Here is a 55,220-nt window from a genome sequence, read left to right on the forward strand (position 1 = left end):
GCCGATCGGCTTTCTCACTGCCACGCTGCTCGTGCGTGGTCGCCGGCATCGGGTCCTGGCGGTGATCGGTGACGTCATCACCGCTCTACCACTGGGTATTCCGGCGGTGATCTTCGGCGTCGGTTTCCTGCTGACCTACACCGAACCCCCGCTGATCCTGTACGGCACGAAGGCGGTGATCGTGCTCGTCTACATCGTGCTGATGGTGCCGTTCGCGACGCGCATGCTCATGACCGCGATGGTCTCCCTCGGCGAAACGTACGCCGAGGCGTCGGCAACGAGCGGGGCGAGCCCCTTCGTCACGAACGTCCGCGTGATTCTGCCCCTGATGCGGCCGGCCGTGCTCAGCGCCGTGTCGTTGATGTTCATCCTCCTGACCCACGAGTTCGCCGCGTCGCTGCTGGTGCGCGCCGCGACGACACAGGTGATGGGCACATTGCTGTTCGAACTGTGGGAGAACGGATCGTATCCCCTCGTGGCCGCGATGGCGCTGCTGATGACGGCGGTCACCAGCATTGGTGTCGTGATCGCCATGATCGTGGGCGGGCGGAATGTGCTGAGCAACCTGTAATTCGCAGTGTCGCCCCCAGAGCCGCGTTGAAACGAAGGAGAATAGATGGCTGTCGTTTCCGACCGGCTCCGTGACAAGGTGGTTCTGCTGACCGGCGGCACCGGCGGCCTCGGTGTCGAGATCGCCCACAGGCTCGCGGGTGAAGACGCGCGCGTCGTCGTGACTGATCTTGACGTGGCACGCTGCCGTGAGACCGTGCGGACGCTGGCGGTCCCCGATCGTCACGACGCCCATTCCCTCGACGTCACGTGCGAAGTGTCGTGGACGACGGTGATCAGCGCAATCGAAGATCGGTACGGCGCCCTGCACGCACTGGTCAACAACGCCGCGATCGGCAGCGTCGCCACGGTGGAGAACGAGTCAATGCAGACGTGGGACCGGGTAATCGGTGTCGGTCAAACCGGAACATGGTTGGGGATGAAGCACGCCGGACCGCTGATCGAACGGAGCGGGGGCGGTTCCATCGTCAACATGTGCTCAATCCTGGGGACCGTCGGCGGGATCGGCAACAGCGTCGCCTACGCGGCCGCCAAGGGCGCCGTCCGCACCATGACGAAGAACGCCGCCCTGCACTGGGCGAAGTCCGGCGTGCGAGTCAACTCGCTGCACCCGGGCTTCATCGGCACTCCGCAACTCCTGGAGCGGTGGGAAGGCAGCGAACGGCATCGTGAGATGCTGGCTGGCACACCAATGGGACGGCTCGGACGCGTCGAAGAGATCGCGGCGGCGGTCGCCTTCCTGGCCGGTGACGACTCGACCTTCGTCACCGGTTCGGAGATCTACGCCGACGGCGGGTGGACAGCGGCCTGAGAAACAACGCCCGCTCACCGAATATCAGGCGGGCTGGGAGAAGCGATTCATTCAGTGACGTTCCGCAACCCGGCGCCCGAGAGGGTCCGAGATGAGCAGTGGCACCTCATGATTGACCGGAACGCCTGCCCTGGTGACGGGCGCCGCCCGCAGCATCGGAGCAGCGACTGCGGGACTGTTGCACCGCCACGGCGCGCGAGAGCCGCCCTGCGACCGCCGCGCGTCACGCGCCGACGATGCGCAGAGTGGCGTCGCGAACGTACTGGTTGAGCTGGTCGAGACTCATGTCGCCGCCGGGGCGGTACCAGCGCCACACGCTGACGAGGAGCCCGAGGACCAGACGTGCCATCAACCGTGGATCGGCGTCGGCGAATATCCCGGCGCCTATCCCCTTCGCGATGAGGAGGGACCACGCCTCCTCGATCGAGTTCGCCAGCGCACGTGAGGTTTGCCGCTCGGCTTCTTCCTTCTCGGAGTGCCGGGGGGTGGCGAGCAGATCCATGTGACTGTGGAGGATGCGTCGCTGCAGAGCGTCCCGGGGTGTCGCCTCCAGGGCGCTGGTGCCGGCGGCACCGAGCGCCTCCACCGGGTCGTCGACGCCCTCGATGGCGGCCGTGAAGCGTTCGAGCGACTCCGCCAACTCCAGGCGCATGATGGTCAGCAGGCAGTGCGCCTTGGACTCGAAGTAGTGGTAGAGCGCCGTCTGGACGATGCCGACCTCGTCGGCGACCGACGCCCACTTCGTGTGCTCGACGCCCACTTCCCCGAAGCGTTCGATCGCGGCCGTGAGGATGAGCCCGCGCTTGGAACGCGGACCATCGCGGAGCGTCATGGCTTCTACGGACACGGGATCCCCATCCATCTGTTGTCGGGTCGGTACCGGTAAGGCTACCTGAACTGAGGTCGGGTCGAGTCCGTCGACTACGGTGAAGCGACCATGACAGCGGGACCTGGTCGAGGCGCAGGCCGCAGCAGCGTCGCCCTGTTTTCGCCGCGGGTGCGTTTCCGGAGCGTGGGGTCTCAGTGATCTCGACGCGTGCCTGGACTGGTTCGCCGAACTGACCATGACGGTGGACATCGACGACGCCGACGACGTGGTGGTTGGCTCACTAGACTTCACGTTGATCCCTCTCGGTACCGAGGATCGGCGCCGTGGGCGCTGGGCATGTCAACCGCCCTCGAGGCTCTTCCGGCGGCACGGTCGCGACTCGGTGGGGTCCGGAACACCACGGTGTCGCTCTCGCTCGATCAGCTCCGGTCCGCTTCCCCACCACCGGCACCGGCACCGGACGAGTAAGGGCCCGGTCGGCGACCGCGTTGGCGTCGGCGTCGGCGACGAGTTGGTCGCAGTACTGCAGGTCGGTGACATCACCGGCGAGGGCGGTTACCTCTCGATCGCCCGGGTGTGCCGGCGACTTCTTTCACAAAACTGGGATTCAGGACGTTTGTGATCGATAACCGTCAGCTCGTGGTGCGCCCCCGGATATCGGCGAGCTCGGCGCGCAGTTCCTCCACCCGTTCGCGGCTGGCCTCGGTCTGGGTGCGTGCGGCGGCTCACCCAACAAGGCGACCTGGATCGGTGCGCTTGCCGGTGCCACTCTCTCGTCCACGCTCATGTGCTGGTCCACCGCGTTCGATGGTATTGCACGGCGTGGGTGCGGGCGTCTTCTCGCACGGTGCAAAGATCGGTGCATGGCAACGGCTGCTCAATGGATCGAAGGCGCTCGTCCGCGCACCCTCCCGAACGCGATCGCCCCGGTGCTCGTGGGCACCGGCGCCGCGGCGTCGCTCGGCGGCGCGGTGTGGTGGAAGGCAGTACTGGCACTGGTGGTCTCTCTCGCGTTGATCGTGGGCGTCAATTTCGCCAACGACTACTCGGACGGGATCCGCGGCACCGACGACGAGCGGGTGGGCCCGCTGCGGCTCGTCGGGTCCAAGCTGGTGAAACCGTCGGCGGTGAAGGCTGCGGCCATCGCCTGCTTCGCCGTCGCCGCGGTGGCGGGTCTGGTCCTTGCCGCCACCACCGCGTGGTGGCTCGTGCTGATCGGCGCCCTGTGCATCGTGGGCGCCTGGTTCTACACCGGCGGCAAGAAGCCCTACGGGTACAGCGGCTTCGGCGAGGTCGCCGTCTTCGTGTTCTTCGGTCTCGTCGCCGTGCTGGGCACCCAGTACGTGCAGGCCGAGACGGTGGACTGCGCCGGTCTCGTGTCCGCGATCGCCGTCGGTTCGTTCTCGAGCGCGGTTCTCGTCGCCAACAATCTGCGGGACATTCCCACCGACACCGAGTCCGGCAAGCGCACGCTCGCCGTCCGGCTCGGCGACTCGCGTACCCGAATCCTGCATCTCGTCACGCTGACGGTCCCGTTCGTCGTGACGTTGGTCCTGGTGCTGCGCACCCCCTGGTCGCTCGTCGGACTGCTCGCGCTGCCACTAGCGGTCCGGGCGAACGCGCCGGTCCGCTCCGGAGGCCTGGGCCTCGCACTGATTCCGGCGCTTCGGGATTCGGGGCTGGCGATGCTGATCTGGGGCGCCGCCACCGCCGTGGCTCTCTCGGTCGCCTGAGCCTCGATGCACCGATTCGAATGAGCGCCTGAGAGTGTCATAACGTCGAAATACCCTGTCGTAGTGGAAGAATAAGACTTCTCTAGGGTCAGATTCAGCCACACCGAAGGGCATCTCGTAGATGGAATTATCTCACACCCGACCCGTCGCTGCGGCCAGGTTCGACGACCCCAATCTCGTGGCGACCGCGGGGCTGGTCCCGGTGATTGCGTTGGCGCAGGCCAGCGGCCTGCTCACCCTCGCCGACGAGCACCTGAGCGTGCCGACCGACAAAGGCGCCAACGCCGGCCGCAAGATCGGGTCCCTGGTCGGCGGGATGGTCGCGGGCGCCGACAGCATCGCCGACCTGGGCATCCTGCGGCACGGGGCGATGGGGACCGTCTTCGACCGCCCCTATGCCCCGTCGACGTTGGGCTCGTTTCTGAGGGAGTTCACGTTCGGGCACGTCCGCCAGCTCGATGCCGTGGCATCCCGCGTGCTGATCGGCCTTGCCGACCGGACACCGGTGGTGGCCGGGATCGACGCCGGGCGAGTGCTGGTCGATATCGACGACACGATCATCGAGGTCCACGGCCACGGCAAGCAAGGGTCCGGGTACGGCTACTCCGGGGTGCGCGGGCTGAACGCACTGCTCGCCACTGTCACCACGCAGACCGCTGCGCCGGTGATCCTCACCCAACGCCTACGCCGAGGAGCCTGCGGCTCCGCACGTGGCGCGGCCCGCATGGTCGCCGACGCCCTGACCACCGTCGACCGGCTGCGTTCCCAGGCCGGCGGGGCGGGTGGAGATGGGGCGCCGAAAGTCCTGATGCGGTGCGATTCGGCGTTCTACGGCCATCCCACCGTCGGTGCCGCGATCCGCGCGGGCGCGGACGTCTCGGTCACGGTGCGCCTGACCTCCACCATCAAACGGGCGATCGCCTCCATCGACGTGGACGAGTCCGCGTGGACGCCGATCGAGTACACCGACGCCGTCTACGACGAGGACACCGATACCTGGATCTCGCGGGCGGAGGTCGCCGAGGTACCGTTCACCGCGTTCGCCTCCCAAAGAAGGCCCACCAGATCCCCGGGCGGCTGGTCGTACGCCGCATCCCCGACCTGCGACCACCCAAGGACCAGGGCCAGGGCACGTTGTTCGACATCTGGCGGTTCCACGCCTTCTTCACCACAACCGACCCCACCGACCTCGACACCGTAGCCGCCGACAAAACCCACCGCGGGCATGCCGTCATCGAGCAGGTCCACGCGGACCTGAAGAACTCCGCCCTCGCGCATCTCCCGTCGAACTCGTTTCAGGCGAACGCCGCCTGGCTCGTCGCCGCGGTGATGGCCTTCAACCTCACCCGCGCCGCCGCCACCCTCACCGGCGATCCCAAGCTGACGAAGGCGACCACCGGCACCATCCGGCGCACCCTCGTCTCGGTCCCCGCACGCATCGCCTCCTCCGCCCGACGCCTGACGCTGCACCTACCAACCCACTGGCCCTGGGAAACAGCATGGATAACTCTGTTCGACAACACCTTCGGTCGCACGCAGCCGATCATCGCCTAACAGCCACCCCACCTGCCCAGCCTCGACGCGAAAGACCCAGTGGAACAACCCGACCCACAGGTCGGACGATCACCCACGCCCGTAACCTACTCGCTACCGCACAACGAAACTCAGCACCGGCACATCAGTCGATCGGTGAATTTGGGCTGAGCGGCCGCCGGGTCAGTCGCCGTCCGGGAGGACGATGCCGAGGATGAAGTTGACGATCGAGATGATCAGGCCTCCCCACACGGCGGTCCAGAAGCCGTCGACGGTCAGGCCGTAATCGGTCTGGGAGCTCAGCCATGCGGTGAGCAGCAGCATCAGGGCATTGATCACCAGGGTGAACAGGCCGAGCGTCAGGATCAGCAACGGCAGCGACAGCAGCTTCACCAGTGGTTTGACGAAGATGTTGACGAGGGTGAACACCGCCGCGATGCCGAGCAGCACCACGATGTCCCATCCGGTTCCGTTGCCCGAACTGGAGATGTCGATGCCCGACACCCAGGCTGCCGCCAGCCAGATCGCGATCGCGTTGATGACGAGGCGTACCAAGAAGGTCATGGGTGCATGCTGGCACATCGTTCGGACAAACGGGAACCGGATAACCCGGGACCGGGAGGGTCAGGCCGCGCGGTCGTCGAGTGCCGCGTGCACGCGACGGCGGAGTTCGCCGACACCGACCTGGACCTCGAGAATCTCCCGTGTCGTACCGTCGGCCACTCTCAGCACTCCGAGGAAGATGTGCTCGGCGCCGATGTGATCGTCCTTGCGCGCCAGTGCCTCCCGCAGTGACAGTTCGATCGCCTTCTTCGCGTCGCGGGTGAACCCGATGTGCCCCGACTTCCGGCCGAACCACCCGCGCTTCTCCGCCGGCTCTTCGGGATCGAGGACGCCCTTGCCGAAATTCTGCTCGAGGCTCTGCCGCACCGCGTCGAGGTCGATCCCGATCGATTCGAGCGCTTCCGCATCGGCGTCGCTCAAGGCCGTGCCGCGGGTCGCGACGGTCGATCGCGACTTCTCCTCCTCGATGCCGGCGTCGGCGAGGATGCCGTGGACGGGTTCGGTTTTCACGGACAGCAGCGCGAGTACGAGGTGTTCGGGGCCGATCTGGGGCGACTTCAGTGCGCGCGCTTCCTGTTGCGCGCCGATCACCACGGCCCGGGCGTCCGTCGAGAATCGTTCGAACATGCGCCGTTACCTCCCTCTCCGGTTGTGCTTCTGATGGACGGCCTGCCTGCTCACCTCGAGGGAATCGGCGATCGCCTGCCAGGACCAGCCCTGGGCGCGGGCGTTGGCGACCTGGATGGCCTCGAGCCGTTCGAGGAGACGCCGCAGCGCACGCACGGCCCGCAACCCCTCGGCGGGGTCTGGGCTGCCCGCCGCTGCGGCGAGCGTGGTTGCTTCGGTCATTCATGTCAATTTAGGTTGACACCGACCGGGTGTCAACCCTCCTTGACAGATCTCGCGGCGGCCGTCAGTACGCGGCGACCGCCCCGTCGACCGCGATCTGCAGTTCCTTCTGCACGACGTGGGCGATGTCCATCGGCTTCGCCGGGAGGTCGAACAGCGGTTCCCCGACGAAGACGCTGGCCGACTTCACGCTCTCGGGGTCGGGCCCGTGGGCGTCCGGCCCGTAACTGATGCCGATGGACAGCAGCACGGGTGAGACTCCGCGATCCGCCGCACGTTTCGCGATGTGACCGATGCCGCTGTTGATGTGCTGCAGGCGGGTCGGGTCGTCCTCGTTGCACGTGCCCTCGGGGAAGATCGCCAGGTTGTCACCGCGACAGAGCCGTTCGGCGGAGATGTCCATCATGAGGCGGCCCGCGTCGGCGACCGCCCGGAGACCGTAGTTCTTGCTGCGGAACACCGGGATGCCGCCCATCATGTCGACCTTCTGGTGCAGGTCGGGGTCGACGAACAATTCGTCCTTGGCGAGCACCCGGGTGCGTCCGATCGCGCGGCGCAGCGGCGTGTTCCAGGCCGTGGCCGCAAGCGTGTACTGGTCGCTGTGGGTGATGTGATTGGCGGCGACGATCAGCACCCTGCCGGACTTCACGAGCCCCGCCAGCTGCGCCTTCGCGTCGTCCGCGTACACGACCCGCGGCCGGTATTTCGCATACAGCGACGCGTACGCCAGCTTGGCGAGCATCCGATTCTGCTGATGGTCGCGGTAGTACGCGTACACCGCTTCGAAGTTCTCGAGAGTTACCTCGGGCTTGTCCATGCTCGTCCCCGCTCCGTCGTCCTATCGCCAGGGTACCAACCTACGGTTGCGTAGCCTACGGTGGAGTAAGTTTTGGGAAAGTGCAGGGAAACTGTGCGAACAGCACGATTTCGGGTACAAAAGACCTGTGATCCGCCCGGCCATTTCCACCGACCTGCCCGTCCTGCAAGACATCGAAATCGCGGCGGGTGCGCCGTTTCGTGACATCGGAATGGACGCTGTCGCCGACGATCCCCCGTTCACACTCGACGAGTTGACCGAATACCTCCAGCTGGAATGCATTTGGGTCGCGGTCGACGCAGACGATGCCCCGGTCGCATACGCACTCGTCGCCGTGGTCGACGGGGCCGCCCACATCGAGCAGGTGTCGGTCCACCCCGGCCACGCCCGCCAGGGCCTCGGCGCCCTGCTCCTCGACGAGATCTCGTCGTGGGCGGCGGTCCGCGGGCTGCCCGCCCTCACCCTCACCACGTTCGTCGACGTCCCGTGGAACGCGCCCTACTACGAGCGGCTGGGTTTCCGCCCCCTGCCGGAGGACGCCCTGACCCCGGGCCTGTCACGCATCCGCGCCGACGAGGCCCGGCACGGCCTCGCCGCGTGGCCGAGGGTCACGATGTCCCGCCCGGTGACGGCGCCGGTGCGCACCGGCGCGACCGCGCCTCAGCCGGGCTGACCGGGCCACTCCCCGGTCGCCGCGAAGCGGTCGAGCACCGCGGTCGGACCGGTGAGGTCGATACCCTCCCCGGCCACCCAGTCGTCGTCGAAGTAGGTGTCCGCGTAGCGTTCGCCGCCGTCGCACAGGATCGTGACCACACTGCCGGACCGTCCGGCCGCGAGCATCTCCGCGACGACGGTGAACGCACCCCACAGGTTCGTGCCCGTGGAACCGCCGACCCGGCGACCCAGCACCGAACTGGCATGGCGAGCCGTCGCGATGGACGCGGCGTCGGGCACCCGCATCATCCGGTCGATGACCTGCCCGACGAACGACGGCTCCACCCGCGGCCTGCCGATGCCCTCGATGCGCGAGGGCATCCCCGTCGCGTAGTCACAGGAGTTGGTGTCGTAGCCGCCGAAGAACGCCGAGTTCTCCGGATCCACCACGAGCAGCCGGGTCGCGTGCCTGCGGTAGCGGATGTACCGGCCCAGCGTCGCGCTGGTGCCGCCGGTGCCGGCGCTCATGACGAGCCACTCCGGCACCGGGTGCTCTTCACGAATCATCTGGTGGTAGATCGACTCGGCGATGTTGTTGTTGCCCCGCCAGTCGGTGGCCCGCTCCGCGTGCGTGAACTGGTCCATGAAGTGACCGCCCGTCTCCGCGGCGAGCCGTCGGGCCTCGCTGTAGATCTCCGGCGGCCGGTCGATGAAGTGGCAGCGACCGCCCTGCGCCTCGATGAGGGCGATCTTCGCGCCGCTCGTGCTGCGCGGCATGACGGCCACGAAGTCGAGGCCGAGCATCTTCGCGAAGTACGCCTCGCTGACGGCGGTGGACCCCGAGGACGCCTCGATGACCGTCGTCCCCTCGGTGATCCATCCGTTGCAGATCGCGTAGAGGAACAGCGATCGGGCCAGCCGATGCTTGAGGCTGCCCGTGATGTGGGTCGACTCGTCCTTCAGGTAGAGCTGCACTCCCCATTCGACGGGCAACGGGTACCGCAGCAGGTGCGTGTCGGCGCTCCGCTGCGCGTCGGCGTCGATGAGACGGACGGCGTTGTCCACCCAGTCACGCGGAAGGCTCCGGTCGATGACGACGCAGTCGCCGTCCGTCACCGGGACGTGCCCTCACCGCGGAGCCTGGCACGCAGGTCGGCCTGGTCGGCGCGACGCTGCGCGTCGAACGCGGCGATCCCCTCGTTGACCCGCCGGCGGAGTTTCGCGAACAGCAGCAGCGACAGCGGGAGTGCGATGAGGACCGCGAAGATGGCGGCGACGAGCAGCGGAACGGCGACTCCGACTAGTGCAGCCACCCCGAGGATGATGGCGCCGATGACGACGACCAGCAGCAGCCGGGCGATCGAATAGATCGCGACGTCGCGCGCCAGCTGCCCCTTGGTCACCCGCCCGTCCTGCTTCGCCGGTGCGCTCGAATCGGCTGCGACGGGGCGCTCGACCTGGTCTTCTGGCTTCTCGGATGACTCACTCACGCTCCCAGGTTACCCATCGCCGAGCCCGCCCCCCACACGTCCGACTTATCCGATTTGTCTATTACCTCCCCTTTACCAACATTAGATCGTTCGAGTACCCGGGGGGCCAGATGTCACGATGGCCGAGATCAGTCGCAACAGCGGCCGGCTTCAGCACAGACCAGTCGAAAGCAGTGGAGGACCGTCGATGAGCGCACCCACCTACAACGGACCCGGATTCAGCGGATCCAACGAAGCCCTCATGACCCCGGGCCAGGTGGCTGCCCTGTTCCATGTCGACCCGAAGACCGTGACGCGATGGGCGCACGCGGGCCGGCTCGGATCGCTGCGCACCCCCGGCGGGCACCGCCGCTTCCGCGAGGCCGAGGTCATGCAGCTGCTCCGCTCCCTGACGACGGAGGCGGGCCGACCCTGATATTGGGCGGGCAGCCGTAGAGCTGACCGCGACCGCACTACCCGGACGCCCTGCGACCGGGTAGGTGCCCTCTGCCGCCGACGCGGCTACGCTCAGGGATACCGGCTACCCTCGAGCGGTGTAAGGAGGTGTGCGGTGATCTATCTGTTGGCACTCATCGGGCTCGTGACAGTGGCGGTCCTGCTCTGGAAGGCGTTCGGCCCGAACACCAGGCCCGTGCTCAGCAATCGGGTGCAGGGACCCGACGACGATCCGGATTTCCTCTGGAAGGTCGATCGGGAGACCCGTCGGAAGAAGTCCGACGAACCCGATACCGGTCCGGCGGACCCCGCCGGGTGAGCCGAAGCCGGGGTGCCGGTCGATCCGGCACCCTCGATCTCATTGCCTCAGCGACGATCCTGTAGCGCGAAACTGGACGCCGGGAAGTCCGACGCCACCGCGGCGGCCAGTTCGAGAAGAGCGTTGCGCGTCTTGGGACGCAGCCGCTCGAGTTCGATCTCGGCGCCCTCTTCGAGGTGCGGATCGAACGGAATCAGCCGGACCAGGCGGCACCGCTGCTCGAAGTGCTCGACGACCTTCGGTAGATCCACCTTGCCCGACCGCGGGCGGACTGCGTTGACGACGGCCACCGACCGGGACACCAGTTCGCGGTATCCGTGGGCGTCGAGCCAGTCGAGGGTCGCGGAGGCGCTGCGGGCGCCGTCGACGGACCCCGAGCTGACCACCACGAGCGCGTCGGCCTCTTCGAGGATGGTCTGCATGGCGGAATGCATCAGTCCGGTGCCGCAGTCGGTGAGGACGATGCTGTAGAACTTCTCGAGCATCGTGATGGTCCGCGAGTAGTCGTCCGCGCTGAACGCCTCCGACACCGCCGGGTCGCTGTCGGACGCGAGCACCTCGAGCCGGTGCCGGCTCTGCGACGTGTAACTGCGGACGTCGCTGTATTTTTCGATGCTCTGCTCGTCGCGCAGGAGATTGCGCACCGTGGCCGGCGTCTCGAGGGGAATCTTCTGACTGAGCGTGCCCCGGTCGGGGTTGGCGTCGACGGCGATGACGCGGTCGCCGCGCAGTGACGCGAACGTGGAGCCGAGGGTCGCGGTGGTGGTGGTCTTGCCCACTCCGCCCTTGAGGCTCAGCAGCGCGATCTTGTAGCAGCCCTGCAGCGGCTGGTTGACCTGCTTGGTCAGCTCGATCCGGCGCTGTTCCTTCGCGCTGTTGCCGACGTTGATGTAGCGGCCGGACAGTTGGTACAGCGCCTTGCGAAATCCCGTGGTGGGGGCCGGCTTGACCTGCTTGAGGAGCAGCGACGTCGACAGGTCACGCGCCGACACCGCGTACTGCTGATCGGCATTCGTGTTGTGCGGGCGGAGTTGCTGGGGTGCGTTCTGGGCCGGTGCCCGCTGCGGCGGCGTGAACGTTCCCTGCGCGGGAGTCTGCTGCGGGGCCGGGGCCTGTTGCGGGGCCGGGGCCTGCTGCGGGACGGGTGCGGCGGCCGGGGCCTGGGTCTGCGGCCGCGTGGGTGCGGCGGAGGGCGCCTGGGCACCGGGCTGCGCGAACGGGTTGGGACCCTGCGGCTGAACGTACGGGGCCTGCCGCGCGGCGTTCCACGCGGCGGCCGATGCGTGGTCGTCCCCGGGCGGATTCGATGCAGGCCGTACCGGCTCCCACATGCCGGCGTTGTTTTCGGACATGGCTCAACATCCCCCTCGTGAAGTCTCCATCGTCCCCACCGGATCACACCGGTCGGAGACGTCGCGGCGGAAGGATATCAGTCGGTGACTACCGTCAGTTGAGGCCCGCGTACGAGTGCAATCCCGACACCACCATGTTGATGATGAACAGGTTGAACAGCATCGCGACGAAGCCCGCCACGTTGATCCATGCGGCCTTGGTGTCACGCCATCCCGACGTCGCACGGGCGTGGAGGTAGGCGGCGTAGATCACCCAGGCGATGAACGACACCGTCTCCTTGGGGTCCCAGCCCCAGAATCGGCCCCAGGCGGCCTCGGCCCAGATGGCGCCGAGGATGACGCCCGCGCCGAACAGCGGGAACCCGATGATGGTGGTCTTGTACGCCAGCCGGTCCAGGGTCTGCGCGTCGGGCAGCCGCTCCGCGATCCGCGCGAACACGCCCGTGCCCTCCTCGCCGCGCGGGTACCGCATGCGCAGCAGGAACAGCAGGCTCGCGATGCCCGACACCAGGAACACACCGGAACCGACGCTCACGATGGTGACGTGGATGGGCAGCCAGTACGACCGCAGTGCGGGCACCACGGGTGCCGCGTCCGCGTACAGCACGGTGGCGGCGAGGAACATCAGGATCAGGACGGGGACGAGCAGGAACACCCACATCGACCGGTACGCCGGCTTCGACAGGAGCGCGAGACCGACGACGAGTGCCGCCGCGCAGGCCATCGTGACGAACTCGTACATGTTGCCGAGCGGGAACCGCTCGGTCGCGAATCCGCGCAGCACGATCGACGCGAAGATCAGCACCGTGCCGACGACGAGCACGGCCGCGCCCATGCCGCCGAAGCGCTCGGACATGGGTTTCTTCGGCTGCTCGACCAGTCGACCGGGCACCGAGGGCGCGTCGGCCGAGCGTGCACCGGAGCCTGCCGACACGAGTTCCCGGTCCTGCACCGCCTGCGCCCGGGTGGACGCGTACTGCACGATGAGCAGCACGAGTGCCAGCACCAGGACGGTGAAGGCAGATCGGAAGGCCCAGTCGCTGTACTGCGCCAGTGTCTCGTTGGTCGTCATCGTTGGCTCTCCTGCGCGTCAGGCTTCGTGTCGTCCGTGAGCAGACGGGTGCAGAGTCGGCCGAACTCGTCGCCCCAGCCGGCCTGATCGGTCCGGGCGAGTCCACCAAGCTCTACTACAGTACGTCGTGGGTCAAGATCGGAAGCGTCCGCGGGGTAGATGCGGGCCCACACGCGGCGACGCTTGACCAGCAGCGAGACGAGCAGTCCGGCCATCATCGTCAGCGCCGACACCAGCACCCACTGCTGCGCCGGGTCGTGCGACACCTGCAGGTTCACGAAGTCCACGGCACCGTCGAACCGCACCTGGGTGCCGTCGGCCAGCGTCGAACTCTCCCCCGGTTTCAGATTCACCCGGTCCTGCTTCACGAGCCGGCCCTGGTTGATCAATTCGGTGTTGAGCGAGAACAGCGACTGCGGATTGCCCGTGTCGAGGCCGGTGTCGCCCTTGTAGATGTCGATGGCGACGGCCGGGTCGTTCATGGCCGGGTAGCTCGACGCCAGCAGATTGCCGTGCAACAGCGCGGTCGGGGCGAACAGTCCCTCGATCGCGATCTGATTCTTCCGGCGCTCGTCGGTGTCGGTGTACATGCCGCCGGGCGGGTCGAACCGCATCGCACCGCTGCTGAGGAACGTCGTCGCGTCGTCGGGACGCCACTGCAGTGTCTCGGTGCGGGTTTCCCCGTTCGGGAACGTGACGGTGAACGTCGGCGCGTACCCGTGCCCCTGCAGGTAGACGCGGTCGCCCTCGACGCGCAGCGGGTGGTTGACCTGCAACTGTCCGTCCCGCCACGTGTTCGTCTCGAGGTCGTCACCGGCCTGGTAGGCGATGTTGGACGTGAACATCTCGGCCTGACCGCTGTCGAGGTAGTCGGCGGCGAAGTCCTTGACCTTGACGCACAGCGGCGTCATGCCGGTGCCGTCCTGCGTGTTGCCCGCCTTGAACGAGTCGAAGACCGCGGGCGACGTGGTGCAGAAGCCGGGACCGTTGTTGGCGACCACGATGACGTTGCCCTCGTAGCCGAACAGCTTGCCGACGGCGATCGCGACGAGCAGCGCCACGAGCGACAGGTGGAAGACCAGGTTGCCGAGCTCGCGGAAGTAGCCCTTCTCCGCGGAGATGGTGATCTCGCCGTCGTGCGTTGTGCGTTCCCCTCCCGCGCGGGTCTCGACCCGCCACCCCTTCAGGTGGGTGCGGATGCGGGCGGCGAGTTCCTCCGGCGTCTCGCCGACGCGGTCCTCGTGGTGGTGCGGCAGTCGCGCGAGGTTCCGCGGGGCAGGCACCGGACGGGTGCGCAGCGCCTTGGCGTGGTCGACGCAACGCGGCAGGATGCAGCCGACGAGGGAGATGAAGAGCAGGACGTAGATCGCGGTGAACCAGAAGCTGCCGAACACGTCGAACAGCTCGAGCTTGTCCATCCACGGACCGAGGGTCGGCCGGTTCGAGATGTACTCGTCGACCTTGCCCGCGTTGAGGCTGCGCTGCGGGAGCAGCGCGCCGGGAATGGCCGCGAGGGCGAGCAGGAACAGCAGCACCAGCGCCGTGCGCATGGACGTGAGGCCACGCCAGGTGTTGCGGACGACCGCGAACGCGCGGCCCGGCAGCGATTGACGGGGCACCGGTGCGGCTTCCGGGGCCTCGGAAATCTGGGTGTCGCTCATATAGGGAGGGTCACTTCCGAGATAAAGGCGTCGCGAACCCAGCCGACGAACTGGTCCCACGCGCCGGTGACGAGGGCGACGCCCACGGCCACCAGCATGATTCCGCCGAAGATTTGAATGGTGCGCGCGTTGCGGCGCAGCCAGCCGACACCGCGCAGCGCCCGGGACGAGCCGAGCGCCAGGATCACGAACGGCAACCCGAGGCCGAGGCAGTACGCGACGATCAGGGCCACTCCGCGGGCGGCGGTGGCACCGTCGGTGCCTGCGGCCAGGGAGATGACACCCGCCAGGGTGGGGCCGAGGCACGGGGTCCAGCCCAGCGCGAACACGGCACCGAGCAGCGGGGCCCCGGCGAGGCTGGAGATGCGGCGCGGCTCGAGCCTCGTGTCGCGCTGCAGGGCCGGGATCAGGCCGATGAACACCAGGCCCATGGCGATGGTGACCACCCCGCCGACCCGCATCAGGATGTCGCGGTTGATCGCGAGCGCCGAGATGGCGCCGAACACGGACGCGGTGGCCAGCACGAACACCACGGTGAAACCGGCGACGAACAGGGCCGCGGCGCCCGCGACCCGCAGCCGACCGTCGGCGACCGTCTTCGTGCGGGTGGCCGCCTCCTCCGCGGTGACGGCCGGGGCGTCCGCGCCGACCACACCCGCGAGGTAGGACAGGTATCCGGGAACGAGGGGCACGACGCACGGCGACGCGAACGACACCAGACCGGCGAGGACGCACGCGCCGAGCGCGAGCAGCAGCGGTCCGGATGCCGCGGTGGACTGGAAGGCGTCGCCGACGCCGCCGGCGAGAAGGGTGGTGCTGGTGCTCACGATTCCTGCGCCGCCCGTTCGACCACCGGCTTCAGGTCCTCGGCGAGCAGTTCCTTCAGGAACACCGCGGCCACGCGGTGGTCCCGGTCGAGCACGATCGTGGTGGGGATGACGCTCGTGGGGTAGTTCTGTCCCAGCGCGATCATCGTCCGCATGGCGGGGTCGTAGATCGACGGATACGACACCTTGTTGTCGATCACGAAGTCCTGCGCCTTGTCCTGCTGGTTGTCCCGCACGTTGATCCCGAGGAACGACACTCCCTGATCCTTGGTCTCCTCGTACACCTGCTCGAGGTCGTTGGCCTCACCCCGGCACGGGCCGCACCACTGCCCCCACACGTTGAGGACCACGACCTGCCCCTCGAAATCGTCGAGCGAGGTGGTCTTGCCCTCGGTCATCAGATCGGGTCCGGACACCGTGCCGATGGTGCCGCGGTCGGCAGGCGGGTCGTAGAAGATCTCCGTCTGCCCGCCCGGCGACACGAAGTCGAACGTGCCGCCCTGGGCCACGGCGTCGTCGCCGGACGCACACGCCGACAGCGACACCGCGGCCGTACAGATCACCGCGAGAAGCCCGGCGAAGCGCCCCCGACTCATGCCCCGGTCACCCTCGGATCCGATGCGCCCGCGGGCTCCGAGTACACGATGTCGATGAGGGTGTCGCCCTCGTAGACGAGGGAGGTCAGCGACGCGAGACCGCACTGACGATGCCGCGGGTCGTGCCACAGCCGCTCACCCTGAAGGAATCGGCGGAGAGTCCAGACGGGGAGTTGGTGGCTGACGACGACGGCCTCGTGGCCCACCGCCGACACGCGGGCGCTGTTGACGGCGGCCAGCATGCGGTGCGCGATCTGCAGGTACGGCTCGCCCCACGACGGTGTGAACGGGTCGCGCAGTTTCCACCAGTGCCGGGGACGGGACAGCGCACCGTCGCCGACGGACACCTTGAGGCCCTCGAATTCGTTGCCCGCCTCGATGAGGTTCTCGTCGGTCGCAATCTCGACGCCGTGCGCGTCGGCGATCGGAACCGCCGTCTCCTGCGCCCGCTGCAGCGGCGAGGACACCACGTGCGTGATGTCGTGCTTGGCCAGCACCGACGCCACCGCGCGGGCCTGCGCCTCACCCGTCACCGACAGCCGGAACCCGGGGAGCCTGCCGTAGAGGATTCCTCGCGGGTTGTGCACCTCGCCGTGCCGGAGCACGTGCACGATGGTGCGGGTCTGTGTGTGGTCGGGATGATCGGCTTCGGTCACGTTGCGATTCCTCGGGTCGGGACGGGAGGGCGGGTGGGTGTCGGCGGCAAGGCTGCCGGCCGCGAGGGGGGAGGACACGTCAGGGCTGGACGGCCGCGGCGGCGGCCTTCGCGGCGTGCGGCAGGGCGTCGGCGATGATCGAGAAGGCTCTGTCGTCCATGGCGGCGGAGACGAACCATGCCTCGAACGCGCTCGGCGGCGGGTACACCCCGCGTGAGAGCAGTCCGTGGAAGAACGCGGGGAAACGCCAGGTCTGGGCGGCCTTGGCCTCGGCGTAGTTGGTCACCGGGTCTTCGCTGAAGAACACGCTGAGCATCGTTCCGGCGGTCTGCACCCGGTGCGGCACGCTCGCGGCGGTCAGCGCGTCGGACAGCAGGGTTCCGAGGGTGGCGCTGTTGCGCTCGAGGGCGTCGTACACGCCCTGGTCCGCGGCGCGGAGGCTGGCGAGCCCGGCCGCGACGGCGACGGGGTTCCCGGACAGGGTGCCTGCCTGGTAGACGGGACCGGCCGGCGCGAGATGGGCCATGACGTCGGCGCGACCACCGAATGCGGCGGCGGGCAGACCACCGCTCATCACCTTGCCGAACGTGTACAGGTCACCCGCGACGCCGTCGAGGCCGTACCAACCGGCGGAGCTGACCCGGAATCCGGTCATCACCTCGTCCATGATGAGCAGCGCGCCGTTGTCGCTGGTCAGCTTCCGCAGGCCCTCGTTGAATCCGGGCTGCGGCGCCACTGCGCCCATGTTGCCTGCGGCGGCTTCGGTGATGACGCACGCGATCTCGCCCTCGTTCGCGGCGAAGGCCTGGGCGACGGCGTCGAGGTCGTTGTAGGGAACGACGATGGTGTCCTCGGCCTGCGCGCCCGTCACGCCGGGCGACGTCGGGAGGCCGAACGTGGCGAGCCCCGAGCCGGCGTCGGCCAGCAGCGCGTCGACGTGTCCGTGGTAGCAGCCGGAGAACTTGAGGACCTTGGTTCGGCCGGTGAAACCGCGGGCGAGGCGGACGGCGCTCATGGTGGCTTCGGTGCCGGAGTTGACCAGGCGCACCTTCTCCACCGGCGCGACGCGGGCCACGATCTCCTCGGCCAGTTCGATCTCGCCCTCGGTGGGCGCGCCGAACGACAGGCCGGTGGCGGCCGCCTTCTGCACGGCCTCGACGACGGCGGGGTGCGCGTGCCCGAGGATCATCGGACCCCAGGAGCAGATGAGGTCGACGTAGTCGTTGCCGTCGACGTCGGTGAGTGTGTAGCCGGACGCTTCCCTGATGAACCGGGGGGTGCCGCCGACCGAGTGGAAGGCCCGCACCGGGGAGTTGACGCCGCCGGGAATGACCAGATCAGCCCTCTCGAAGAGCTGGGCGGAGCGGGATGCGTGCACGTCGGGGTCACCGGAGGAAACAGTCACGGCCTCCAGTGTCCCAGTTCTGTCGAATTTGCCAACGACAGGGTGTAGTGGGTGGCCAGGATCACTCCGCCCGATCCGTCGCGCCGGGCGCTTCCGGGACGAGCGAGGCGAACATCGCCCGCATCTCCTCGGACAGCTTCATCAGTTCCACGTAGCCGCCGAGCGGTCCGCCCTCGAGGTACGCGAACTCCATCCCGACGCCCTCGAACCGGCCGCGCTGCACCACCGACAGTCCCCGGCGTCCGGCCTCGGCGAGGGTGGCCTCGAAGTCGTCGGGAACCCAGGCCACGTGATGGACGCCGGGACCGCTGGTCTCCAGCTGTTCCGTGTAGAGGTTGCGTCCCGACACCGGTTGGATCAGTTCGAGCTGCTGTCCGCCCTCGTATCCGAGCGACACGTGGACCACGTAGTCGGCGGGCTGCCCGCGGTAGGTGCAGTGCTCGGGTCCGAAGTGCACGTCCGGGAGCCGCAGCCATCGCGCGACGCCCAGCTGTTCGGTGAAGTACCGCTCCGCCGACTCGATGTCGTCGACGACCCAGCAGATCTGGAAGATCGGGCCGTGGACGAGACTCATGCCATCTTCCCGTTGTCCACCGAGTACACGGCTCCGTGGATGGCGGAGGCGTCGTCGGATGCGAGGAAGGCCACCGTCTTCGCCACGTCCTCGGGTTCCATCAGCCCTCTCGGGGAGGCCGACTTCATGACGAGCTCGAAATCGACACCGTCGGGGAACGCGAAGTTCGTGACCTGCGGCGTCATCATCCCGCCCGGGCAGACGGCGTTTATCCGCAGCGGCGTGCCGGTGAATTCGAGTGCCATCGCGCGGGTGAGTCCCACCAGTCCGTGCTTGGCCGCGCAGTAGCCGGCCGAGTACGCCTGCCCCTGCAGTCCGGCGACGGATGCGACGTTGACGATGTTGCCTGCGCGTTCGAGCAGGTGCGGCAGCGCTGCCCGCGACAGGTAGAACGGCCCGTTCAGGTTCACGGCGAGGTCGCGCGCCCAGTCTTCGTCCGTGACGTCCGCGGTGTGCCGGAGGGTGTGCGAACCGGCGACGTTGATCAGGACGTCGACACCGCCGAGCCCGGCGACGCAGGCTGCCACGGCCGCAGTGCACGCTTCCGGCGAGGCGACGTCCGCCGGTGCACAGTGCCCCGCGGCCTCCCGTCCGGCGATCCCGATCATGGCCTGCCGCAGCGCATCCCCGTCCCGCGCGACCCCGAACACGCGGGCTCCCCGGTCGGTGAGGAGCCGGGCCACGGCGTGCCCGAGCCCCGAGGACGCCCCGGTGACGAGAGCGACCTTCCCTGCGAACGTTCCCCGATCCGTGTCCTCCATCAGTCGATGATGCACTGCGTGCCGATCGGAGGTTCACAGATTGCCGCGGGCCGCCTGCTCACGCTCGATGGATTCGAACAGGGCCTGGAAGTTGCCCGCCCCGAACCCGAGCGAACCGTGCCGTTCGATCAGCTCGAAGAAGATGGTCGGCCGGTCGCCGAGCGGTGTGGTGAAGATCTGCAGGAGGTATCCGTCCTCGTCGCGGTCGACGAGGATTCCGCGCTTCTGCAGTTCCTCCACCGGCACCCGCACCGTGCCGATCCGGGCACGCAGCTGCGGGTCCTCGTAATACGCGTCGGGTGTCTTCAGGAATTCGACGCCCTCGGCGCGCAGCGCGTCCACTGTCGCGAGGATGTCTCCGGTCGCGAGGGCCAGGTGCTGGCAGCCCGGCTCACCGTAGAACTCGAGATATTCGTCGATCTGCGACTTCTTCTTTCCCACCGCAGGTTCGTTGAGCGGGAACTTCACCCGGTGATTGCCGTTCGCCACGACCTTCGACATCAGCGCCGAATACTCCGTGGCGATGTCGTCGCCGACGAATTCGGCCATGTTCGTGAACCCCATGACCCGGTTGTAGAACCGCACCCAGTGATCCATCCGGCCCATTTCGACGTTGCCGACGGCGTGGTCGAGCGCCTGGAACAACCGCTCGGGCTTACCCGGTCGCGCCGCGAAACCGCTGGAGCGCGCGACGAATCCGGGCAGATACGGGCCGTCGTACCGGCTGCGGTCGACGATGGTGTGCCGGGTGCTGCCATACGTGGCGATCGCCGCGAGCCGCACGGTGCCGAACTGATCCGTGACGTCGCGCGGGTCCTCGAGAATGATCGCGCCCTGCGAGCGTGCGTGCGCGATGCAGCGGTCGACGTCGAGAACTTCCATGGCCAGGTCCACCACGCCGTCGCCGTGGGCCCGGTGATGGTCCGCGAGCGGGCTCGTCGGATCGACGGCGCCGTGCAGCACGAACCGTGCCGACCCGGACTCGAGGACGAACGACTTGTGCGAGCGCTGACCGGTCTCCGGCCCGGCGTAGGCGACGAGGGTCATGCCCCACGTGGAGACGAAGTACTGCATGCTCTGCGTCGCGTTGCCGCACGCGAACACCACGGCATCCATCGCGACCACGGGAAACGGATCCGACGCGTCGTCGTGTTCGACGAGACCGACCAACTGCCGGAGCTCGTCGGTCTCCAAATGTGCGGCCACCTCGCGGGGCGTCAGGCGAATGTCGGCGATAGTCATATCTCACTGTGATCCAGCACACATCACTGCGCAACGGTACCCCTTGACGCTGCTCAATCTGTACAGGATGCTGGATGAAAATACGGTTTGACCCTACATATTGACCAGGGACGCCATGAGTATCGATCGACTCGACGCGGCACTGCTCGACCTGCTCCACGCCGAGCCGAAGGTCGGGGTGCTCGAGGCGTCGAGACGCCTGGGAGTGGCGCGCGGCACCGTCCAGGCGCGACTCGACCGGCTCGAACGTACCGGTGTGATCACTAGTTCGGCACCGACCCTCGACCCGGAGGCCTTGGGGTTTCCGGTGGTCGCGTTCGCCACCCTCGAGATCGCCCAGGGCAACGGGCACGCCGGGGTCGTCGAGCACCTGACCGCCATCCCCGAAGTGCTCGAGGCGCACACGATCACCGGGGCCGGCGACGTCCTGGTCCGCGTGGTGGCGCGTACCCACGCGGACCTGCAGCGGGTGATCAACTCGATCGTCGACGGGCACAACGTATTACGCTCGTCGACCGTCATCGCGACACAAACCCAGATCGCCCTGCGCCACGACCAACTCGTCCGCGCCGCGGCCCCGCCGCCAACCGTCAGCGGTCCTCGGGACTCAACTCGTCCAGCAGAGAACTGAGCACGGAGCAGGCGTCGTCGAACCGGTCGTGGCCGACGATGCCGCCCCAATGGTGCTCGATCTCGGCGACCCGCACCGCGGCGTCCTGCAGCGCCTGCCGTCCCCGCGCGGTCGGGACGACCAGTTTCGCCCGCCGGTCCCGCGTGTCCGGAATCCGCTCGACGTACCCGAGGTCCTCGAGATCGTTGATCAGTTCGGACGCGGCGGACAGACTCAGTTCGGCACGGGAGGCGATCTCCGTCAATCGCCGGCCCTCCCAGCCGATGTTGCCGAAGATCTGTAGATGCGGCGGGCGGATGTCGCCGTAACCGCGTTCCGCCATGGGCTCGCTCAACTCCCGGCGGAACTCGTGCAGCAAACGAACCAGCAGCTGCCCCACCGCCGGCCGATCGGACGGCAGACCTCTTGACCGTTCCATGACACAGGAGAATACTACGGTTACCGAAGTTTCGGTTTCCGAATCAATACTCGACATCACGCACCTGGGGCATCCCATGGACACACAATCGATCACCCGAACCGTCCCGACGAGCGTCGGGAACCTCGCCGTCCACGTCACCGGCAGCGGGCCGCCGACCGTGCTGTGGCACAGCCTTTTCGTCGACTCGACGACGTGGGCGCCCCTGCGCAGCCATCTGGTCGCGCACCGGCAGTTGATCTCGATCGACGGACCCGGCCACGGGGCCAGCACAGCCGTACAGCGGCGGTTCACGATGGACGAGTGCGCTACGGCGGCAATCGCCGTCCTCGACGCGCTCGACGTCACCGAGCCCGCCGACTGGGTGGGAAACGCCTGGGGTGGACACATCGGACTCGTCGCGGCCGCCGACACTCCCGACCGGTGCCGCACCGTGGTCACCATCGGGACACCGACCCAGGCCCTCAGCCGCAGGGAACGCGCCAGGATCGTGCCGATGGTGTGGGCCTACCGCATCGCCGGACCGATTCCACCGCTCACCACCGCGGTGATGAACGTCCTTCTCGGCAAGGAGCTTTCACGAACGCACCCGCAACAGTTTCAGGCCGTCTCCCGCAGCTTCCGGCAGGCTCCGCGACGCGGCATGCACCAGGCGATGCAGTCGATCATGCTGCACCGCAAGGGCCTCGACCCTCTCCTCCCGCTGATCGGGGCGCCGACGCTGATGGTCGTCCCCCGCGCAGACACGATGATCTCCCTCCAGCAGGCACGGGCCGCCGCGGCGACGATGCCGCACGCCGCGGCCACCACGGTGGACGGCGCCGGCCACATCACACCCCTGATCGCCGACCCGGCCGCACTCGCCGACCTGATCACCGCCTTCTGGCGCGACCCCGTGGGATACCTCGCGATGATCAGCACCTCGGCATGACGAGCGGCCACCCGATCCCGGACCCCGTCGGTCCGGGACAGGAATCGGTGTGGGACTACCCGCGGCCACCCGTGGTCCAGCCGAGCGGCGAGTTGGTGGAGGTGCGGTTCGGCGGGCAACTCGTCGCACGCACGCGCAACCCGCTGCGTCTGCTCGAGACGAGCCACCCGCCGACGTACTACCTGCCGCGCACGTGTTTCGCCGAGGGGGTCTTGCATCCGGTTGCCGGGAGCACGGTGTGCGAGTGGAAGGGGCGAGCGGATTATTTCGACGTCGTCGCGGGCGGACACGTCGCCGAGCGTGCGGCGTGGCACTATCCCCGGCCGGTCGCCGGGTACGAATCTCTCGTCGGGCACGTTGCGGTCATGCCGGGATCGATGGACGGCTGTTTCGTCGACGGCGAGCGGGTTCGGCCCCAGACGGGGGGCTTCTACGGCGGGTGGATCACCGATCGAGTGGTGGGCCCGTTCAAGGGTGTGCCCGGGAGTCGCTTCTGGTGATCGTCCTGGTCAGACGCCTCACCCACTACCGTGGGACTCGTCCTTCTCCCACGGCGGCAGGTCGTCGACGATCAGGGCAACGATCCACGGCAAGGGAAGGGACGCACCGATGATCGCCACAGCCACCCACGGGTTGCCGGAGAGGCCGTAGACCACCGCCGACAGCACGAACGCGAGGATCCTCAACGACGACACGATCACGTACTTGCGCACCCGGACCCGATGCTGTTGCTCGAGTGACACCGATGCCGTGGTGATGCTGACCGGGTGGCGGGCGGTGCCACTCGGTGCGGAGGTCCACCGGAAGGTCGGACCCGTGACGGCGGACCGTAGTGCGCGGGAAAAGTTCACCATACCGGAATACCCCGGACAGTGCAGAGCACAACACCCATCGCCGGTGCCCCGGTCGGCCGGAAGAACGGGATCGTAGATGCGTAGAGCCGCGGCCACGATCCCCATCCGTTCCTCGACCTACATCACGCGCCTCACGGCGACGGCTACTGTCGAGTCATGGCCACCACAGCTGACCACCTGAGAAGCACACTCGACGGACGCTGGCGGGAGGTACGCGAGCATGTCAGGGCGGAACTGTCCGGCTCCCCCGACTTCGCACCGCACTACACCCCCGACCTCGACGAGGCCCGCGCCAAGACGCTGGCGCAGTTACGTCTGCTGGCGAGCAACGGCTACGCCGCCGACGGATTCGCGAAAGACCACGGCGGCACCGGTGACGCCGGAGCCGCAGTCACGAGCATCGAGATGCTCGCGATGTCGGACCTGTCCCTGATGGTCAAGGCCGGCGTGCAGTGGGGACTGTTCGGCGGCGCGATCGAGAACCTCGGCACCGCGCGCCACCACGAGGCGTACGTGAAGCGTCTCGTCGACCTGGATTTGCTGGGTTGTTTCGCGATGACCGAGACGGGTCACGGCAGCGACGTACAGGCGCTCGAGACGACCGCCACGTACGACGCGGCCGCGGGCGAATTCGTCATCCACTCCCCCACGCCGTCCTCACGCAAGGACTACATCGGCGGGGCGGCGCAGCACGCGACGATGGCGGCCGTGTTCGCGCAGTTGATCACGGGCGGCGAGTCGCAGGGCGTGCACTGCTTCGTGGTGCCGATCCGGGACGAGGACGGCAACGACCTCCCCGGCGTCCACACGTCGGACTGTGGCTACAAGGGTGGGCTTCCCGGTGTCGACAACGGCCGAATCACGTTCGACCAGGTCAGAATTCCGCGGGAGAACCTACTCAACAAGTACGCGGACGTGGAACCCGACGGCACGTACACCTCGCCGATCGACAACGCGAACCGCCGATTCTTCACCATGGTGGGCACTCTCGTGCGGGGACGTGTCACGGTGGGCGGTTCCGCCGGCGCCGCCGCCCGCGTCGCATTGTCGATCGCTACCCGATATGCGTTGCAGCGCAGACAGTTCAATGCGCCGCAGGCCGAGGACGAGGTGCTCCTCATGGACTACCTCGTCCACCAGCGCAGGCTGTTCCCGCTGATCGCACGCTCCTACGCGCTGCAATTCGCCCAGAACGAGCTCGTCGCCAAGATGCACGAGATCCAGAGCAGTGCCGACGCCGACCCCCAGGAACAACGTGAGCTCGAGGGCCGCGCCGCCGGGCTCAAGGTCGCGAACACCTGGCACGCCACCCGTGCGATCCAGGAAGCCCGTGAAGCGTGTGGCGGCGCCGGGTACATGGCCGAGAACCGTCTCACGGCGCTCAAGGCGGACACCGATGTGTTCACGACGTTCGAGGGCGACAACCACGTCCTGACGCAGCTGGTTGCCAAGGAACTGCTCACGTCCTACGCGGACGAGGTGCGCGGCATGAGCCCCGTCGAATGGATGCGCTTCGCGGCCACCACGGTTTCCGACGTCGTCAAGAAGCGCACCGCCGCGCAGCAGATCATCCAGACGATCCTCGACACGAGGCAGGACAACGAGGAAGACGGCAGCCTCTTCAACCGCGGCACCCAGCTGACGATGTTCGAGGACCGCGAGCAGTACCTGCTCTCGACCGCCGCCCGTCGCCTCCAGGGTGCGCAGAAGCGCGAGGAGAACCCGTTCGACGCCTTCAATTTCGTGCAGGATCACGTGCTGCACGCTGCGCAGGCGCACATCGACCGGGTCGTGCTCGAGGCGTTCGTCGCCGGCATCGACGAATGCGAGGACGACGACGCCCGCGACCTGCTGAGCGATGTCTGCGACCTCTACGCGCTGAGCGTGATCGAGGAGGACAAGGCGTGGTTCATGGAGCACCGGCAGCTGTCGGTGGAGCGGTCGAAGGCGGTGCAGCGGGGAATCAACGAACGTTGCCGGTCGCTGCGGCCGCACGCGCAGACGTTGATCGAGGGACTCGGGGTTCCCGAGGCGCTACTCGGCTCCGCGATGCTCGACGGTCCCGGGACCGACACCGTCCGCAAGACCCAGATCTTCCGGTGACGAGGACGGCTCGGCGGGTTCGCCCGCCGGGCCGGACCGGAACCGGCGCACCGAGTCGATCACCAGCAACCCCGCGACCGTCAGCAGTCCGGCGGCGACGGCGATCCACGACCCCGAATACTCGGTTCCCTCGAAGGAGGGTGCACCCGGCGCCACGGGACCGAACTCCGAGGTGACCTGGGCGTGGTTCCAACACCACACTGCGGCGACGACACCGGCTACGGCGCCGATCCACTCCGCTGCCACCACCACGGTCCGGCGGTTCATTCCGCCGACCCGCCCGCCGATTTCGCGAGCAGCGATTCGAGCTGCGCGCGCAGTGCCACGTCGTCTTTGGCCCACGCCTGCACCAGGGCACCGTCCCGCAGTCGCAGCCCGATGCCCGTCCGCCGGCGGGGAACTGCGGACAGCTCTCCCAGACTCCGGGCGGTTTCCCACGGCTGCTGCTCGTACGACTCCGGGTCGGCCGGGGGCATGATCTTCACGATCTCGGTGATCGGCAGGTCTTCGGTGCCCTGCCGCAACGACGACGTCGTGAGTTCGACGCTGGCATGCCTGCGCGCGGCCACCACCTGCACGTAGACGAACCCGCTGAGCAGCACCGCGAACAGCGGCAGCGCGAACCAGTGCACCACCGGGCCGGTGAGCAGTTCGATGATCAATGCGATCAGGCAGAACACCGGACCGAACGCCACCATCCGCCAGCGGGCGCCGGGCTCACTGAACAAGACGGCTGGTTCGCTCACACGCTCATCCTGCGACATCGTGGCCCGCGAGGAAAACGTGAGGCACGTCAGGAGAGGGCGCCCGGGATCACGACGAGCAACAGGGTCAGCAGTACGAAGGCCACGATGAGGGCGAACATCAGTGCTTCCTTGCGAGACCCGTGTGCTCGATCGTCAGCGCGCATGGAGAAAAGTCCTTCGGTCGAAATGAAGTCTGCGGTCTGCCCTTGTGACGTACTTCACGGTACATCTTTATATTTCACGAGCAAATCGAAGCTACTCGGCGGAGGGGGGCAACCTCAGGAAGTAGCTGTTGGAATCCTTGCGGTGCATCAGCACGACGGCGCCGACGGCCACCACGGCCTGGAGAATCTGCACGCCGCCCAGAGCGAGCGCGGTGCCGCTCCCGTCGGATCCGATGCCGAAGAGCACCGGGACGGTCCACACCACCATCATCACGCACGCGATGGTGAGCAGCATCCGGGCCCAGTTCCGGCCCTTACGCATGAAACGCACGAACAGGAGGAACAGCCCGGTGAGGATCAGGATGAGGACGACCGTGAATCCGATACCCACGTAGAACAGCGACTCCACGCTGTCGCGGCTCATGTCGACCTCGCCGGACGTAACGCTGGGGTTGTTCATCAGTTCGTCGACGAACGTCGACTTCTCCCCCACCACGAGAACCATCGCGGCCAGCGCCTGGATCAGACCGAGCCCGGCCACCGCCCACAGCAGCTGCGCCGCGGTGCCCACGTCGACCGGTGCCGGACGTTCCGGCTTCGGCTGCGGCACCGGCGGGGGGTACGGCAAATTGTGCGGAGACGGGCCCTGCTGGTGCGGTGCCTGATGCGGCGGTGTCGGTGGCCACTGCTGGGTCATGGCACTACCGTATCCGCCGACGAAACGATCACAACCAGCCGGCCGCTTCGGTCGCCCAGTACGTCAGCACGACGTCCGCGCCTGCGCGGCGGATACTGGTCAGCGATTCGAGGATCGCGGCGTCCCGGTCGATCCAGCCGTTCTGTGCGGCGGCCGTGATCATGGAGTACTCGCCCGAGATCTGATACGCCGCAACGGGGACGGGCGAGCGGTCCGCCGTCTCGCGCAGGACGTCCAGGTAGGACATCGCCGGCTTCACCATCACCATGTCGGCGCCCTCGTCGATGTCGAGGTCGACCTCGCGCAGCGATTCCCGGCGATTGGCCGAATCCTGTTGGTAGGTGCGGCGATCACCCTGCAACGACGAACCGACGGCCTCACGGAACGGGCCGTAGAACGCCGATGCGTACTTCGCCGAGTACGCGAGTTGACCGACGTCGGCGTAGCCCGCGTCGTCGAGTGCCTTGCGGATGGCGGCGACCTGGCCGTCCATCATTCCGCTCGGACCGAGCAGATGCGCGCCGGCCTCGGCCTGCGCGACCGCCATGTCGACGTACCGCTGCAGTGTGAGGTCGTTGTCCACCGCACCGCTCGCGTCGAGAACACCGCAGTGACCGTGGTCGGTGAACTCGTCCAGGCAGGTGTCAGCCATGACCACCGTCGCATCGCCGACTTCGTCTGCGAGCCAGCGCAATCCGCGGTTCAGGATGCCGTCCGGATCGGATGCACTGGAACCCTCGGCGTCCTTGTCGTCGGGACGCGGCACCCCGAAGAGCATGAGTCCACCGAGTCCCGCCTCGACCGCTTCCGTCGCCGCCCGCCGCAGCGAGTCGGGTGTGTGCTGGAAGACGCCGGGCATCGACGAGATCTCACGAGGCTCGTCGATACCGTCCGCGACGAACATCGGCAACACGAGATGCCGTGGCTCGAGCGAAGTCTCGGCGACGAGACGACGCAGGGCCGGTGTCCGGCGAAGCCGTCGCGGTCGGTGGGTCGGGAACAAGGACATGCCCTCCTTCGTCGGGCCCGTGCGCCTTTTTGGTAGTGGGAATAACCAAAAAGGCGCACAGGCGCGTAGCGCCTATCGCCGAGCGCGGGACTTCTTGCGCGGCGGGGGCAGTGCGCCCTCGGCACGCAGGCGCGCGGCGTGCTCGGCGAGAGCCTCCACCAGCGGGCCGACCTGAGCGGTCTCCGGCTGCACGTCCACGCGCAGGCCGAACTCGATGGCCGTCTCGGCGGTCTTCGGACCGATGCAGGCAACGAGGGTGCGCGCGTGCGGCTTTCCGGCGATGCCGACGAGGTTGCGCACCGTCGAGGACGAGGTGAAGCAGACGGCGTCGAACCCACCGGTCTTGATCATCTCGCGGGTCTCGGCCGGCGGCGGCGCAGCCCGGACGGTGCGGTAGGCGGTGACGTCGTCGATTTCCCAGCCTCGTTCGCGCAGGCCCTCGGCCAGCGTCTCGGTGGCGATGTCGGCGCGGGGCAGCAGAACCCGGTTGACCGGGTCGAACACGTCGTCGTACGGGGCGAATTCGGCCAGCAGGCCTTCGCTCGACTGCTCGCCGGAGGGCACGAGTTCGGGGTTGATTCCGAACGAGCGCACCTTGGCGGCCGTGGCCTCACCGATGCAGGCGATCTTGACGCCGGAGAACGCGCGGGCGTCGAGCCCGAACTCCTCGAACTTCTCCCACACCGCACGCACCGCGTTGGTGGACGTGAAGACCACCCACTGGTACCGGCCGTCGACGAGGCCCTTCACGGACCGTTCCATCTGCGCCGGGCTGCGGGGCGGCTCGACGGCGATGGTGGGCACCTCGATCGGAATGGCGCCGTGCGTGACGAGGCGGTCGCTCATTTCGCCTGCCTGATCCTTGGTGCGCGGCACCAGGACCTTCCAGCCGTACAGTGCGCGCGACTCCCACCAGGACATCTTGTTGCGCTGGGCGACGACCTTGCCGATCGTCACGACCAGCGAACCGACCAGTTCGGAACCGGCCTCGTTCAGCGTCGCGAGGGTTGCCTCCACGGTGCGCTGCTGGCGGGTGGTGCCGCGGACCGTGATGGCGGCCGGGGTCTGCGGAGCCAGGCCGTGCTCGACGAGGGCGCTCGCCGTCTCGGCGAGATGACCCGACGTGGCATGCAGGACCAGCGGTCCGGGTGCGGCGGCCAGGGCGGCCCAGTCGACCTCGCCGCGGACGTCGGCCTCGGTGTGTCCCGACCCCAGTGCCATACCGGCGTAGGACGGGACGGCGGACGCGGACGGCAGGCCCGGCAGGACCTCGAACTGCACCTGGGTGCGGGCGACGGCGGTGACCTCGGCGATCACGGAGTCGGTGGTCAGCGGGTCGCCGGACACCAGCCGCACGACGTCGTGGCCGTTCTTCGCCTCGTGGACGAGGGTCTTCGCGACCTCCGCCGGCTCACCCAGTGCGGGACGGACCTCAGCGAGCGGCTCACCGGTCTCGGCGTCGACGCCCAGGTCGGTGCCCACCAGGACCGTGACGCCCTTGTCGACGTCGGGGTCGGTGAAGGCGAGGGTCGCTGCGGCAAGGACGTCCCGTGCGTGCACGGTGAGCAGTGCCGGATCGCCCGGTCCGGATCCCACGAACAGGATTCGTCCGGGGGTGTTCTTACGGACTCGGCTCATCGGTAATTCTCCAGTGCGATCATGTGTCGAGATGGGTACAGGAAGCGGATCGGCCGATCAGTCGGCCTTCGCACATCAAACATCGGCATCACCGGCCTCGGTGACATTCATCAGCTCCCGCGCACCGAGCTCGAGAAGCTCACGCGCGACGGAGCGGCCGAGTTCTTCGGCGTTCTCCGGGGAGCCCACGGCCCCCGTGCGTATGACGTCGGAACCGTCGATGGCTGCGGCGCAGCCCCGGACGGACAGTTCGTCGAAGATGTGGCCGTCGTCGTCGAGTGATTCGACGACCTCGGCGATGGCGCCGACGGGCGCGGTGCAGCCGGCCTCGAGCTCGGCGAGCAGTGCGCGTTCCGCCGTGACGGCGGCGCGGCTGTTCGGGTCGTCGAGCTCCGACAGGATCGCGACGAGCGCGGTGTTCGCCGACAGGCATTCGACGGCGAGCGCGCCCTGCGCGGGTGCGGGCAGCATCTGGACCGGTTCGATGGACTCGGTGATCAGGTCCAGTCGTCCGATTCGCGCCAGGCCCGCTCGGGCGAGGACGACGGCGTCGAGTTCGCCGGACTCGACCTTGCCGAGGCGCCGCTGCAGGTTGCCGCGCAGCGGGCGGATGTCGAGGCCGAGGCCCAGCGCCCGGAGCTGCGACGTGCGCCGCGGTGCGGACGTGCCGACCTTCGAACCGGCGGGCAGTTCACCGAGTACCAGTCCGTCGCGGGCCACGAGCGCGTCGCGGGGATCCTCGCGCGGCGGGATGGCGGCGATGGTGAACCGTTCGTCGGGGGCGGTCGGCAGGTCCTTGTAGGAGTGGACGGCCACGTCGACGCGTCCGTCGGCGAGCGCTTCCCGGAGTTCGGCGGTGAAGACGCCGACCCCGATCTTCTCCACCGATTCCATGGACTGGTCGCCCTTGGTCTTGATGATGACGAGCTCGGCGTCGTGCCCGGCCGAGATCAGTGCGTCACGCACGGTTCCGGCCTGGGTGGTCGCGAGCTCACTCCCACGGGTTCCGATCCGCAGCGTACGGGTGCCGACGGCGCTCATGCCTGCGATTCCTTCCCATGGTTGTCGTCTGTGACGAAGCGGCGCAGGCGCGGGTCCTGGCCGGCGATGAAGCCATCCGTGATGTCGATGGCGCTCAGGTCGGTGGCGCCGCCGAGGTCGGTGGGCTTGGCGACGGCCTCGACGGACCCGGGGCTGAGTTCGAACAGCTCACGCAGGGCGGCGGCGTAGGAGTCGCCACCGGGTGCGGAGGCGAGCTGCTTCACCCTGACCGTGGGAGCGTGGAGGAGTTTGTCGACCACTCGCCGCACGGTGCGTGCGACCTCGTCGCGCTCGGGGTCGTCGAGTCCGGGCAGACGCGAATCCAGTCGCATCAGCTCCGCCTCGACCACGTCCGCGGCGCGCTGGCGCAGGGCGGTGACGGTCGGCGTGACCTCCGCCAGCCGCTGGCCGGCGAGGTAGTTGGCGAGTTCGGCGGCGACGATCGTCCGGGCGGCGTCGGCGTCGGATGCGGCGGCGCCTGCGGCGGGATCGCGCTGCAGCGATTCCATGTCGAGGACGGTGACCCCGGGCAGGCCCGACACGGCGGGCTCCACGTCGCGGGGCAGTCCGAGGTCGCAGATGACGAGGGGGCGTTCGGCGTCGCGGCCGGGCTGTGCCAGCGCCCGGTGGGTGTCCGCGAGCGTGACGACGGCGCCGACCGCGCCGGTACAGGTCACGAGGACGTCCGCCTGGGCCATCGCGGCCGGGAGTTCACTCAGCTCGAGGGCATCCGCCTCCACACCGTTGGACCGGGCGGTGTCAGCGAGGTGCTCCGCACGCTCCTTGGTGCGATTCACGACGACGATGCGGCCGATCCCGGCACGCGTGAGGTGCGCGACCGACAGGCCACCCATGGATCCGGCGCCGACCACGACGGCGGTGCGTCCGGCCAGTCCGCCGTCGCCGACGATGCCGGCAGCCCGGTCGAGGGCCACGGACACGACGGACGCGCCCGCCGAGTCGATGCCCGTCTCCGAGTGCACCCGCTTGCCGACGCGCAGCGCCTGCTGCGCGAGTTCGTGCAGCGTGCGGCCCGCGGCCTGCTGGGCGTCGGAAGACGCGTAGGCGGTCCGGATCTGCCCCAGGATCTGCTGCTCGCCGATCACCATCGAGTCGAGACCGCTGGCCACGGCGAACAGGTGCTCCGCCGCAGCCTCGCTGTAGCGGACGTACGCGTGCCGGTGCAGATCGGTGAGATCCAGCCCGGAGTGGTCGGCAAGCAATTCGCCGACCTCGGACAGCGCACCGTGGAACGCATCGACGACGGCGTAGATCTCCACCCGGTTGCAGGTGGAGACGATCATCGCCTCCGAGATGTGCGACGACGCCAGAAGCTTGTCCGTCAGCTTCGGGCGATCGGTGTCGGTGACAGCTACCCGCTCGAGAACCGGCACCGGGGCCGTCCTGTGCGAGACCCCGACAAGCAGAACACTCACGGCGCGATCACTGATCCGTTTCTTGGTGCGGTGGACGGGACAGCCGAATGTCCTATGCGGACGCGGGGAGCGGTGGGGACCGATTCCGTGTTGCGTGCGCTGTTGAACGAGAGGACCTGCATTTCGACCGCGAGGTCGACGCGGCGCATCTCGACGTGATCGGGGACGTCGAGCGAAGTCGGGGAGAAGCTGAGGATGCAGCGCAATCCGGCGCGCACCAGACGGTCGGCGACTTCCTGCGCCGCCTCGTCGGGCGTCGAAATGACACCGATGGTGGCCTCGAGTTCGGCGCAGGCCTGTTCGAGTTCGTCGACGTGCCGCACGGTGAGGTCGCCCACCGGCGCACCGACCCGCGCCGGGTCGCTGTCGAACAGTCCGACCATGGAGAACCCGCGACGGCCGAAGCCGCCGTAGCCGGCGAGCGCCTGGCCGAGGTTTCCGACGCCGACGAGCACCACCTTGTGTCCGCGGTCCAGGCCGAGTGCTCGCTCGATGCGGGCCCGCAGGCGCGTCACGTCGTAGCCGACGCCGCGCACACCGTTCGGCCCCAGGAAGGAAAGGTCCTTGCGGAGCTTCGCGGAACCGACACCGGAAGCGGCGGCGAGTTCTTCGCTCGAGACGATGATCGTGCCGCGTTCCGTCAGCACTCCGAGGACCCGCAGGTACGTCGCGAGGCGCGTCACCGTAGCCTGGGGGATGTCCCGCGATTCGGGGAGCGGAGCCGTGCCGGCGACCGAGGGGGCCGGAGACCCGACCACAGACTGCCCGACCGCCCCCGTGACGCCAGGGGCCACAGACCCATGCGTCTGGTGCGTTTCGGTCACGTCGTTGGCTCCTCGTCCGACCGGCATTCGATGCCGTTCTTCACGATGCTCCGGGGAATTGTTCACACCACGGTAACTGCTTGTGAACCCATGCACAAAGTCGCTGCGACTGCGCGACATGCGGTCCTACCTGCACGGCATCGGAAGATCCCACTTTTAGGGTTCCCTTACTTGCGTAAATCCGAGCGAAGGCGCTCTTCGTCGACCTCCCAGTAACTGTGCTCACGTCCGTCGAGCAATACCACCGGCAATCGGTCGCCGAATTCGGCCCGCAATTCGGGGTCCGTGGCCGCCGCCTCGTCGACGTCTATGCACGTCAGTTCCAGCCTGAACTCCTCGCACACCACCAGCAGCCGCTCGCGGGCCGGCGCGCACGCACCGCACCCCGCCCTCGTGAGAAGCGTCACCTCGTGTCCGTCGGTGATCATGTCTCGCCACTTCCTTTCGACGCCTCCGGTGGAGTCACTGTGCCGTTTCGGGGTCCACAGACGCCAATCGACTCGGAGATGAACGTCACACAGTCCCCCCTGCGCGGCCATCCACCCGCCCCGTCCCCGATTCGGGGGATAGGCTGCTCCCAGAGGCTTCTGCGATACGGGAGGTGCGAGTGCCTGCGCGATCACTACCGAACGGCACGGGTTTCGGTTCAGGTCTGGCGGGGATCATCCTCCCGGGCCGCCGCCAGTTCAGGAATCCGCTGGGACCCAGCGAAGCCGAGGTACGTGCCAACGTCGCAGGTGAGGCGAGTGCCGATGCGGCCCTCGCACTTCACGTCGCGTCCGGCGAGGAAACCGAGGTGGTGGAACACGACGTTCCCCTCGACCTCACGGCAGCCGCGTTCTTCGACGTCGACAACACGATGGTCCAGGGCGCTTCGATCATCCACTTCGCCCGCGGACTCGCGGCCCGCAAGTACCTGAAGACGTCCGATCTCGTCGACTTCGCGTGGAAGCAGATCAAGTTCCGCATCACCGGCAAGGAGAGCAGCGACGACGTCGCCTCCGGCCGGGAGAAGGCCCTCTCCTTCGTCTCCGGACGGTCGACGGCCGAGCTCGCCCGGCTCGGTGAGGAGATCTACGACGAGGTGATCGCCGACAAGATCTGGCCCGGCACCCGCGCACTGGCGCAGATGCACCTCGACGCCGGTCAGCAGGTGTGGCTCGTCACCGCGAGCCCGGTGGAGCTGGCCCAGGTCATCGCGAAACGCCTCGGTCTCACGGGTGCCCTCGGCACGGTGGCCGAGAGCGAGGACGGGATGTTCACGGGGCGTCTGGTCGGCGACATCCTGCACGGCCTCGGAAAGGCGCACGCCGTGCGCGCCCTGGCCGTCCGCGAGGGGCTCAACCTCAAGCGCTGCACCGCGTATTCGGACAGTCACAACGACGTACCGATGCTGTCGCTCGTCGGCACGGCCGTCGCGATCAACCCCGACACCGATCTGCGCGAGCTCGCCAAGAACCGGGGCTGGGAGATCCGCGACTTCCGGACCGGACGCAAGGCCGCCAAGATCGGCGTCCCCACGGCGCTGCTCCTCGGCGCTGCCGGCGGCGCGCTCGCCGCGATCGTCGCGCGCCGCCGCGAACAGGCGGCCTGAGCCGCCGGTTCAGCCGAGGAACACGTTGCGGCGCTTCGCGAGGAGCCGGTAGAGCGTCTGCTGGATGGTCTCCCGGACGTGGTCGGTGACCTCGAACAGTTCCATCGGATCGTCGGCCGCCGCCGCGTCGTAGGTGTCGGTGACGATCGGCTTGCCGAACTCGATGTACCACTTCGACGGCAGCGGAACGAGGCCGAGCGGTCCGAAGTGCGGGAACAGCGGGGTCACCGGGAAGTACGGCATCCCCAGCAGCCGGGCGAGCGTCCCCAGTTCGCCGATCTTCGGGTAGATCTCCTCGGACCCGACGATCGAGCACGGAATGATGGGCGCACCGGTCCGCATGGCGGCGGACACGAAACCGCCGCGGCCGAACCGCTGCAGCTTGTAGCGTTCGCTGAACGGTTTGCCGATGCCCTTGAAACCTTCGGGGAACACGGCCGCGACCTCCCCGTCCTGCAGGAGGCGCACGGCGTCCGGGTGGCAGGCGAGGGTGTGCCCGGCCTTGCGGGCGACACCGCCGACCAGCGGCATCTCGAAGGCCAGATCGGCGGCCAGCATCCGCAGCGGGCGATGCGCGGGGTGATGGTCGTGGACGGCAACGGACGTCATCAGACCGTCGATGGGCAGGACACCGGCATGGTTGGCGACCACCAGCGCGCCACCGGTCGACGGGATGTTCTCCAGACCGCTGACCTCGACGCGGAACCACTTGTCGAACAGCGGCCGCAGGATCGGGAGCCACACGTTCTCGGCGAAGTGCGGGTCGTAGCCGAAGTCGTCGACGTGATAGTCGCCCGACAGCCGGCGGCGCACGAACTCGGCGGTGTTGACGATCTGCTCGGCCAGGGCGTTGCGGACGGCGTCGACGGCCGAAGACTCGGTGACGGGCTCGGATGGGGTGATCACGGCGGGTGGAGGCATCGCGGACGGATGTCGGCTCTCGCTCTGCTCACGCCTCGAACGTCCGATAGCGGCCCCGCGCGCGGCTGTCGCACCGTGCAACGGAATGACCTTCGCCACTTCGTTCACCTCTCCCCTTTCGCCGTGCCGGTAAGAGCGAGTAGTGCATTTTCTGCTGCGTCGACCCATTCGTTCTTGATGATCGGCTTGACGCCTGCCGCGCGAGCGAAGTCGTCGAGCGCCTGCATCGAGGTCCACCGTGGCTCGAAGGATAGTTCGCTTCGCATGCGGGTGGTGTCGAGTCCGCAACCGAAGTGGAAGTATTCGAGTTGCTCGGTGGTGTACGACCGCATCACAGGACCCATCAGCGCACGTCCGACGTTGCGGAACAACCCGAACGGCATCGGGACCTCGATCCGCCCGGCACGGCGGATGGCCTGGGACATCATGACCACACCGTCGCCGGCGACGTTGAACGTGCCCGCCGGACCCGACACCGTGGCCCGTTCCAGTGCGGCGAGCGCGTCCTCCTCGTGCAGTACCTGCAGGCGTGCGTCGCGTCCGAGAATGGTCGGCACCACCGGTGAGGTGAGGTACTGCGCGACGGTCGCGTTGAGGCGGGGCCCGACCAGCGGTGCGAGGCGGAGAATCGACACGGCGATGTCGGGGCGCCTGCGCCCCATTCCGCGCAGATACCCTTCGATCTCGATGCAGTCCCGTGCGTAGGCGCCCGCGGGACGCCGCCGGGCACTCATCTCCTCGGTGAACTTGGCCGGGTCCTTGGCGCTGCAGCCATACACCACGGAGGCCGAGCGCAGCACGACCTTCCGGACCGTCGGCGCCTTCTGGCAGACGGCGAACAACTGCATCGCGCCGATGACGTTCATGTCCTTCATGGCCGCGCGACTGCCCGACTTCGGCGGGCGCGCCAGCGTCGACGCGTGCACGACAGTGTCGACCTCGGCGTTGCGAATAACCTTGCCGATCAAGGGATTCCGGATGTCGGCGCGCACGAACTCGGCGCGGCCCATGCGGCGCAGCATGTCCTTGCTCGGCGACACCGCGTCCACCGCGATGACCCGCTCGATGTCCGGATTCTGAGCGAGCCGGGTGACCAGGTACCCACCCAGAAACCTGCTTGCCCCGGTGACCAGCACGACGCGCGGCACCGCCGTTCGCGTAGTACTGTCTCCGTCACTCACAACCACTAGGACCCCCGATCACGTAGCGAGTGACGTCAACGATACGTGCAGGAGGGGGATGGCGCTCCGCACAACGACAATTGGTCGGCCGCCCGATACGCGGAGGGGTCGGCGAAACGACGGATGCCCGCCACCGGAGGTGACGGGCATCCAGACGCAACTCTTTACTTACCGAGTTTCCTGCGCTGCACTCGGGTGCGGCGAAGCAGCTTGCGGTGCTTCTTCTTCGACATGCGCTTGCGTCGCTTCTTGATCACTGAACCCATAGCGGGTGTCCCTCACGTTCTTCTCTAGCGTTCCTGCGCACGCCGGTCACGTACGCCTGCGCCGCTCTGGCGCCTGGGCCTCGTTTTAACTAGCTCAGCGCCTTACGACACCAGCTGGCTGGTACGACAGTCGCTAATCGTACCGGTGCGGGTCCTCTCTCTGAAAACTAGGTCGCACCGCTACCGGCGAAACCGAGGTGACCCTCTTCGTGCCGATCGGTCAACCGGCGTCGAAGTACGAGGTTTCGAGGTAGTCGTGCACTGCTTTCGCATGCACTCTGAACGAGCGGCCCACACGGACGGCGGGCAGTTCGCCGCTGTGCACCAACCGATACACAGTCATCTTGGACACTCTCATCAGCGTCGCTACCTCGGCGACGGTGAGAAATTGCGTTCCGGCCAGTGCCGGTTGTCCGTCCGGGGCCGAGCCCTTGGACGGCTTTTTTGCAGACGTCATCAACCACTTACCTCCGGCACGTCTCGCGCCGCCGGCTTCCCCTCCGGCGGAACAGACACGCACGTGCTACTTCGAGCTTAGCGGGACGGATGGGGTTACTGCGACGGGTGTGGGCAATCGAATATTCATTCGGTTGACGTGCCGAGTTCGGCGGAACGAATTTTCGCGGCTTCGAGAGCGTCGAAAAAAGCTGTTCGGAGCCCGTTTCCTTCCAGCCGGCGAATCGCCGCCGCGGTGGTTCCGCCGGGCGAAGTCACGGCGGCACGAAGTTCGGTTGCGCTCTCCCCCGACCTGTCGAGCATGGCTGCGGAGCCGACCATGGTCTGCACGACCAGTTCGGATGCGGTCGCCCGGGTCAGTCCGAGCCCGACGCCCGCGTCGATCATGGCCTCGGCGACCAGGAAGAAATAGGCCGGACCGGAGCCGGAGACGGCGGTGACGGCATCGATCTGCGATTCGGGGACGACGACGACCTTGCCGACCGACGACAGGACGCCGCGCACCAGTTCGAGGTGCTCCTTCTTCACGTGCCTGCCGGGTGCGAGCACGCTGACGCCCTCACCGACCAGCATGGGCGTGTTGGGCATGACCCGGACCACCGGGAACCCGGCGGGCAGTCTCGTCTCGTAGAAGGCGGTGGGGATACCGGCGGCGAGCGACACGAGCAGCTGCTCGCGCTCGCCGTCGAGTTCCACCTTGGACACCTCGGTGAGCGCGGCCTCGACGTCGCCCGGCTTGACGGCCATCACGATGACGTCGGCGCCTTCGGCGGCGTCGGAGGGGGTGGTGACGCGCACCGAGTACGCCGCGGCCAGCTCGTCGGCGCGCGCCGGATGCTGCTCGGCCACCACCAGATCCTTGACGGCGTGACCTGCCTGCAGAAGCCCCGAGATGAGGGCCTCGCCGATCTTGCCGCCTCCGATTACCGCAATTCTCGTCATGCCGAACAGCCTGCCACGACGCTCTGCGGCGCCTTCCTAGCGGGGGATCATCGCCAATTGCCGGCTCTGCACGACGATCGCCCCGGTGGAGTCGAGGACGGTGTGGTCCTCCTCGAACCACGCGCCGCCGAGCACCGTGCTGCTGGCCATCACGCGCAGCCACCCCGGTGCCGGCTGCCTGCGCAGGTAGGTGGTCAGCTGCACCGTGGGCGCCCAGCCGAACATGCCGCGGTTCATCGTCACGGGGGCGCTGATGTCTCCGGTCATGATTGCGAACAGGGCCGCCGTGTCGGGATCGTCCTCGTCGCCCGCGCGCGGTCGCACCCACATGCGCACCTCGGGTTCGCCCTGGTTGCCGGTCAGGAAGTGCGCTGACGTCCCGTCGACCCGCATGTCACAGCCTTGCGACACGTGGACGATCTGCCCCATCGGATGGTCGGCCGTGAGCACGACGGCATCGGCGGGCGGTTCCACGGGCAGCTGGGACAGGGCGTGGTCGCCGTTGTACTGCGGCTCCCCCACGTCGGGGACGCCGAGCGTGACCGACGCGTGCACGGCCACGCGGTCGCCCTGCATCAGCTCCACGTCGACGAACGACACCTGCTTGCCCTGCTTGCGCAGCGTCGTCGACAGTGTCACCTCGCCGGGATCGGGAGCGGACAGGTAGTTGGCACCGACCGCGAGGGGCTGCACCCGGGACAGCTCGGCGTCGCCGTTCTCGTCGAGCAGCCGCCTGCGGGCCGCGGCCGCGCAGAGCGACATCATCGAACCGCCGTGCACCTTGGGGCCGATCGTCCAGATCGGGTCGATCGACGCCAGATAGGTCCCGTCACCGGCAGCGGTGAGGACGTTGAGGTCGCGGAAGGGAGTTGAGCTCACTGCTGATCCTGTTCTTCGGGGTTCCGGAGACGCTTCTGCGCGACGTCCTGGTGTGCGAGGCGGCGCATCGCGGCGATCACCGGCTCGTAGATGGCCGTGCCGAGCACCGCGTAGCGGATCGCCTCCTCGGCCGATTCGGTGGGCATGAGTCCGATGTCGATCTCGGCGATTCCGCGCACGTGCCGCCCGTAGGCCTCGAGCCGCTCCGCGGTCATCGGGATGCCTGCTTCTTCGAGCCCCTCGAGCGCGCGTTCGAGCTGGCCGACCGCGACGTACCGCGGGTCGTACACCTGCCCGAGCCTGTCGAGGACGGCGCGTGCCCGCGGGAACTCGTCCGTGTCGTCGGCGGAGGCGTCGAGGTAGGGCGGGAGTTGCGCGATGGCCTCGCCGAGCACCTCGAACAGCGAGCCGTGGGGATGGTCGACGAGCCGGAGGATCTCCCGGATGCGCGGAATCGGGAGTCCGGCTCCGGCCAGCGCCTTGACGAGCCCCAGCCGCTCGACGTGCTTCTCGCCGTACCGGGCCTGGGTGGCGCTCGTCGCCTCGCCCGGCATCAGCAGACCTTCGCGCAGGTAGTACTTCACCGTCGCGAGCGGAACGCCGGTACGGGCGACCAACTCGGAAACGCGCACGGCCCCTCCTTCGGCTCGTCGACTCTCGACCTCGGATACCCCAGCACTAGATACTAAAACTATCCAATATGGCGACGAGCTTACCGCAGCAGGGACGCGGCAGATATCTCAGGTGTCGTCGTGATCGCCACCGGAGTGGCTGCGCGACGACCCCGAGGCGGCGCGACCCGGTTCGAGGTGCTCCCGGGCGAACGCCAGCGCCTGCGCGAGCATCGAGGACCGTTCCCGCTGCGTCCGGGCGTTCTGCGTGTTGATCTCGATCACCGCCTGCCCGTCGAATCCGGTGTCGACGAGATGACGGCACAACTGCGCGCACGGCTGGGCGCCGTGGCCGGGGATCAGGTGCTCGTCCATCGACGCGCCCCGACCGTCGGCGAGGTGAAGATGCGCGAGGCCCTCCCCCATACGCTCCGCCAGCTTCATCGCGTCCATTCCGGCCGTGGCCGTGTGGGACAGATCCAGGGTGTAGTGGGCGTGTCCCGAATCGGTGGGGTCGTAGGACGGGCTGAACGCCGACAGCGCCGCCCCCGGTCCGCCCCGCTTCCGGAGCCGCTGCGCGGACCTCTCTTTGCTGCCGAAGAAACCGTCCGCCCGCATCGGGAACATGTTCTCCACCGCGACGACCACATCGCTGCGCTGTTCCAGTTCGGCCACCTGATCGGCGAATCCCTCGGCGTACCGGCGCTGCCAGCGGAACGGGGGGTGCACCACGACACTCGTCGCCCCGAGCGACTCGGCGGTGCGGACGGAACGCTCCAGCTTCGCGACCGGGTCGGCACCCCACACCCGCTGCGAGATGAGCAGGCACGGCGCGTGGATCGCCTGGACCGGAATCGCATACCTGCGCACCAGCCCGGCAACGGCCCCGATGTCCTGGCTGACCGATTCGGCCCACACCATCAGTTCGACGCCGTCGTATCCCAGATCGGCCGCATACCGGAACGCAGCCTCCGTGTTCTCCGGGTACACCGAGGCCGTCGACAGGCCCACCAGTACCTTCCGCCCGCGCGGTGACGGTCGAACCTGCCCGTGCCCACTGTCCCCGACCATGAGCAACTCAGCCCGACGCAAGCATGAAGGCTAACGGCCCCAGAGTGACGATCATCCCGACCACGACGGCGATCACGAAGCTGGTGATGTCGTCGGTGCGACGCAGGATGCGGACCATCGCGACCAGTCCCACGATGACGAGCAGCGCCAGAATCAGCGCGACCCACGGAAAGACGTCCCACAGCTTCTCGAAACCCTTGAAGAGCAGGGCCCCGGCGATCACGGCTACGACGCCCTGACCGATGAGGACGGCCCACTCGCGGGTGGAGTTCTCGCCTGCCTCGTCCTGCTTGCCCGCCTTCTCCGCTTTCGCGGCTTCGGCCTTCTCTGCCTTCGCCTCCTTGCGGGAACGGCGAGGACTCTGGGGCTTCTGCGCGTCGCCCTCGCGCTTCTCGGTGTCCGCGTCGTCGGTGGCGGCCTCGATGAGGTCCGTCTCCTCGCCCGCGTTCGAGTCCCGGGACTGCCGCATCAGGTCACCGGCCAGAGTCGAGCCGGACAGCAGCGCGGGTTCCGGCTTCGCCTTGGCGGGAGCCTCGGGCTTCGGCGTCTCGACGAACTTCGACGCGCCGTTCGTCGGCGCTGCGGGACCGGCCTTCGCTGGGGTTCCGGTTTTCACCGGCGCCTCCGTTTTCGCCGGCACCTCGGGCTTGGCAGGCGCGGCGGACTTGGCAGGCGCGGCGGACTTGGCAGGCGCGGCGGACTTCGCCGCCGGTTCGGCCTCGGCCGGGGTGTCGGGCTTCGGCGCCGGCTTCACGCGGGGAGCGGCGACGGTCGGCGCGGGCTCCGGCTTCTTCACGACCGGGGCGGCCACGGTGGGCGCCGGTGCGGACGCGGCGACCTCGGGCGCCGGCCGTTCCCTCTGGACGGAGCGGCTGACCCAGCTTCCCTGGTGATCACGCGACGTCCCACCCGACACCACTCCGCGGCCACGACCGGCGGGGCGACTGGCGATGGGCTCGTCGTCATCGTCTTCGTCGTCGACGGGAGCCTTGAATGCCGCGGTGCGCCCGTCGGCACGCACGGACGGCGCCGCCGGTGCGGTGGTGCGCGGCGGCTCGGGCGCGGCAGATTCCGGTTCGGGTTCGGGTTCGGGTTCGAGTGCCCGCGAATCGGACGGATCCCGAACCACCGGAATTTCACCGGTCAGCTCGGCAACGGAGATTCCCCCCTTGACGCCGCGACGCCGCCGCCCGCCCCGGGACTCCACCTGCTGTCCGTTGCGTTTGAGCAGCTCTGAAACAGAGATCTGCTGACTGTCCTCGGTCATCGAGCACCCACCATCAATTCACCGCCCATTTCCGTATCGAGCTTGCGGAGGATCAAACCCTCACGCAGAGCCCAGGGGCAGATTTCCAGTTCTTCCACGCCCAGTGCTCTCATGCTGGCCTCCGCAACGAGTGCTCCGGCCACGATCTGCTGCGACCTGTCGGAGCTCACCCCTTCCAATTCTGCACGGTCCGAGGCCGTCATCCGCGAAATGAAAGCTATGAGTTGCCTGAGACCGCTGGCGGTGAGGGTGCGCTTGACCCGCGGGCCCGCGCCGGAGGGCGCCGCGCCCGTCAGCCGGGCCAGCGAGCGGAACGTCTTGGACGTGCCGACGGCCCGATCCCACTGCCCCGCCGCGCGCAGTTCCTTGGACGGGACGGTCAGTTCGGCGTCCAGCCAATCCCTCAGCACGGCCACCCGACGCTTGCCCGGCGGGTCGGCTTCGAGCCAGTCCCGGGTGAGCCGTCCCGCGCCGAGTTGCAGCGACAGCGCGACGTCCGGGTCCTCGTCACCACCCGCCGTCAGCTCGAGGGATCCGCCGCCGATGTCGAGGTTCAGGATGCGGCCCGCGCTCCACCCGAACCAGCGGCGCACGGCGAGGAACGTCAGCCGGGCCTCGTCGACACCCGACAGAACCTCGAGTGCCACCCCGGTCTCGGTGTGCACTCGCTCGAGCACGGCGTCCGAATTGTTGGCGTCGCGCACGGCGGAGGTGGCGAACGCCATGAGCTCACCGCACCCCGACGTCTTCGCGATGCTGGCGAAGTCTGACACCGTCGATACCAGGCGATCCGCACCCTGGGGGGTGATGTCACCCCGGTCGTCGGTGTTTTCGGCCAACCGCAGAGTCGACTTGGTCGAACTCATCGGTGTGGGGTGGCCGCCCCTGTGGGCGTCCACTACGAGAAGATGGACGGTGTTGCTTCCGACGTCGAGTACCCCTAGTCGCACATTGACACGGTACTGGGTCTACCGTCGGGCTTTGTGACAGCACGCAAAGCAGGGCGTTCACACAAGATGACGCCCAGCCCGGAAGTACCCCTCGACTTCGCTCGTGAATGGGTCGAGTTTCCCGATCCCGACAACGCCGAGCACATCATCGCCGCGGACATGACGTGGCTGCTCTCGCACTGGACCTGCGTGTTCGGCACCCCCGCCTGCCAGGGCATCATCGGCGACCGGCCCGACGACGGTTGCTGTTCGCACGGCGCGTTCCTCTCCGACGAGGAGGACCTGGAGAAGCTGAACCGGTCAGTGAAGATGCTCACACCCGCGGACTGGCAGTTCATGGAGAAGGGTCTCGGCAAGAAGGGTTACCTCGAGGAGGACGACCTCGAGGACGAGCCCGCGCTGCGCACCCGCCGGTATCAGGGCGCCTGCATCTTCCTGAACCGCCCCGGCTTCGAGGGCGGCGTCGGTTGCGCGCTCCACTCGATGGCACTCGAGCGCGGAATCGAACCACTCGAGGTCAAGCCCGACGTGTGCTGGCAGCTCCCGATCCGCCGCACTCAGGAGTGGGTCGAACGCCCGGACGGCGAGCAGATCCTCAAGACCACCATCAGCGAGTACGACCGGCGCGGCTGGGGCGAGGGCGGCTCGGACCTGGACTGGTACTGCTCGGGCTCCCCCGACGCCCACGTGGGCGCCAAGGCCGTCTGGCAGTCGTACGCACCCGAGCTGACGGAACTGCTCGGCAAGGCCGCGTACTCGGAGCTGGCGAAGATGTGCAAACGCAGGGCCGGCCTCGGCCTCGTCGCCGTCCATCCCGCCACCGCCGCGGCGCAGAAGAAGGCTGCCGAGTAACGCACCAGACCCACCGGTCGATTTACCCGTCACGGCCCCATTCCGGGCACAGCCATGACAGGAGAGATCATGTTCGCTCGAATTCTGACCGGTGCCCTGTTGACCGCCGCCGCGACGCTCGCCCTCGCGCCGACCGCGTCCGCCCAGCCGACCCCGGACTGGAACACCTTCTACGACAAGACGGCCAACTTCGTCGCACCGTTCGATCCGGGTGCCTTCGGCGACAAGGGTGACCGGGCACTCGTGCTGAGCCCGTACGGCACCGGCCGGGTCATCGAGTGCAAGGGCGACGGACACTACGTCGCGGTCTACTGCAGGCAGTTCGACGACCAGGGTCGCGAGCACGCCCTCACGCAGATCATCTCGGCGCCGTTTCGCGGCGTCTACGTGTACAACCCGTTCTGACACACGCCCACGAATTCGTCAGCCGCACAGGCAATTTCCTGCGCGGCTGACGAATTCGTGTGCAACTGTGGCGGATCGGCGTCCGCTCACGCCTCCAGTTTGTAGCCCAGGCCGCGGACGGTGACGAGATGCTCCGGCTTGGCCGGGTCGGTCTCGATCTTCGAGCGCAGACGCTTGACGTGCACGTCGAGGGTCTTGGTGTCGCCGACATAGTCCGCGCCCCACACCCGGTCGATCAGCTGCCCGCGGGTGAGTACCCGGCCCGAGTTCCGCAGCAGGTACTCGAGGAGGTCGAACTCCTTGAGCGGCAGCGTGACGGCCTCGCCGTTCACCTGGACCACGTGACGTTCGACGTCCATCCGGACCGGTCCCGCCTCGAGGACGGCCGAGTCCTGCGCGACGTCGAGTTCGCTGTCGACGCCGCGGCGCAGCACCGCGCGGATGCGGGCGATCAGTTCCCGCGCCGAGTACGGCTTGGTCACGTAGTCGTCGGCGCCGAGTTCGAGGCCCACCACCTTGTCGATCTCGCTGTCCCGTGCCGTCACCATGATGACGGGGACACCGGACCGGCTGCGGAGCTGCTTGCAGACGTCCGTGCCGCTCATGCCGGGCAGCATGAGGTCGAGGAGGACGATGTCGGCACCGGCCCGGTCGAACTCGGCGAGCGCGGACGGTCCGTCGCCCACGATCGTCGTCTCGAATCCTTCCTTGCGTAACAGGAATGCCAGTGGGTCGGCCAGCGACTCCTCGTCTTCCACGATCAGCACACTTGTCATCGCTTGGCCTCCATACCGGTTTCTCTCTTCCCGACGTTTCCGCCCTCGGCGTCCACTGTCTCGATGTGTGCAGGAATCTGCAGGGTAAACGTCGAACCTGTTCCGGGCTTGCTCCACAGGTCGATCGATCCGTTGTGGTTGGCGGCCACGTGTTTGACGATCGCGAGGCCGAGCCCCGTTCCGCCGGTCGCGCGGGCCCGCGCCTTGTCGACGCGGAAGAACCGTTCGAACACCCGCTCCTGGTCGGCCTTGGCGATGCCTTCGCCGCGGTCGGTCACCGAGATCGCCACGTTGTCGCCGCGGATCGACCGGCTGACCGAGACGGGGGTGCCCTTCGGCGAATAGGCGATGGCGTTCTGGACCAGGTTGGACAGCGCGGTGACGAGGAGGGCGCGGTCGCCGAGCACTTCGTAGCCGCTGTTGTGGTCCGTGGTGACGGCGATGCCGGCGGCTTCCGCGGAGATCTTGCAACGCTGCAGCGCCTCGTCCACCACCTCGTCGACCGAGACGGCCTCGAGGTCGGGCAGTTTCTCGGCGCCCTGCAGCCGCGACAGCGCGATCAGTTCGGTGACCATTTTGCCGAGCCGGACGGATTCACTGAGCACGCGTTCGCCGAAGTGCCGGACCGAATCGGGATCGTCGGCCGATTCGAGGAGTGCCTCCGCCAGCAGACCCATCGCGCCGACCGGGGTCTTGAGCTCGTGGCTGACGTTGGCGACGAAGTCGCGGCGGGTCGCCTCCATCCGCACCTGCTCGGAGTCGTCGTCGGCGAACAGGACCACGAAGTTGTGGTCTTGCTTGCTGAGCAGACGTGCGGTGCCGCGCACCGCGATCCGATCGCGTCCGCGCTGCGGGTTCTTGGTACTCAGGTCGACCTCGACGGGTTCGCCGGTCTCGAGGACCCGGAGCGCCGCCACCCACGCCCGGTCGTCGACGAGCCGGTTCCGCACCAGGCCCAGCTCCTCCGCGCGGGGGTTGAACAGGACGACGTCGTGGAACTGGTCGACCACGGCGATGCCGCTCTCGGATGCCAGCACGATCAGGTCGAGCACCTGCGACATCGTGAGCCCGGACTTCTCTTCCATGCGCTGCGCCTGCCGGGTGGACAGCATGGGGATCAGCACGCCACCGACGAGGTAACCGACGAAGCCGCCCACGATGGCAAGCAAGACGGCCTGAACAACACTCACGCCTGAATCGTACGTTCGCGAGGCGGGCCGGTTACGCCGGGACCGGGCATTTCCGCGCACGTCACACGCGGCAACCGGACTCTTCGTCCGCAGTTAACCTGCCGTTGGCCGGACGTCCCGCGAACGCGACGTCCGGCCGGTCGCACGGGTTACTTCCCGCCCTGGTTCGCGACCGCGGCGGCGCCCGCGGCAGCGGCCTCGGGGTCGAGGTACGTGCCACCGGGGTTGAGCGGCTTCAGGTTCTCGTCCAGGTCGTAGCGCAGCGGGATGCCCGTCGGGATGTTCAGGCCCGCGATGTCCTCGTCGGAGATTCCGTCGAGGTGCTTGACGAGGGCGCGCAGCGAGTTGCCGTGCGCGGTGATCAGCACGGTCTTGCCCGCCTTCAGGTCGGCGGAGATGGTGTCTTCCCAGTACGGGATCAGGCGGTCGACGACGTCCTTCAGGCACTCCGTCAGCGGGACCTCCTCGAGGTTCGCGTAGCGGGGATCGGTGTCCTGGCTGTACTCGCTGCCTGCCTCGATCGGCGGCGGCGGGGTGTCGTAGCTGCGGCGCCACAGCATGAACTGCTCGTCGCCGTACTTGTCCTTGACCTGCGCCTTGTTGCGTCCCTGCAGGGCACCGTAGTGGCGTTCGTTGAGCCGCCAGTCGCGGGTGACGGGAATCCAGTGCCGGTCGGCGGTGTCGAGCGCAATGTTGGCGGTGCTGATCGCGCGGCGCAGCAGCGACGTGTACAGCACGTCGGGGAGCAGGTTGTGCTCGAGCAGCAATTCGCCGGCGCGCTTGCCCTCGGCGATGCCCTTATCGGTCAGGTGGACGTCCACCCAGCCGGTGAACAAGTTGAGCGCATTCCATTCGCTCTCGCCGTGGCGGAGCAGCACAAGGGTTCCGGTACTCATGCCGTTCATCCTGGCATGCCTCCCGGAACCCTCGCGCCGTGAACCCCTGCCGTCAGCTCCGGCCGGCCTCGCTTGCCCGGAGATCCTTGCGGAGGATCTTGCCCGCGGCGGACTTCGGCACCAGGTCGATGAACTCGACCTTGCGGACCTTCTTGTGCGGCGACACCCGCTCGGCAACGAACGCGATGACCGCAGCCTCGTCCAGGTCGGCGCCCTGCTGGCGGACGACGAACGCCTTCGGCACCTCCTCACCCTCGTCGTCGAGAACCCCGATGACGGCGGCGTCGGCGATCTGCGGGTGCGTCAACAGCAACGCCTCCAACTCGGCGGGCGGCACCTGGTAACCCTTGTACTTGATGAGCTCCTTCATCCGATCCACAATCGTCACCACCCCCTCGGAGTCGACGGTCGCGATGTCCCCGGTGTGCAGGTACCCGTCCGCATCCAGGGTCTCCGCGGTCGCCTCGTCGTTGCCCAGGTACCCGGCCATGATGTTCGGGCCCTTGCACCACAACTCACCCGGCTCACTGACACCCTCCGCCGGGTAGGCGACCTCCTCCCCGGTGGCCGGGTCGACCAGCTTGCACTCCATGTTCGCGATCGACGGACCCACCGAATCCAGGGCGATGTCGTCACGGTCGAACGGAATCGCATGCGAGACCGGGCTCATCTCCGACATCCCGTAGCCCTGCCGCACCCGGCACCCGAGCCGGTTCGCGACGGCCTTGCCCAGCTCCTGATCGAGCGGGGCGGCACCGGAGAAGATCGAATGCACACTCGACAGGTCGTAATCGTCGACCAGCGGATGCTTGGCCAACGCCACCGCGACCGGCGGGGCGATGAACACATACGTGCACCTCTGCCCGGACACGATCTTCAGGAATTCGACCAGGTCGAACTTCGGCATCGTCACCAAGCTCGCCCGGTTGAACAGGGCCGCGTTCAGCAGCACCGTCATGCCGTAGATGTGGAAGAACGGCAGCACCGCGAGCAGTTTGTCGTCGGCGCCGATGCCCATCCTCGGGTTGATCTGACACACATTCGCCACCAGGTTGCGGTGCGTGAGCATCACCCCCTTGGGCCGGCCGGTGGTCCCGGACGAGTACGGCAGCACCGCCAGCTGGGTCGCCGGATCGAACGACACCTCCGGGGCGGGGCGCCCTCGGCCAGCAGATCTTTCAGCGACGGGTGCCCGTCGGCGCCGTCGAGGACGATCACGTTCTCCACCGGGATCCCGACGCGGGCCGCGGCATCCTTGGCCTGCGGCAGCAGTGGGGAGACGGTGAACAGGAACTTCGCCTTCGAGTCGGTGAGCTGCTTGGCGATATCCTCCGCGGTGTACAGGGCGTTGATGGTGGTCGCGACACCCCCGGCCCGCAGGATCCCGTGGAACACCGACGCGAACACCGGCACGTTCGGCGAATGCAGACCCACCACCTCGCCGACGGCGAGACCTCGCGCGGCCAACGCCCCCGCGACCCCGTTGATCTGGGCGATGAGCGACTGGTAGGTGGTGACCGCGCCGGAGGCACCGTCGATCAGCGCGGGCCGGTCCCCATCGGCCGGGTCGACCTGACCGAAAAGGAAATCGTAGACACTGAAGTTCGGAATCTCGACGTCCGGAAACGGGCTCTTGAAGCTCACTGGGGCCTCTCCCTCGAAGTGTTGCAGCATCAGTTGTCGGTACAAGTTTCTGTGAACATCGGACACATGTACCTAACCTGTGACAACAGTCACAAGCTCGTCGCAACTCTACCCGTGCGTATTTCGCGTCCGCGGGCGGTCGACCAGCACTCAGGGCTGCGAGTCCTCGATGAGATGTTCGAACGGTTTCAGGTTCGCCAGCGACTCCCCGCGTGAGACGCGCCACTCCCACTCGCGCTTGATGGAACCGGCGAAACCGAGTTCGAGGAGAGTGTTGAAGTCGCCGTCGGCCGCCTCGAGCACCTGCCCGAGAATCCGGTCCAGTTCGTCCGCGGTCACCGCGTGCTCGGCGATCTGGCCGACCAGGTAGATGTCGCCGATCTTGTCGATCGTGTACGCCACCGAGTACAGCCGGCGATTGCGCCGCAGCAGGTACTTGTAGACGCCTTCGAAGTTCTCGTCGGGCTTGCGGCAGACGAACGCTTCGACGCGCAGACCGTGCTTGCCGACGGTCAGGAGTGTGGTGGTCTTGAGCTTGCGCTCGCCGGGCAACTCGACGATGAAGTGCGTCGAGTCCTTCCTCGTGAAGTCCATCTCACGTTCGGTCAGGGCGGACTCGATCACGTCGGCCAGGTCGCTCATGCGCGCACTCCCCCGGCCCTGCGCAGCTTCCACAGTCCGCGTCCGCGACGCGGTGAGAATTCGCTGGGGCCGTGTCCGTAGTTGTAGTTGACGGTCGCCATCCGATAACTCTCGAGGAGTCCGTCGGCGGTGTGTTCCCAGGAGAAATTCTCCGCGTGACGCGGCGCCTCGGCGGCCAGCGCGGCGAGCCTGCCGGGCTCGGAGACCAGCGACTGCAACGCCGCCGCCCAGTCCTCGGTGCGGTGCCCGTCCACGAGAAGCCCGGTCTCGCCGTTCCGGACGGCGACGCCGAGACCGCCCACGTTCGCGGCGATCACCGGCGTGCCGCAGGCTTGCGCCTCAATGGCCACCAGCCCGAAAGACTCCGAATAACTCGGCACCGCAACGAGATCCGAGGCCCGGTACACGTCGACGAGCCGATCGGGCGCCTGCGGCGGGAGGAACGTCACCCACGCGGCGATGCCGAGCGAGGACGCGAGTTCGATCAACGCGTCCGGCCGGGCCAGCCCGGAACCGGACGGACCGCCGACCACGAGCACCCGCAGTGTCGAGTCGGGGTCTCGGGCGATCAGTTCGGCGGCGGCGCGGAGCAGGACGTCGGGCGCCTTGAGCGGCTGGATGCGTCCGACGAACGTCACGACGGTCTCGCGCGGGTCGAGTCCCAGCTTCGCCCGGGCGGCGGCCCGGTCACCCGGCCGGTACCGCGTCAGATCTGCGCCGGGCGCCACCACGTCGATCCGGTTCGGGTCGGCGCCGTAATGGCGGACCAGCTGATCGGATTCCTCGGTGGTGTTGGCCACGAGCCGGTCGGACTCGGCCACCACCTGCTGCTCGCCGATCTGGCGGGCGGCCGGTTCGGGAGTGTCACCGTCGGCGAGCGACAGATTCTTGACCGCGGCGAGCGTGTGCGCGGTGTGCACGAGCGGCACACCCCAGCGGTCGCGGGCGAGCCAGCCGACCTGCCCCGACAACCAGTAGTGCGAGTGCACCACGTTGTAGTAGCCCGGTTCGTGGCGGGCCTCCTCGCGGAGCACCCCGGCGACGAACGCGCAGAGCTGCGTGGGCAGATCCTGCTTGTCCAGCCCCTCGAACGGGCCCGCTACGACGTTCCGGACGAGGACCCCCGGCGCCGCTTCCTGTACCGGTGCGTCGGCTGACGACGTGGCCCGGGTGAAGATTTCCACCTCGACGCCGCGACGCGCCATTTGGATGGCGGACTGCAGCACGTAGACGTTCATGCCGCCCGCATCGCCGGTACCGGGCTGCGCCAGTGGTGAGGTGTGGACCGAGAGGACGGCCACCCTGCGGGGGCGCGAGTTGTGCATGGGCGTCACCACTCCATAGTGCTCCCTCACCGATCGGCCCCTTTAACCGAGGTTGTCGACGAACTCGCCGACCTCCTTCACGAACCTCTCGGGATCCTCCACGAACGGTCCGTGATCGCAGCCTTCCCAGAACGACGCCCGCGCCTGCGGGATCAGTTCTGCAGCGTGCCTACCAGCCGAGACATCGACGACGGAGTCCTCGGTGCCGTGCAGGACGAGCACCGGCACGTCGAGGGACCGGAGCAGGTCGTCGTGGCTCGCGGACCGGTTGAAGAGGGCGGCCCGCACCCGGGGCGGGGTGGTGAGGCTGGCCCCGAACAGCGCCTGCGACTGTGCGCCCTTGCCTTCCGGCGGTCCGGTGAGCGCGTTGCCGAATGCGCCCAGCGCGCGGATCGCCTCGCGCGGTTCCTCGGACATCGCGCCGGGGATCGCCGCGCGCATCGCGGCACCGACCTTGCCGCCTGCCTCCCCGCGACCGATGCTGGTGATGGCTCCGACGAGGACCACACCGTCGACGGCGGACGTGCCGTGCGACGCCAGGTAGTCGCAGATCACGAGGCCGCCGTAGGACCAGCCGAGAAGCACGGCGCCCGACGTGACACCTTCGGCCGTGAGTACCGCGTCGACGTCCCCGGCCCAGATCGCGGAGTCGGCGTAGCCGGTGTCGGGCGCACCCGAGTAGCCGTGTCCGCGAAGGTCGACGGCGATGACGCGATAGCGGGCCGCGAGTTCGCCGAGCACCCCGGGGCCCCAGCACTTCGAGGACTGCGCCCAACCGTGCAGAAGCACCAGGGCCCGCGCGTCGGGGTCACCGGTCACCGAGTAGACGAGGGGCGTTCCGTCGACGCCGACTGTTTCACGAATAGCCATGGGGTCACCATAGAGGCCAGCAGCGCGGCGACCGCCGCCACCGCGTAACCCGCCGTCGTGCCGAATTCGTCGATCATCCGGCCCGCGAGTGCCGACCCCACGGCGACGCCGACACCCAGCCCGGTGACGATCCAGGTGATGCCCTCGGTCAGCGCGGCCGCGGGCACGATCTGCTCGACGAGACCGGTCGTGACGATCATGATCGGCGCCACCGTCATCCCCGCTACCGCGTAGGCGACGGCGAGCGCCGGAATGCTGTCCGCCAGAAGGAGTGGAACCGTCAGCACTGCCACCGCGAGGACCGCGACCATCAGCTGTTTCCGGAGCGACGCCGACACCCGGATCGCGCCGAACACGATGCCCGCCACAGCGGAACCGGCCGCGAACAGGGCCAGCACCACGGTGGCGGAGGCGGGTGCGTCGTGGCTTCGGGTGAAGGCGATGGCACCGACGTCGATGACACCGAAGATCGTGCCCATCGACACCATCACCGCCACGAGGACCCACACGGCGGGCGTCCGGACGACGGACGGGCGGCCGTCGTGCGTTGCTGCATGCACGGGGGGCTCGGTGCCGCGCTGAGCGACGAGCGCGAGCGTGCCGACCACCAGCAGGACGAGACCCGCGAGCGGTCCCGCCTCGGGGAACACCGTGACGGACAATCCGACGGAGACCACCGGTCCCGCGATGAAGCACAGCTCGTCCACCACCGCCTCGAACGCGAACGCCGTCCGCAGCAGTGGCGTGCCGCGGTACAGCTCGGTCCAGCGGGCGCGCACCATCGCACCGATCGTGGGCATGCAGCCGGCGGGAACTGCCCACACGAACAGCACCCAGTCGGGCGTCCCGAACCGGACGCACAACAGCATCGCGGCGATGGACGTCGCGCTGATCCCCGACGCGACGGGAAGGACACGGGACTGCCCGTACCGGTCCACCGCCCGGGACACGACCGGGGTGATGAACGCGTAGGTCAGCGCGAACACCGCGGCGAGGGCACCGGCCATTGCGTAGTCGCCGCGCAGTTCGGACAGCATCGTGACGATGCCGATGCCGACCATGGCGATCGGTACCCGCGCAACGAATCCTGCGGCGGAGAACGCTGCGGATCCGGGGGCGGTGAAGATCTGACGATAGGTACCGAGCACGCGTCGAGCCTCACAGATCGTGGCCGCGACTTCCAGCACGTGCAAGTATTGCGCTCATGAGTGTCCTGGTGTGTTTCCACGCCCATCCCGACGACGAAGTGTTCACCACGGGCGGCGTGATGCGTCAGGCCGCCGACGCCGGTCATCGCGTCGTCGTCGTCACCGCGACGGACGGGGCGCTCGGCGAGGCCCCCGACGGGATCCTGACCGACGGCGAATCACTCGCCGAACGTCGGCGCCGCGAGCTGGAGGAGTCGACGTCGCTGCTCGGCGCCCAGCGTGTGGTATTGCTGCACTACGCGGATTCCGGGATGGCGGGAACGCCGGAGAACGAGAACCCCGCCGCGTTCTGCAACGTCGACGTCGAGGAGGCCGCTGCCCGGCTGGCCGCGATCCTCGTCGAGGAATCCGCCGACGTGGTCACCATCTACGACCCCAACGGTGGCTACGGTCATCCCGATCATGTCCAGGTGCATCACGTGGGCATCCGGGCCGCCGAACTGGCCGGTGTGCCGCACGTCTACGAGGCCGCCGTGAGCCGCGACCACATCCGGCGGCTCATGGCCGCGAATCCGGAGTGGTCCGAGAACGCCCAGCCACCGGACCTCGACACGTTCGGTCTGCCGGACTCCGAGATCACCACGGTCGTGGACGTCACCTCGGCCATGGACGCCAAACGGGCCGCGATGCACGCGCACGCCACCCAGATCGGGGATTTCGGCCCGTTCCTGCAGATGCCCGAGGAGCAGTTGCGGGCGGCGTTCGGTCAGGAGTGGTTCCGCCGGCGCGGGGCACCGGCCGGGCTCGCGGAGTCTTCGCTGCCCCTCTGATCGACCGGCCCGGGTATCCCCGCGAACCGCCTGCGCGGGTTCGGTTCCGCGCCTAGCATCCACGGGTATGGATCCCGCTGATCTCGTCGCGACCATGCCGTTCGCCGTACATACCGGGGTCCGCCTCACGAAGGCCGCGCCCGAAGAGGTCGTCGGGCACCTCGAGTGGGAACAGCACCGCACGACCGCGGGAAACGGCATGCACGGCGGGGCGCTGATGACGCTCGCCGACAGTGTCGGAGCGGTCTGCGCGTTTCTCAATCTTCCGGCGGGGGCATCCACGTCGACCACGAGTTCGAGCACGGTGTTCACCCGCGGCGTCCGCAAGGGCACCGTCACCGCGACGGCGCGGCCGCTGCACGCCGGACGAACCACGGTCGCCGTCGTCACCGAACTGCGGGACGACGAGGACCGGCTCGTGGCGCAGGTGACGCAGTCGCAGGCGGTGCTGCACCCCCAGCCGGGAAGCTGACCGATGCCGCGTCTGCTGCGGGCATACCGCGCCACGGGAGCGGATCTGCCGTTCGGCAACGTGCTCGCCGCACACGACGTCGCGATGGAAGGCTATTTCTGGCGGTTCACCCAGCCCGCGACGGGACAGGTCGTCATCGCGCTGGCGGGAATCAACCGGGCCGCGGACGGGCACTGGGCGACGCTCGGTCTCGCCGGCCACCCCACCCGGTTCCTGCGGACCGCCGCGCATCCGGAGGGCTACGCCAACCCTGCCGGACTCGGCGCCTTCGCGGGCGACGCGTTCCGCGGGTCCGTCGACCGTGTGCGGGTGGACCTCGGGCCGGACGCCCGCCTCGACGTCCGGGTCGGCGCTCAGGTCCCGTGGCCGCGGCGCAGGCTCGGCGGATCGAGTGTGTTCCAGACCGTGCCCGCGCTGAACCAGTACTGGCACCCGTGGCTGCTCGGCGGACGCGCCGAGGGAACGGCCGTGCTGGGCGGCACCGAGATAGACCTCGACGGCGCCCAGGTCTACGGCGAAAAGAATTGGGGCAAGGGCGGATTCCCCCACTCCTGGTGGTGGGGCCAGGCTCAGGGTTTCGCCGACCGGCAGGCGTGCGTCGCGTTCGCCGGCGGCGAAATCACCGCGGGCGGGCTGCACACCGAGGTCACGGCCGTCGTCGTCGCGCTGCCCGACGGCACGGTGTTCCGCCTCGGCAACCCGGTCACCTCCCCCGTCCGGGCGCATGTCACGGACGATCGGTGGTCGCTGCGGGGCCGCGGTCGCACGTGGAGCGTCGAGATCGAGGGCG

The 55,220-nt window shown here is 68.1% G+C and carries 61 protein-coding genes and 2 pseudogenes (2 of these 63 only partly in view); 17 read left to right on the forward strand and 46 right to left on the reverse strand.

Features of this window, described 5'->3' with window-relative positions:
- Together FND50_RS28305 and FND50_RS28310 are read left to right on the forward strand one after the other, a co-directional pair.
- Positions 1–571, forward strand: partial view of an iron ABC transporter permease gene (locus tag FND50_RS28305; protein ID WP_144289181.1) — the 3' end only. Its footprint begins 1,130 nt before the window's first position; only the last 571 of its 1,701 coding nucleotides appear in the window; the start codon falls outside the window, past its left edge; the stop codon is at positions 569–571.
- A gap of 45 nt (positions 572–616) precedes the next feature.
- Positions 617–1,381, forward strand: a complete 765-nt coding sequence (locus FND50_RS28310; RefSeq protein WP_144287900.1) for an SDR family NAD(P)-dependent oxidoreductase — start codon at positions 617–619, stop codon at positions 1,379–1,381.
- Positions 1,382–1,604: 223 nt separating this feature from the next.
- Here FND50_RS28310 and FND50_RS28315 read toward each other — a convergent pair whose 3' ends face one another.
- Positions 1,605–2,213, reverse strand: a complete 609-nt coding sequence (locus FND50_RS28315) for a TetR/AcrR family transcriptional regulator (RefSeq protein WP_144289182.1) — start codon at positions 2,211–2,213, stop codon at positions 1,605–1,607.
- Positions 2,214–3,073: 860 nt separating this feature from the next.
- On the opposite strand from FND50_RS28315, the gene FND50_RS28325 reads away from it, so the two are divergent.
- Positions 3,074–3,943: a 1,4-dihydroxy-2-naphthoate polyprenyltransferase gene (locus FND50_RS28325; RefSeq protein WP_144287901.1), complete on the forward strand. Its 870-nt coding sequence runs from the start codon at positions 3,074–3,076 to the stop codon at positions 3,941–3,943.
- Positions 3,944–4,064: 121 nt separating this feature from the next.
- Positions 4,065–5,497 (forward strand): annotated as a pseudogene (locus FND50_RS28330) (IS1380 family transposase).
- Between the two features lie 162 nt (positions 5,498–5,659).
- On the opposite strand, the gene FND50_RS28335 reads toward FND50_RS28330, so the two are convergent.
- The 4 genes from FND50_RS28335 to FND50_RS28350 all read right to left on the reverse strand — a co-directional run bounded on the left by FND50_RS28335 (position 5,660) and on the right by FND50_RS28350 (position 7,706).
- Positions 5,660–6,040 carry a phage holin family protein gene (locus FND50_RS28335; protein WP_144287902.1) on the reverse strand — a complete coding sequence of 127 codons (381 nt, stop codon included), beginning with the start codon at positions 6,038–6,040 and terminating at the stop codon, positions 5,660–5,662.
- A gap of 60 nt (positions 6,041–6,100) precedes the next feature.
- The gene (locus FND50_RS28340; protein WP_144287903.1) at positions 6,101–6,667 is read right to left on the reverse strand and encodes a Clp protease N-terminal domain-containing protein; all 567 of its coding nucleotides are present in this window, start codon (positions 6,665–6,667) and stop codon (positions 6,101–6,103) included.
- 6 nt (positions 6,668–6,673) lie between these two features.
- On the reverse strand, positions 6,674–6,889 hold the full coding sequence (locus tag FND50_RS28345; RefSeq protein WP_005258323.1) for a hypothetical protein: 216 nt from the start codon (positions 6,887–6,889) through the stop codon (positions 6,674–6,676).
- Between the two features lie 64 nt (positions 6,890–6,953).
- Positions 6,954–7,706: a 1-acyl-sn-glycerol-3-phosphate acyltransferase gene (locus tag FND50_RS28350; protein WP_144287904.1), complete on the reverse strand. Its 753-nt coding sequence runs from the start codon at positions 7,704–7,706 to the stop codon at positions 6,954–6,956.
- A gap of 127 nt (positions 7,707–7,833) precedes the next feature.
- Here FND50_RS28350 and FND50_RS28355 point away from each other — a divergent pair, with 127 nt between their 5' ends.
- A complete protein-coding gene (locus FND50_RS28355; protein ID WP_005258327.1) occupies positions 7,834–8,379 on the forward strand; it encodes a GNAT family N-acetyltransferase in 546 nt (181 codons plus the stop codon).
- Here FND50_RS28355 and FND50_RS28360 read toward each other — a convergent pair.
- Together FND50_RS28360 and FND50_RS28365 are read right to left on the reverse strand one after the other, a co-directional pair.
- Positions 8,367–9,476, reverse strand: a complete 1,110-nt coding sequence (locus tag FND50_RS28360) for a PLP-dependent cysteine synthase family protein (RefSeq protein ID WP_144287905.1) — start codon at positions 9,474–9,476, stop codon at positions 8,367–8,369. The two genes, FND50_RS28355 and FND50_RS28360, sit on opposite strands and share 13 nt — an antisense overlap.
- Positions 9,473–9,850, reverse strand: a complete 378-nt coding sequence (locus FND50_RS28365) for a DUF4229 domain-containing protein (RefSeq protein WP_005252020.1) — start codon at positions 9,848–9,850, stop codon at positions 9,473–9,475. Before FND50_RS28365 ends, FND50_RS28360 begins: the two co-directional genes overlap by 4 nt.
- Before the next feature lie 187 nt (positions 9,851–10,037).
- On the opposite strand from FND50_RS28365, the gene FND50_RS28370 reads away from it, so the two are divergent.
- Entirely contained in the window at positions 10,038–10,265 is a 228-nt protein-coding gene (locus FND50_RS28370) for a BldC family transcriptional regulator (RefSeq protein ID WP_005252019.1), read from the forward strand.
- Positions 10,266–10,400: 135 nt separating this feature from the next.
- A complete protein-coding gene (locus FND50_RS28375) occupies positions 10,401–10,604 on the forward strand; it encodes a hypothetical protein (RefSeq protein ID WP_037233412.1) in 204 nt (67 codons plus the stop codon).
- Positions 10,605–10,651: 47 nt separating this feature from the next.
- Here FND50_RS28375 and FND50_RS28380 read toward each other — a convergent pair whose 3' ends face one another.
- The 10 genes from FND50_RS28380 to hppD all read right to left on the reverse strand — a co-directional run bounded on the left by FND50_RS28380 (position 10,652) and on the right by hppD (position 20,750).
- Entirely contained in the window at positions 10,652–11,956 is a 1,305-nt protein-coding gene (locus FND50_RS28380) for a MinD/ParA family protein (protein WP_144287906.1), read from the reverse strand.
- A 94-nt stretch (positions 11,957–12,050) separates the two neighbouring features.
- On the reverse strand, positions 12,051–13,028 hold the full coding sequence (gene ccsB, locus FND50_RS28385) for a c-type cytochrome biogenesis protein CcsB (RefSeq protein WP_005566502.1): 978 nt from the start codon (positions 13,026–13,028) through the stop codon (positions 12,051–12,053).
- Complete coding sequence (locus FND50_RS28390; RefSeq protein WP_144287907.1) at positions 13,025–14,689, reverse strand: cytochrome c biogenesis protein ResB; 1,665 nt, start codon at positions 14,687–14,689, stop codon at positions 13,025–13,027. The genes ccsB and FND50_RS28390 overlap by 4 nt, the downstream gene beginning before the upstream one ends.
- Positions 14,686–15,516 (reverse strand): cytochrome c biogenesis CcdA family protein, encoded by an 831-nt coding sequence (locus tag FND50_RS28395; protein ID WP_005252012.1) that lies wholly within the window; start codon positions 15,514–15,516, stop codon positions 14,686–14,688. Before FND50_RS28395 ends, FND50_RS28390 begins: the two co-directional genes overlap by 4 nt.
- Entirely contained in the window at positions 15,513–16,112 is a 600-nt protein-coding gene (locus FND50_RS28400) for a TlpA disulfide reductase family protein (RefSeq protein ID WP_144287908.1), read from the reverse strand. The genes FND50_RS28395 and FND50_RS28400 overlap by 4 nt, the downstream gene beginning before the upstream one ends.
- Positions 16,109–16,768, reverse strand: coding sequence for a histidine phosphatase family protein (locus FND50_RS28405; protein WP_005566498.1), 660 nt, complete (start codon positions 16,766–16,768; stop codon positions 16,109–16,111). The genes FND50_RS28400 and FND50_RS28405 overlap by 4 nt, the downstream gene beginning before the upstream one ends.
- Before the next feature lie 79 nt (positions 16,769–16,847).
- Positions 16,848–18,173: a glutamate-1-semialdehyde 2,1-aminomutase gene (gene hemL / locus FND50_RS28410; RefSeq protein ID WP_144287909.1), complete on the reverse strand. Its 1,326-nt coding sequence runs from the start codon at positions 18,171–18,173 to the stop codon at positions 16,848–16,850.
- 61 nt (positions 18,174–18,234) lie between these two features.
- Positions 18,235–18,747, reverse strand: coding sequence for a VOC family protein (locus FND50_RS28415; RefSeq protein WP_144287910.1), 513 nt, complete (start codon positions 18,745–18,747; stop codon positions 18,235–18,237).
- On the reverse strand, positions 18,744–19,508 hold the full coding sequence (locus FND50_RS28420; protein ID WP_144287911.1) for an SDR family NAD(P)-dependent oxidoreductase: 765 nt from the start codon (positions 19,506–19,508) through the stop codon (positions 18,744–18,746). Before FND50_RS28420 ends, FND50_RS28415 begins: the two co-directional genes overlap by 4 nt.
- Positions 19,509–19,541: 33 nt before the next feature.
- Positions 19,542–20,750: a 4-hydroxyphenylpyruvate dioxygenase gene (gene hppD, locus FND50_RS28425; RefSeq protein ID WP_144287912.1), complete on the reverse strand. Its 1,209-nt coding sequence runs from the start codon at positions 20,748–20,750 to the stop codon at positions 19,542–19,544.
- Positions 20,751–20,865: 115 nt separating this feature from the next.
- On the opposite strand from hppD, the gene FND50_RS28430 reads away from it, so the two are divergent.
- On the forward strand, positions 20,866–21,381 hold the full coding sequence (locus tag FND50_RS28430) for an Lrp/AsnC family transcriptional regulator (RefSeq protein ID WP_144287913.1): 516 nt from the start codon (positions 20,866–20,868) through the stop codon (positions 21,379–21,381).
- Here the strand turns inward: FND50_RS28430 and FND50_RS28435 are convergent.
- Positions 21,341–21,799, reverse strand: a complete 459-nt coding sequence (locus FND50_RS28435) for a MarR family winged helix-turn-helix transcriptional regulator (protein WP_206031912.1) — start codon at positions 21,797–21,799, stop codon at positions 21,341–21,343. The genes FND50_RS28430 and FND50_RS28435 overlap by 41 nt on opposite strands.
- Positions 21,800–21,875: 76 nt before the next feature.
- Here FND50_RS28435 and FND50_RS28440 point away from each other — a divergent pair, with 76 nt between their 5' ends.
- Positions 21,876–22,730: an alpha/beta fold hydrolase gene (locus FND50_RS28440; RefSeq protein ID WP_144287914.1), complete on the forward strand. Its 855-nt coding sequence runs from the start codon at positions 21,876–21,878 to the stop codon at positions 22,728–22,730.
- Entirely contained in the window at positions 22,727–23,230 is a 504-nt protein-coding gene (locus FND50_RS28445) for a DUF427 domain-containing protein (RefSeq protein WP_005566486.1), read from the forward strand. Before FND50_RS28440 ends, FND50_RS28445 begins: the two co-directional genes overlap by 4 nt.
- 18 nt (positions 23,231–23,248) lie before the next feature.
- Here FND50_RS28445 and FND50_RS28450 read toward each other — a convergent pair whose 3' ends face one another.
- A complete protein-coding gene (locus FND50_RS28450; protein WP_037204287.1) occupies positions 23,249–23,584 on the reverse strand; it encodes a DUF3099 domain-containing protein in 336 nt (111 codons plus the stop codon).
- 156 nt (positions 23,585–23,740) lie between these two features.
- Here FND50_RS28450 and FND50_RS28455 point away from each other — a divergent pair, with 156 nt between their 5' ends.
- Entirely contained in the window at positions 23,741–25,687 is a 1,947-nt protein-coding gene (locus tag FND50_RS28455; RefSeq protein ID WP_144287915.1) for an acyl-CoA dehydrogenase, read from the forward strand.
- Here FND50_RS28455 and FND50_RS28460 read toward each other — a convergent pair.
- From FND50_RS28460 to FND50_RS28500, 9 genes are all read right to left on the reverse strand, one after another.
- Positions 25,619–25,954 carry a hypothetical protein gene (locus FND50_RS28460; RefSeq protein ID WP_005258361.1) on the reverse strand — a complete coding sequence of 112 codons (336 nt, stop codon included), beginning with the start codon at positions 25,952–25,954 and terminating at the stop codon, positions 25,619–25,621. The two genes, FND50_RS28455 and FND50_RS28460, sit on opposite strands and share 69 nt — an antisense overlap.
- A complete protein-coding gene (locus FND50_RS28465) occupies positions 25,951–26,433 on the reverse strand; it encodes a hypothetical protein (RefSeq protein ID WP_054247687.1) in 483 nt (160 codons plus the stop codon). Before FND50_RS28465 ends, FND50_RS28460 begins: the two co-directional genes overlap by 4 nt.
- 255 nt (positions 26,434–26,688) lie before the next feature.
- Entirely contained in the window at positions 26,689–27,294 is a 606-nt protein-coding gene (locus FND50_RS28470) for a hypothetical protein (RefSeq protein WP_039952859.1), read from the reverse strand.
- A gap of 28 nt (positions 27,295–27,322) precedes the next feature.
- Positions 27,323–28,297 (reverse strand): porphobilinogen synthase, encoded by a 975-nt coding sequence (gene hemB, locus FND50_RS28475; protein ID WP_144289183.1) that lies wholly within the window; start codon positions 28,295–28,297, stop codon positions 27,323–27,325.
- Positions 28,298–28,375: 78 nt separating this feature from the next.
- Complete coding sequence (locus FND50_RS28480; protein WP_144287916.1) at positions 28,376–29,941, reverse strand: bifunctional uroporphyrinogen-III C-methyltransferase/uroporphyrinogen-III synthase; 1,566 nt, start codon at positions 29,939–29,941, stop codon at positions 28,376–28,378.
- Between the two features lie 75 nt (positions 29,942–30,016).
- Positions 30,017–30,982 carry a hydroxymethylbilane synthase gene (gene hemC / locus FND50_RS28485; RefSeq protein WP_005258378.1) on the reverse strand — a complete coding sequence of 322 codons (966 nt, stop codon included), beginning with the start codon at positions 30,980–30,982 and terminating at the stop codon, positions 30,017–30,019.
- A complete protein-coding gene (locus FND50_RS28490; protein ID WP_037204261.1) occupies positions 30,979–32,418 on the reverse strand; it encodes a glutamyl-tRNA reductase in 1,440 nt (479 codons plus the stop codon). Before FND50_RS28490 ends, hemC begins: the two co-directional genes overlap by 4 nt.
- Positions 32,415–33,269 carry a redox-sensing transcriptional repressor Rex gene (locus tag FND50_RS28495; protein WP_005258380.1) on the reverse strand — a complete coding sequence of 285 codons (855 nt, stop codon included), beginning with the start codon at positions 33,267–33,269 and terminating at the stop codon, positions 32,415–32,417. Before FND50_RS28495 ends, FND50_RS28490 begins: the two co-directional genes overlap by 4 nt.
- A gap of 140 nt (positions 33,270–33,409) precedes the next feature.
- Entirely contained in the window at positions 33,410–33,670 is a 261-nt protein-coding gene (locus FND50_RS28500) for a glutaredoxin family protein (RefSeq protein ID WP_144287917.1), read from the reverse strand.
- 179 nt (positions 33,671–33,849) lie between these two features.
- Here FND50_RS28500 and FND50_RS28505 point away from each other — a divergent pair, with 179 nt between their 5' ends.
- A complete protein-coding gene (locus FND50_RS28505) occupies positions 33,850–34,836 on the forward strand; it encodes an HAD family phosphatase (protein ID WP_144287918.1) in 987 nt (328 codons plus the stop codon).
- 9 nt (positions 34,837–34,845) lie between these two features.
- Here the strand turns inward: FND50_RS28505 and FND50_RS28510 are convergent, their stop codons facing one another.
- The 10 genes from FND50_RS28510 to FND50_RS28555 all read right to left on the reverse strand — a co-directional run bounded on the left by FND50_RS28510 (position 34,846) and on the right by FND50_RS28555 (position 43,380).
- Complete coding sequence (locus FND50_RS28510) at positions 34,846–35,865, reverse strand: lysophospholipid acyltransferase family protein (protein ID WP_144287919.1); 1,020 nt, start codon at positions 35,863–35,865, stop codon at positions 34,846–34,848.
- The gene (locus FND50_RS28515) at positions 35,862–36,905 is read right to left on the reverse strand and encodes an NAD-dependent epimerase/dehydratase family protein (protein ID WP_005258383.1); all 1,044 of its coding nucleotides are present in this window, start codon (positions 36,903–36,905) and stop codon (positions 35,862–35,864) included. Before FND50_RS28515 ends, FND50_RS28510 begins: the two co-directional genes overlap by 4 nt.
- 197 nt (positions 36,906–37,102) lie before the next feature.
- Entirely contained in the window at positions 37,103–37,204 is a 102-nt protein-coding gene (locus FND50_RS28520; protein ID WP_003402602.1) for a 30S ribosomal protein bS22, read from the reverse strand.
- A gap of 220 nt (positions 37,205–37,424) precedes the next feature.
- Positions 37,425–37,661: a helix-turn-helix domain-containing protein gene (locus tag FND50_RS28525; RefSeq protein ID WP_005258384.1), complete on the reverse strand. Its 237-nt coding sequence runs from the start codon at positions 37,659–37,661 to the stop codon at positions 37,425–37,427.
- A 125-nt stretch (positions 37,662–37,786) separates the two neighbouring features.
- Complete coding sequence (gene proC, locus FND50_RS28530; protein ID WP_005251971.1) at positions 37,787–38,602, reverse strand: pyrroline-5-carboxylate reductase; 816 nt, start codon at positions 38,600–38,602, stop codon at positions 37,787–37,789.
- A gap of 36 nt (positions 38,603–38,638) precedes the next feature.
- Entirely contained in the window at positions 38,639–39,481 is an 843-nt protein-coding gene (locus tag FND50_RS28535) for a thioesterase family protein (protein WP_144287920.1), read from the reverse strand.
- Entirely contained in the window at positions 39,478–40,113 is a 636-nt protein-coding gene (locus FND50_RS28540; protein WP_144287921.1) for a MerR family transcriptional regulator, read from the reverse strand. The genes FND50_RS28535 and FND50_RS28540 overlap by 4 nt, the downstream gene beginning before the upstream one ends.
- Positions 40,114–40,221: 108 nt before the next feature.
- Positions 40,222–41,163 carry a sugar phosphate isomerase/epimerase gene (locus FND50_RS28545; RefSeq protein ID WP_051055313.1) on the reverse strand — a complete coding sequence of 314 codons (942 nt, stop codon included), beginning with the start codon at positions 41,161–41,163 and terminating at the stop codon, positions 40,222–40,224.
- Between the two features lie 7 nt (positions 41,164–41,170).
- Positions 41,171–42,430, reverse strand: coding sequence for a hypothetical protein (locus tag FND50_RS28550; RefSeq protein ID WP_144287922.1), 1,260 nt, complete (start codon positions 42,428–42,430; stop codon positions 41,171–41,173).
- Positions 42,427–43,380, reverse strand: coding sequence for a Ppx/GppA phosphatase family protein (locus FND50_RS28555; protein ID WP_037204265.1), 954 nt, complete (start codon positions 43,378–43,380; stop codon positions 42,427–42,429). The genes FND50_RS28550 and FND50_RS28555 overlap by 4 nt, the downstream gene beginning before the upstream one ends.
- Positions 43,381–43,446: 66 nt before the next feature.
- Between FND50_RS28555 and FND50_RS28560 the strand changes: the two genes are divergently transcribed.
- Together FND50_RS28560 and FND50_RS28565 are read left to right on the forward strand one after the other, a co-directional pair.
- The gene (locus FND50_RS28560) at positions 43,447–44,232 is read left to right on the forward strand and encodes a hypothetical protein (RefSeq protein WP_144287923.1); all 786 of its coding nucleotides are present in this window, start codon (positions 43,447–43,449) and stop codon (positions 44,230–44,232) included.
- A 69-nt stretch (positions 44,233–44,301) separates the two neighbouring features.
- Positions 44,302–44,637, forward strand: a complete 336-nt coding sequence (locus FND50_RS28565; RefSeq protein WP_144287924.1) for a hypothetical protein — start codon at positions 44,302–44,304, stop codon at positions 44,635–44,637.
- Between the two features lie 86 nt (positions 44,638–44,723).
- On the opposite strand, the gene FND50_RS28570 is transcribed toward FND50_RS28565, so the two are convergent.
- The 8 genes and pseudogenes from FND50_RS28570 to FND50_RS28605 form a co-directional block, all read right to left on the reverse strand.
- Positions 44,724–45,413, reverse strand: coding sequence for a response regulator transcription factor (locus FND50_RS28570; protein ID WP_005251956.1), 690 nt, complete (start codon positions 45,411–45,413; stop codon positions 44,724–44,726).
- Positions 45,410–46,603: a cell wall metabolism sensor histidine kinase WalK gene (locus FND50_RS28575; protein ID WP_144287925.1), complete on the reverse strand. Its 1,194-nt coding sequence runs from the start codon at positions 46,601–46,603 to the stop codon at positions 45,410–45,412. Before FND50_RS28575 ends, FND50_RS28570 begins: the two co-directional genes overlap by 4 nt.
- A gap of 149 nt (positions 46,604–46,752) precedes the next feature.
- The gene (locus tag FND50_RS28580) at positions 46,753–47,508 is read right to left on the reverse strand and encodes a phosphoglyceromutase (protein ID WP_186301166.1); all 756 of its coding nucleotides are present in this window, start codon (positions 47,506–47,508) and stop codon (positions 46,753–46,755) included.
- Positions 47,509–47,551: 43 nt separating this feature from the next.
- A pseudogene (locus tag FND50_RS28585) lies at positions 47,552–49,143 on the reverse strand (AMP-binding protein).
- Between the two features lie 150 nt (positions 49,144–49,293).
- The gene (locus tag FND50_RS28590; RefSeq protein ID WP_005258397.1) at positions 49,294–49,785 is read right to left on the reverse strand and encodes a YbjN domain-containing protein; all 492 of its coding nucleotides are present in this window, start codon (positions 49,783–49,785) and stop codon (positions 49,294–49,296) included.
- Positions 49,782–51,140 (reverse strand): D-inositol-3-phosphate glycosyltransferase, encoded by a 1,359-nt coding sequence (gene mshA / locus FND50_RS28595; protein ID WP_186301167.1) that lies wholly within the window; start codon positions 51,138–51,140, stop codon positions 49,782–49,784. Before mshA ends, FND50_RS28590 begins: the two co-directional genes overlap by 4 nt.
- A gap of 12 nt (positions 51,141–51,152) precedes the next feature.
- Complete coding sequence (locus tag FND50_RS28600) at positions 51,153–51,980, reverse strand: alpha/beta fold hydrolase (RefSeq protein ID WP_144287927.1); 828 nt, start codon at positions 51,978–51,980, stop codon at positions 51,153–51,155.
- On the reverse strand, positions 51,926–53,128 hold the full coding sequence (locus tag FND50_RS28605; RefSeq protein WP_144287928.1) for an MFS transporter: 1,203 nt from the start codon (positions 53,126–53,128) through the stop codon (positions 51,926–51,928). Before FND50_RS28605 ends, FND50_RS28600 begins: the two co-directional genes overlap by 55 nt.
- A 56-nt stretch (positions 53,129–53,184) precedes the next feature.
- On the opposite strand from FND50_RS28605, the gene FND50_RS28610 reads away from it, so the two are divergent.
- The 3 genes from FND50_RS28610 to FND50_RS28620 form a co-directional block, all read left to right on the forward strand.
- Positions 53,185–53,958: a PIG-L family deacetylase gene (locus FND50_RS28610; protein WP_144287929.1), complete on the forward strand. Its 774-nt coding sequence runs from the start codon at positions 53,185–53,187 to the stop codon at positions 53,956–53,958.
- A gap of 67 nt (positions 53,959–54,025) precedes the next feature.
- A complete protein-coding gene (locus FND50_RS28615; protein ID WP_005251933.1) occupies positions 54,026–54,430 on the forward strand; it encodes a PaaI family thioesterase in 405 nt (134 codons plus the stop codon).
- Between the two features lie 3 nt (positions 54,431–54,433).
- Positions 54,434–55,220: the 5' portion of a tocopherol cyclase family protein gene (locus tag FND50_RS28620; protein ID WP_144287930.1), read on the forward strand. Its footprint extends 245 nt past the window's final position; only the first 787 of its 1,032 coding nucleotides appear in the window; the start codon lies at positions 54,434–54,436; the stop codon falls past the right edge of the window.

This window comes from Rhodococcus sp. WB9 (genome assembly GCF_007558985.1).
Taxonomy (GTDB): Bacteria; Actinomycetota; Actinomycetes; order Mycobacteriales; family Mycobacteriaceae; genus Rhodococcus_F; species Rhodococcus_F opacus.

What these genes read in the sequence shown, in the direction of transcription:
- FND50_RS28310 (WP_144287900.1), top strand. Translation starts at nt 617, where the DNA reads ATGGCTGTCGTTTCCGACCGGCTCCGTGACAAGGTGGTTCTGCTGACC.
- FND50_RS28315 (WP_144289182.1), bottom strand. Translation starts at nt 2,213, where the DNA reads ATGACGCTCCGCGATGGTCCGCGTTCCAAGCGCGGGCTCATCCTCACG.
- FND50_RS28325 (WP_144287901.1), top strand. Translation starts at nt 3,074, where the DNA reads ATGGCAACGGCTGCTCAATGGATCGAAGGCGCTCGTCCGCGCACCCTC.
- FND50_RS28335 (WP_144287902.1), bottom strand. Translation starts at nt 6,040, where the DNA reads ATGACCTTCTTGGTACGCCTCGTCATCAACGCGATCGCGATCTGGCTG.
- FND50_RS28340 (WP_144287903.1), bottom strand. Translation starts at nt 6,667, where the DNA reads ATGTTCGAACGATTCTCGACGGACGCCCGGGCCGTGGTGATCGGCGCG.
- FND50_RS28345 (WP_005258323.1), bottom strand. Translation starts at nt 6,889, where the DNA reads ATGACCGAAGCAACCACGCTCGCCGCAGCGGCGGGCAGCCCAGACCCC.
- FND50_RS28350 (WP_144287904.1), bottom strand. Translation starts at nt 7,706, where the DNA reads ATGGACAAGCCCGAGGTAACTCTCGAGAACTTCGAAGCGGTGTACGCG.
- FND50_RS28370 (WP_005252019.1), top strand. Translation starts at nt 10,038, where the DNA reads ATGAGCGCACCCACCTACAACGGACCCGGATTCAGCGGATCCAACGAA.
- FND50_RS28380 (WP_144287906.1), bottom strand. Translation starts at nt 11,956, where the DNA reads ATGTCCGAAAACAACGCCGGCATGTGGGAGCCGGTACGGCCTGCATCG.
- ccsB (WP_005566502.1), bottom strand. Translation starts at nt 13,028, where the DNA reads ATGACGACCAACGAGACACTGGCGCAGTACAGCGACTGGGCCTTCCGA.
- FND50_RS28390 (WP_144287907.1), bottom strand. Translation starts at nt 14,689, where the DNA reads ATGAGCGACACCCAGATTTCCGAGGCCCCGGAAGCCGCACCGGTGCCC.
- FND50_RS28400 (WP_144287908.1), bottom strand. Translation starts at nt 16,112, where the DNA reads ATGAGTCGGGGGCGCTTCGCCGGGCTTCTCGCGGTGATCTGTACGGCC.
- FND50_RS28415 (WP_144287910.1), bottom strand. Translation starts at nt 18,747, where the DNA reads ATGAGTCTCGTCCACGGCCCGATCTTCCAGATCTGCTGGGTCGTCGAC.
- FND50_RS28420 (WP_144287911.1), bottom strand. Translation starts at nt 19,508, where the DNA reads ATGGAGGACACGGATCGGGGAACGTTCGCAGGGAAGGTCGCTCTCGTC.
- hppD (WP_144287912.1), bottom strand. Translation starts at nt 20,750, where the DNA reads ATGACTATCGCCGACATTCGCCTGACGCCCCGCGAGGTGGCCGCACAT.
- FND50_RS28430 (WP_144287913.1), top strand. Translation starts at nt 20,866, where the DNA reads ATGAGTATCGATCGACTCGACGCGGCACTGCTCGACCTGCTCCACGCC.
- FND50_RS28435 (WP_206031912.1), bottom strand. Translation starts at nt 21,799, where the DNA reads ATGGAACGGTCAAGAGGTCTGCCGTCCGATCGGCCGGCGGTGGGGCAG.
- FND50_RS28440 (WP_144287914.1), top strand. Translation starts at nt 21,876, where the DNA reads ATGGACACACAATCGATCACCCGAACCGTCCCGACGAGCGTCGGGAAC.
- FND50_RS28445 (WP_005566486.1), top strand. Translation starts at nt 22,727, where the DNA reads ATGACGAGCGGCCACCCGATCCCGGACCCCGTCGGTCCGGGACAGGAA.
- FND50_RS28450 (WP_037204287.1), bottom strand. Translation starts at nt 23,584, where the DNA reads ATGGTGAACTTTTCCCGCGCACTACGGTCCGCCGTCACGGGTCCGACC.
- FND50_RS28455 (WP_144287915.1), top strand. Translation starts at nt 23,741, where the DNA reads ATGGCCACCACAGCTGACCACCTGAGAAGCACACTCGACGGACGCTGG.
- FND50_RS28460 (WP_005258361.1), bottom strand. Translation starts at nt 25,954, where the DNA reads ATGAACCGCCGGACCGTGGTGGTGGCAGCGGAGTGGATCGGCGCCGTA.
- FND50_RS28470 (WP_039952859.1), bottom strand. Translation starts at nt 27,294, where the DNA reads ATGACCCAGCAGTGGCCACCGACACCGCCGCATCAGGCACCGCACCAG.
- FND50_RS28480 (WP_144287916.1), bottom strand. Translation starts at nt 29,941, where the DNA reads ATGAGCCGAGTCCGTAAGAACACCCCCGGACGAATCCTGTTCGTGGGA.
- hemC (WP_005258378.1), bottom strand. Translation starts at nt 30,982, where the DNA reads ATGAGCGCCGTCGGCACCCGTACGCTGCGGATCGGAACCCGTGGGAGT.
- FND50_RS28495 (WP_005258380.1), bottom strand. Translation starts at nt 33,269, where the DNA reads ATGCCGGTCGGACGAGGAGCCAACGACGTGACCGAAACGCACCAGACG.
- FND50_RS28500 (WP_144287917.1), bottom strand. Translation starts at nt 33,670, where the DNA reads ATGATCACCGACGGACACGAGGTGACGCTTCTCACGAGGGCGGGGTGC.
- FND50_RS28520 (WP_003402602.1), bottom strand. Translation starts at nt 37,204, where the DNA reads ATGGGTTCAGTGATCAAGAAGCGACGCAAGCGCATGTCGAAGAAGAAG.
- FND50_RS28525 (WP_005258384.1), bottom strand. Translation starts at nt 37,661, where the DNA reads ATGACGTCTGCAAAAAAGCCGTCCAAGGGCTCGGCCCCGGACGGACAA.
- proC (WP_005251971.1), bottom strand. Translation starts at nt 38,602, where the DNA reads ATGACGAGAATTGCGGTAATCGGAGGCGGCAAGATCGGCGAGGCCCTC.
- FND50_RS28545 (WP_051055313.1), bottom strand. Translation starts at nt 41,163, where the DNA reads ATGGTCGGGGACAGTGGGCACGGGCAGGTTCGACCGTCACCGCGCGGG.
- FND50_RS28550 (WP_144287922.1), bottom strand. Translation starts at nt 42,430, where the DNA reads ATGACCGAGGACAGTCAGCAGATCTCTGTTTCAGAGCTGCTCAAACGC.
- FND50_RS28560 (WP_144287923.1), top strand. Translation starts at nt 43,447, where the DNA reads ATGACGCCCAGCCCGGAAGTACCCCTCGACTTCGCTCGTGAATGGGTC.
- FND50_RS28565 (WP_144287924.1), top strand. Translation starts at nt 44,302, where the DNA reads ATGTTCGCTCGAATTCTGACCGGTGCCCTGTTGACCGCCGCCGCGACG.
- FND50_RS28570 (WP_005251956.1), bottom strand. Translation starts at nt 45,413, where the DNA reads ATGACAAGTGTGCTGATCGTGGAAGACGAGGAGTCGCTGGCCGACCCA.
- FND50_RS28580 (WP_186301166.1), bottom strand. Translation starts at nt 47,508, where the DNA reads ATGAACGGCATGAGTACCGGAACCCTTGTGCTGCTCCGCCACGGCGAG.
- FND50_RS28590 (WP_005258397.1), bottom strand. Translation starts at nt 49,785, where the DNA reads ATGAGCGACCTGGCCGACGTGATCGAGTCCGCCCTGACCGAACGTGAG.
- FND50_RS28600 (WP_144287927.1), bottom strand. Translation starts at nt 51,980, where the DNA reads ATGGCTATTCGTGAAACAGTCGGCGTCGACGGAACGCCCCTCGTCTAC.
- FND50_RS28610 (WP_144287929.1), top strand. Translation starts at nt 53,185, where the DNA reads ATGAGTGTCCTGGTGTGTTTCCACGCCCATCCCGACGACGAAGTGTTC.
- FND50_RS28615 (WP_005251933.1), top strand. Translation starts at nt 54,026, where the DNA reads ATGGATCCCGCTGATCTCGTCGCGACCATGCCGTTCGCCGTACATACC.